This is a genomic window from Rouxiella badensis (genome assembly GCF_002093665.1).
Classification (GTDB): domain Bacteria; phylum Pseudomonadota; class Gammaproteobacteria; order Enterobacterales; family Enterobacteriaceae; genus Rouxiella; species Rouxiella badensis.
The window spans coordinates 57672-111597 of record NZ_MRWE01000016.1 but is presented as its reverse complement, the minus strand read 5'-3'; the positions used below and the strand labels follow the sequence as shown (position 1 = coordinate 111597).

General features: G+C 54.7%; 54 protein-coding genes (1 of these 54 running past the window's edge). 14 read left to right on the top strand and 40 right to left on the bottom strand.

What is annotated here, in order from left to right; all coding sequences use genetic code 11:
* From BS640_RS11500 to fkpA, 9 genes are all read right to left on the bottom strand, one after another.
* Window positions 1-147, bottom strand: a 147-nt coding sequence (locus BS640_RS11500) for a GTP-binding protein (protein ID WP_227989775.1), incomplete at its 3' end; no start/stop codon positions are given.
* A gap of 71 nt (window positions 148-218) precedes the next feature.
* Window positions 219-2333, bottom strand: a complete 2115-nt coding sequence (fusA, locus tag BS640_RS11495) for an elongation factor G (RefSeq protein ID WP_017494309.1) — start codon at window positions 2331-2333, stop codon at window positions 219-221.
* Window positions 2334-2548: 215 nt separating this feature from the next.
* The gene (rpsG, locus tag BS640_RS11490; protein WP_009638962.1) at window positions 2549-3019 is read right to left on the bottom strand and encodes a 30S ribosomal protein S7; all 471 of its coding nucleotides are present in this window, start codon (window positions 3017-3019) and stop codon (window positions 2549-2551) included.
* Window positions 3020-3115: 96 nt separating this feature from the next.
* Window positions 3116-3490, bottom strand: a complete 375-nt coding sequence (gene rpsL, locus BS640_RS11485; RefSeq protein ID WP_013573668.1) for a 30S ribosomal protein S12 — start codon at window positions 3488-3490, stop codon at window positions 3116-3118.
* A gap of 142 nt (window positions 3491-3632) precedes the next feature.
* Window positions 3633-3920: a sulfurtransferase complex subunit TusB gene (gene tusB, locus BS640_RS11480; RefSeq protein ID WP_017494308.1), complete on the bottom strand. Its 288-nt coding sequence runs from the start codon at window positions 3918-3920 to the stop codon at window positions 3633-3635.
* Window positions 3921-3933: 13 nt separating this feature from the next.
* Complete coding sequence (gene tusC / locus BS640_RS11475) at window positions 3934-4311, bottom strand: sulfurtransferase complex subunit TusC (protein WP_084912601.1); 378 nt, start codon at window positions 4309-4311, stop codon at window positions 3934-3936.
* A gap of 21 nt (window positions 4312-4332) precedes the next feature.
* Window positions 4333-4725 (bottom strand): sulfurtransferase complex subunit TusD, encoded by a 393-nt coding sequence (gene tusD / locus BS640_RS11470; RefSeq protein ID WP_017494306.1) that lies wholly within the window; start codon window positions 4723-4725, stop codon window positions 4333-4335.
* A gap of 2 nt (window positions 4726-4727) precedes the next feature.
* Window positions 4728-5444 (bottom strand): helix-turn-helix transcriptional regulator, encoded by a 717-nt coding sequence (locus tag BS640_RS11465; protein ID WP_017494305.1) that lies wholly within the window; start codon window positions 5442-5444, stop codon window positions 4728-4730.
* A 273-nt stretch (window positions 5445-5717) separates the two neighbouring features.
* Window positions 5718-6563: an FKBP-type peptidyl-prolyl cis-trans isomerase gene (gene fkpA / locus BS640_RS11460; RefSeq protein ID WP_017493666.1), complete on the bottom strand. Its 846-nt coding sequence runs from the start codon at window positions 6561-6563 to the stop codon at window positions 5718-5720.
* Between the two features lie 272 nt (window positions 6564-6835).
* On the opposite strand from fkpA, the gene BS640_RS11455 reads away from it, so the two are divergent.
* Window positions 6836-7054 carry a protein SlyX gene (locus BS640_RS11455; protein WP_017493667.1) on the top strand — a complete coding sequence of 73 codons (219 nt, stop codon included), beginning with the start codon at window positions 6836-6838 and terminating at the stop codon, window positions 7052-7054.
* 67 nt (window positions 7055-7121) lie between these two features.
* Here the strand turns inward: BS640_RS11455 and slyD are convergent, their stop codons facing one another.
* The 4 genes from slyD to kefG form a co-directional block, all read right to left on the bottom strand.
* A complete protein-coding gene (slyD, locus tag BS640_RS11450; RefSeq protein WP_084912600.1) occupies window positions 7122-7676 on the bottom strand; it encodes a peptidylprolyl isomerase in 555 nt (184 codons plus the stop codon).
* A 130-nt stretch (window positions 7677-7806) separates the two neighbouring features.
* Window positions 7807-8010: a YheV family putative zinc ribbon protein gene (locus BS640_RS11445; RefSeq protein ID WP_017493669.1), complete on the bottom strand. Its 204-nt coding sequence runs from the start codon at window positions 8008-8010 to the stop codon at window positions 7807-7809.
* A 108-nt stretch (window positions 8011-8118) separates the two neighbouring features.
* Complete coding sequence (gene kefB / locus BS640_RS11440; RefSeq protein WP_390896440.1) at window positions 8119-9966, bottom strand: glutathione-regulated potassium-efflux system protein KefB; 1848 nt, start codon at window positions 9964-9966, stop codon at window positions 8119-8121.
* Window positions 9930-10481 (bottom strand): glutathione-regulated potassium-efflux system ancillary protein KefG, encoded by a 552-nt coding sequence (kefG, locus tag BS640_RS11435; protein ID WP_017493671.1) that lies wholly within the window; start codon window positions 10479-10481, stop codon window positions 9930-9932. The genes kefB and kefG overlap by 37 nt, the downstream gene beginning before the upstream one ends.
* A 137-nt stretch (window positions 10482-10618) precedes the next feature.
* Between kefG and BS640_RS11430 the strand changes: the two genes are divergently transcribed.
* On the top strand, window positions 10619-12538 hold the full coding sequence (locus tag BS640_RS11430; RefSeq protein WP_084912599.1) for an ABC transporter ATP-binding protein: 1920 nt from the start codon (window positions 10619-10621) through the stop codon (window positions 12536-12538).
* Window positions 12539-12593: 55 nt separating this feature from the next.
* Here the strand turns inward: BS640_RS11430 and tauD are convergent, their stop codons facing one another.
* From tauD to BS640_RS11405, 5 genes are all read right to left on the bottom strand, one after another.
* Window positions 12594-13445, bottom strand: a complete 852-nt coding sequence (tauD, locus tag BS640_RS11425) for a taurine dioxygenase (protein WP_017493673.1) — start codon at window positions 13443-13445, stop codon at window positions 12594-12596.
* A complete protein-coding gene (gene tauC, locus BS640_RS11420) occupies window positions 13442-14278 on the bottom strand; it encodes a taurine ABC transporter permease TauC (RefSeq protein WP_017493674.1) in 837 nt (278 codons plus the stop codon). The genes tauD and tauC overlap by 4 nt, the downstream gene beginning before the upstream one ends.
* Window positions 14275-15042, bottom strand: a complete 768-nt coding sequence (tauB, locus tag BS640_RS11415; protein ID WP_017493675.1) for a taurine ABC transporter ATP-binding subunit — start codon at window positions 15040-15042, stop codon at window positions 14275-14277. The genes tauC and tauB overlap by 4 nt, the downstream gene beginning before the upstream one ends.
* A 10-nt stretch (window positions 15043-15052) precedes the next feature.
* Entirely contained in the window at window positions 15053-16042 is a 990-nt protein-coding gene (gene tauA, locus BS640_RS11410; protein ID WP_017493676.1) for a taurine ABC transporter substrate-binding protein, read from the bottom strand.
* 207 nt (window positions 16043-16249) lie between these two features.
* Entirely contained in the window at window positions 16250-16852 is a 603-nt protein-coding gene (locus BS640_RS11405) for a LysE family translocator (protein ID WP_017493677.1), read from the bottom strand.
* Window positions 16853-16955: 103 nt separating this feature from the next.
* Here BS640_RS11405 and BS640_RS11400 point away from each other — a divergent pair, with 103 nt between their 5' ends.
* The 3 genes from BS640_RS11400 (at window position 16956) to BS640_RS11390 (ending at window position 19165) form a co-directional block, all read left to right on the top strand.
* Complete coding sequence (locus tag BS640_RS11400) at window positions 16956-17951, top strand: hydrolase (RefSeq protein WP_017493678.1); 996 nt, start codon at window positions 16956-16958, stop codon at window positions 17949-17951.
* A gap of 7 nt (window positions 17952-17958) precedes the next feature.
* Window positions 17959-18186, top strand: a complete 228-nt coding sequence (locus BS640_RS11395; RefSeq protein WP_017493679.1) for a YheU family protein — start codon at window positions 17959-17961, stop codon at window positions 18184-18186.
* A 109-nt stretch (window positions 18187-18295) separates the two neighbouring features.
* A complete protein-coding gene (locus BS640_RS11390) occupies window positions 18296-19165 on the top strand; it encodes a phosphoribulokinase (RefSeq protein ID WP_017493680.1) in 870 nt (289 codons plus the stop codon).
* Between the two features lie 42 nt (window positions 19166-19207).
* Here the strand turns inward: BS640_RS11390 and BS640_RS11385 are convergent, their stop codons facing one another.
* Both BS640_RS11385 and BS640_RS11380 read right to left on the bottom strand, forming a co-directional pair.
* Window positions 19208-20389 (bottom strand): amidohydrolase, encoded by a 1182-nt coding sequence (locus BS640_RS11385; protein WP_084912598.1) that lies wholly within the window; start codon window positions 20387-20389, stop codon window positions 19208-19210.
* A gap of 30 nt (window positions 20390-20419) precedes the next feature.
* The gene (locus BS640_RS11380) at window positions 20420-21616 is read right to left on the bottom strand and encodes an MFS transporter (RefSeq protein ID WP_084912597.1); all 1197 of its coding nucleotides are present in this window, start codon (window positions 21614-21616) and stop codon (window positions 20420-20422) included.
* Between the two features lie 190 nt (window positions 21617-21806).
* Here BS640_RS11380 and BS640_RS11375 point away from each other — a divergent pair, with 190 nt between their 5' ends.
* Window positions 21807-22715: a LysR substrate-binding domain-containing protein gene (locus BS640_RS11375; protein ID WP_017493597.1), complete on the top strand. Its 909-nt coding sequence runs from the start codon at window positions 21807-21809 to the stop codon at window positions 22713-22715.
* 21 nt (window positions 22716-22736) lie between these two features.
* Here BS640_RS11375 and BS640_RS11370 read toward each other — a convergent pair whose 3' ends face one another.
* Window positions 22737-23147, bottom strand: coding sequence for an OsmC family protein (locus tag BS640_RS11370; protein WP_084912596.1), 411 nt, complete (start codon window positions 23145-23147; stop codon window positions 22737-22739).
* 344 nt (window positions 23148-23491) lie between these two features.
* Between BS640_RS11370 and crp the strand changes: the two genes are divergently transcribed.
* Together crp and BS640_RS11360 are read left to right on the top strand one after the other, a co-directional pair.
* Window positions 23492-24124, top strand: coding sequence for a cAMP-activated global transcriptional regulator CRP (crp, locus tag BS640_RS11365; protein WP_009638999.1), 633 nt, complete (start codon window positions 23492-23494; stop codon window positions 24122-24124).
* Between the two features lie 66 nt (window positions 24125-24190).
* Window positions 24191-26269 (top strand): YccS/YhfK family putative transporter, encoded by a 2079-nt coding sequence (locus BS640_RS11360; RefSeq protein WP_017493599.1) that lies wholly within the window; start codon window positions 24191-24193, stop codon window positions 26267-26269.
* 37 nt (window positions 26270-26306) lie between these two features.
* Here the strand turns inward: BS640_RS11360 and argD are convergent, their stop codons facing one another.
* The 7 genes from argD to BS640_RS11325 all read right to left on the bottom strand — a co-directional run bounded on the left by argD (window position 26307) and on the right by BS640_RS11325 (window position 32813).
* Window positions 26307-27521: a bifunctional acetylornithine/succinyldiaminopimelate transaminase gene (argD, locus tag BS640_RS11355; protein ID WP_084912595.1), complete on the bottom strand. Its 1215-nt coding sequence runs from the start codon at window positions 27519-27521 to the stop codon at window positions 26307-26309.
* 142 nt (window positions 27522-27663) lie between these two features.
* Entirely contained in the window at window positions 27664-28239 is a 576-nt protein-coding gene (locus BS640_RS11350; RefSeq protein WP_017493601.1) for an aminodeoxychorismate synthase component II, read from the bottom strand.
* A 97-nt stretch (window positions 28240-28336) separates the two neighbouring features.
* Window positions 28337-28927, bottom strand: coding sequence for a putative adenosine monophosphate-protein transferase Fic (locus BS640_RS11345; protein ID WP_017493602.1), 591 nt, complete (start codon window positions 28925-28927; stop codon window positions 28337-28339).
* On the bottom strand, window positions 28917-29087 hold the full coding sequence (locus BS640_RS11340) for a YhfG family protein (protein WP_084912594.1): 171 nt from the start codon (window positions 29085-29087) through the stop codon (window positions 28917-28919). The genes BS640_RS11345 and BS640_RS11340 overlap by 11 nt, the downstream gene beginning before the upstream one ends.
* A gap of 135 nt (window positions 29088-29222) precedes the next feature.
* Window positions 29223-30749 (bottom strand): helicase HerA-like domain-containing protein, encoded by a 1527-nt coding sequence (locus BS640_RS11335; RefSeq protein WP_084912593.1) that lies wholly within the window; start codon window positions 30747-30749, stop codon window positions 29223-29225.
* A 73-nt stretch (window positions 30750-30822) separates the two neighbouring features.
* Window positions 30823-31398 carry a peptidylprolyl isomerase A gene (ppiA, locus tag BS640_RS11330; RefSeq protein ID WP_017493605.1) on the bottom strand — a complete coding sequence of 192 codons (576 nt, stop codon included), beginning with the start codon at window positions 31396-31398 and terminating at the stop codon, window positions 30823-30825.
* A gap of 131 nt (window positions 31399-31529) precedes the next feature.
* On the bottom strand, window positions 31530-32813 hold the full coding sequence (locus BS640_RS11325) for a cytosine deaminase (protein WP_017493606.1): 1284 nt from the start codon (window positions 32811-32813) through the stop codon (window positions 31530-31532).
* 217 nt (window positions 32814-33030) lie between these two features.
* Here BS640_RS11325 and nirB point away from each other — a divergent pair, with 217 nt between their 5' ends.
* The 3 genes from nirB to cysG all read left to right on the top strand — a co-directional run bounded on the left by nirB (window position 33031) and on the right by cysG (window position 37385).
* Entirely contained in the window at window positions 33031-35583 is a 2553-nt protein-coding gene (gene nirB / locus BS640_RS11320; RefSeq protein WP_084912602.1) for a nitrite reductase large subunit NirB, read from the top strand.
* Window positions 35580-35912 (top strand): nitrite reductase small subunit NirD, encoded by a 333-nt coding sequence (gene nirD, locus BS640_RS11315; RefSeq protein WP_084912592.1) that lies wholly within the window; start codon window positions 35580-35582, stop codon window positions 35910-35912. The genes nirB and nirD overlap by 4 nt, the downstream gene beginning before the upstream one ends.
* A gap of 72 nt (window positions 35913-35984) precedes the next feature.
* Entirely contained in the window at window positions 35985-37385 is a 1401-nt protein-coding gene (gene cysG, locus BS640_RS11310) for a siroheme synthase CysG (protein ID WP_084912591.1), read from the top strand.
* Window positions 37386-37484: 99 nt separating this feature from the next.
* Here the strand turns inward: cysG and trpS are convergent, their stop codons facing one another.
* The 11 genes from trpS to pilM all read right to left on the bottom strand — a co-directional run bounded on the left by trpS (window position 37485) and on the right by pilM (window position 47678).
* Complete coding sequence (trpS, locus tag BS640_RS11305; RefSeq protein WP_017492335.1) at window positions 37485-38489, bottom strand: tryptophan--tRNA ligase; 1005 nt, start codon at window positions 38487-38489, stop codon at window positions 37485-37487.
* A gap of 3 nt (window positions 38490-38492) precedes the next feature.
* A complete protein-coding gene (locus BS640_RS11300; RefSeq protein WP_017492334.1) occupies window positions 38493-39191 on the bottom strand; it encodes a phosphoglycolate phosphatase in 699 nt (232 codons plus the stop codon).
* Window positions 39184-39873 carry a ribulose-phosphate 3-epimerase gene (gene rpe, locus BS640_RS11295; RefSeq protein ID WP_084912590.1) on the bottom strand — a complete coding sequence of 230 codons (690 nt, stop codon included), beginning with the start codon at window positions 39871-39873 and terminating at the stop codon, window positions 39184-39186. The genes BS640_RS11300 and rpe overlap by 8 nt, the downstream gene beginning before the upstream one ends.
* A 26-nt stretch (window positions 39874-39899) precedes the next feature.
* Window positions 39900-40712 (bottom strand): adenine-specific DNA-methyltransferase, encoded by an 813-nt coding sequence (gene dam, locus BS640_RS11290; protein WP_017492332.1) that lies wholly within the window; start codon window positions 40710-40712, stop codon window positions 39900-39902.
* 79 nt (window positions 40713-40791) lie between these two features.
* Complete coding sequence (locus tag BS640_RS11285; protein ID WP_017492331.1) at window positions 40792-41871, bottom strand: SPOR domain-containing protein; 1080 nt, start codon at window positions 41869-41871, stop codon at window positions 40792-40794.
* 91 nt (window positions 41872-41962) lie between these two features.
* Complete coding sequence (gene aroB, locus BS640_RS11280) at window positions 41963-43051, bottom strand: 3-dehydroquinate synthase (RefSeq protein ID WP_017492330.1); 1089 nt, start codon at window positions 43049-43051, stop codon at window positions 41963-41965.
* Between the two features lie 56 nt (window positions 43052-43107).
* On the bottom strand, window positions 43108-43629 hold the full coding sequence (gene aroK / locus BS640_RS11275) for a shikimate kinase AroK (protein WP_017492329.1): 522 nt from the start codon (window positions 43627-43629) through the stop codon (window positions 43108-43110).
* 354 nt (window positions 43630-43983) lie between these two features.
* Window positions 43984-45222, bottom strand: coding sequence for a DNA uptake porin HofQ (gene hofQ / locus BS640_RS11270; protein WP_206600927.1), 1239 nt, complete (start codon window positions 45220-45222; stop codon window positions 43984-43986).
* 161 nt (window positions 45223-45383) lie between these two features.
* Window positions 45384-46259, bottom strand: a complete 876-nt coding sequence (locus BS640_RS11265) for a hypothetical protein (protein WP_017492327.1) — start codon at window positions 46257-46259, stop codon at window positions 45384-45386.
* A 16-nt stretch (window positions 46260-46275) separates the two neighbouring features.
* Window positions 46276-46830, bottom strand: coding sequence for a PilN domain-containing protein (locus tag BS640_RS11260; protein ID WP_084912588.1), 555 nt, complete (start codon window positions 46828-46830; stop codon window positions 46276-46278).
* A complete protein-coding gene (gene pilM / locus BS640_RS11255) occupies window positions 46830-47678 on the bottom strand; it encodes a type IV pilus biogenesis protein PilM (protein ID WP_084912587.1) in 849 nt (282 codons plus the stop codon). Before pilM ends, BS640_RS11260 begins: the two co-directional genes overlap by 1 nt.
* A gap of 156 nt (window positions 47679-47834) precedes the next feature.
* On the opposite strand from pilM, the gene mrcA reads away from it, so the two are divergent.
* Window positions 47835-50390: a peptidoglycan glycosyltransferase/peptidoglycan DD-transpeptidase MrcA gene (gene mrcA, locus BS640_RS11250; protein WP_026110587.1), complete on the top strand. Its 2556-nt coding sequence runs from the start codon at window positions 47835-47837 to the stop codon at window positions 50388-50390.
* A 93-nt stretch (window positions 50391-50483) separates the two neighbouring features.
* Here mrcA and nudE read toward each other — a convergent pair whose 3' ends face one another.
* The gene (gene nudE / locus BS640_RS11245) at window positions 50484-51032 is read right to left on the bottom strand and encodes an ADP compounds hydrolase NudE (protein WP_017492323.1); all 549 of its coding nucleotides are present in this window, start codon (window positions 51030-51032) and stop codon (window positions 50484-50486) included.
* Window positions 51033-51508: 476 nt separating this feature from the next.
* Between nudE and BS640_RS11235 the strand changes: the two genes are divergently transcribed.
* Complete coding sequence (locus BS640_RS11235; RefSeq protein ID WP_017492321.1) at window positions 51509-53635, top strand: intracellular growth attenuator family protein; 2127 nt, start codon at window positions 51509-51511, stop codon at window positions 53633-53635.
* A gap of 49 nt (window positions 53636-53684) precedes the next feature.
* Window positions 53685-53926, top strand: the 5' end (the start) of a protein-coding gene (gene yrfG / locus BS640_RS11230; protein ID WP_017492320.1) for a GMP/IMP nucleotidase. It continues 424 nt past the right edge of the window; 242 of the gene's 666 nt are visible here — the first part of the coding sequence; the start codon lies at window positions 53685-53687; the stop codon falls past the right edge of the window.

Below are 53926 nucleotides of genomic sequence, written 5' to 3'. Positions count from 1 at the left end.
CTGGTCGAATGCACGAGCAGAACCGCCGTAGGTTTTAGCCAGAACGGTGGTGATAGCAGCAGTCAGGGTAGTTTTACCGTGGTCAACGTGGCCGATAGTACCAACGTTGACGTGCGGTTTGGAACGTTCAAATTTTTCTTTAGACACGGATATATTCCTTACTATTGTGCTCTCCCCTCAAGGAGAGAGCACGGGATCATTGTGTTAAAAACCTAGGCTTATTTACCACGGGCTTCGATTACGGCCTGTGCAACGTTGCTTGGCGCGTCATCATACTTCAGGAATTCCATGGAGTAAGATGCACGACCTTTGGTCAGTGAACGCAGCTGAGTTGCATAACCGAACATCTCGGAAAGCGGAACTTCAGCGTGAATCACAACGCCAGTCGCGTTAGATTCTTGGCCTTTCAGCATACCACGACGACGGCTAAGGTCACCGATAACGTCACCAGTGTTCTCTTCTGGAGTTTCTACTTCAACCTTCATGATTGGTTCAAGAAGCACAGGTTTTGCTTTCTTAAAGCCATCTTTAAAGGCGATAGATGCTGCCAGTTTAAACGCCAGTTCAGAGGAGTCAACGTCATGGTAAGAACCGAAGTGCAGACGCACGCCCATGTCCACTACCGGGTAACCAGCCAGCGGGCCAGATTTCAGCTGCTCCTGGATGCCTTTGTCAATCGCACCGATGAATTCACCAGGAATTACACCGCCTTTGATTTCGTTGACAAACTCGTAGCCTTTAGGGTTAACACCCGGCTCGAGTGGGTACATGTCGATAACAACATGACCGTACTGACCACGACCACCAGACTGCTTGGCGTGTTTACCTTCGATGTCGGTAACTTTGGCGCGAATCGCTTCACGGTAGGCTACCTGCGGCTTACCAACGTTAGCTTCAACGTTGAATTCGCGACGCATACGGTCAACCAGGATGTCCAGGTGAAGCTCACCCATACCTGCGATGATTGTCTGACCAGATTCTTCATCAGTCCAAACGCGGAATGATGGGTCTTCTTTAGCCAGACGGCCCAGAGCCAGACCCATTTTTTCTTGGTCAGCTTTGGTTTTTGGTTCTACAGCTACGGAGATTACCGGCTCTGGGAATTCCATACGCTCAAGAATGATCACGTTGTCCGGATCACACAGGGTATCACCAGTAGTCACGTCTTTCAGACCGATCGCTGCAGCGATATCGCCTGCACGAACTTCTTTAATTTCTTCACGCTTGTTAGCGTGCATCTGAACGATACGACCCAGACGTTCACGCTGAGATTTCACTGGGTTAAATACAGTGTCACCTGAGTTGACGAGACCGGAGTAAACACGGAAGAACGTCAAGTTACCCACGAATGGGTCAGTAGCGATTTTGAACGCCAGAGCAGAGAACGGCTCTTTGTCGTCAGAATGGCGAACTGCTGGAGTGTCTTTACCGTCGTCCAACATACCGTTGATAGCTTCAACGTCGGTTGGTGCTGGCAGATACTCAACAACAGCATCCAGCATTGCCTGTACGCCTTTGTTTTTAAACGCAGAACCACAGGTAACCAGGATTACTTCGTTGTTCAGAACGCGCTTACGCAGAGAAGCTTTGATCTCTTCTTCGGTCAGCTCTTCGCCACCAAAGAATTTCTCCATCAGCTCGTCAGAACCTTCAGCAGCGGCTTCAACCAGTTTCTGGCGCCATTCTTCAGCCAGTTCTTGCATATCAGCTGGGATCTCTTCGTATTCGAAGGTCACGCCCTGATCTTCTTCGTTCCAGTTGATTGCTTTCATCTTGACAAGGTCAACAACGCCGGTGAATTTCTCTTCTGCGCCGATAGCCAGCTGCAGAGGAACCGGAGTTGCATTCAGACGCTGTTCGATCTGACCAACAACTTTCAGGAAGTTAGCACCCATACGGTCCATTTTGTTAACGAACGCGATACGAGGAACTTTATATTTGTTAGCTTGACGCCATACGGTTTCAGACTGTGGCTGAACGCCGCCAACAGCACAGTAAACCATTACTGCGCCATCAAGAACACGCATAGAACGTTCAACTTCGATGGTGAAGTCAACGTGTCCTGGGGTGTCGATGATGTTGATGTGGTGTGGTTCGAACTGCTTAGCCATACCAGACCAGTAACAGGTAGTCGCAGCAGACGTGATGGTAATACCACGTTCCTGCTCCTGCTCCATCCAGTCCATGGTTGCTGCGCCGTCGTGTACTTCACCGATCTTGTGGTTTACACCGGTGTAGAACAGAACACGTTCGGTAGTCGTCGTTTTACCGGCGTCGATGTGAGCGCTGATACCAATGTTACGGTAACGCTCAATGGGTGTTTTACGAGCCATTTGATTCCTCTATTACTAGGGCGTTCAAGTTCAGTTAATCCAAACGGGCTAACTGTTGCCAGCGCCCGCTTGTTTAGCATATACCCGCAATCTTTCAAATCGCAGATGCGTAAGCCGTTTCGCTCACCCCGGTCCATTAACCATGTAAATTCCCGGGGGTCTTCCAACTGCCGTCTTTCTGCAAGTTGAAATCTTGGGGTATCTACAGCGGGTAATTACCAGCGGTAGTGGGCGAACGCCTTGTTGGCTTCGGCCATACGGTGAACGTCTTCACGTTTCTTAACAGCAGTACCTTTGTTGTCTGCTGCATCAGAAAGTTCGTTCGCCAGGCGCAGAGCCATGGATTTATCACCGCGTTTACGAGCAGCTTCAACGATCCAACGCATTGCCAGAGCATTACGACGAACCGGACGTACTTCAACTGGAACCTGATAAGTAGAACCACCAACGCGGCGGGACTTAACTTCGACGGTCGGACGGACGTTGTCCAGAGCGACTTCGAAAGCTTCCAGGCTGTCTTTACCGCTACGTTGAGCCAGGGTCTCAAGTGCGTTGTAGACGATTGCTTCTGCAGTAGATTTTTTACCATCTACCATCAGGATATTTACGAATTTAGCCAGCAGTTCGGACCCGAACTTAGGATCTGGCAGAATTTTACGTTGACCAATGACGCGACGACGTGGCATGGGAATACTCCGTTGTTAATTCAGGATTGTCCAAAACTCTATGAGTTTATTTTGACAGTAATGTGAAAATGTTTGGCCTTACTTAACGGAGAACCATTAAGACTTCGGCTTTTTAACGCCGTATTTAGAACGAGACTGCTTACGGTCTTTAACGCCTGAACAGTCCAGTGCGCCGCGAACGGTGTGGTAACGCACACCTGGCAAGTCTTTTACACGACCGCCACGGATGAGGATCACGGAGTGTTCCTGCAGGTTATGACCTTCACCGCCGATGTAGGAGGTAACTTCAAAACCGTTAGTCAAACGAACGCGACATACTTTACGCAGTGCGGAGTTTGGTTTTTTTGGAGTGGTGGTGTACACACGGGTACAAACGCCACGTTTCTGCGGGCAAGCTTCCAGCGCTGGAACGTTGCTTTTAGCAACCTTCGTAGAGCGTGGTTTGCGTACCAGCTGATTAATTGTTGCCATTAAAAAGCTCCTGGATTTTGTTTCGTAAACTACTTTGTAAACACGTGATAAATCGACCCACGATCGGCAGATGCCAATATGGGACGCAGAATTTTATTGCTGACCCGTGAAAGTGTCAAGAAATATACAACAATTCGCGAAATCACCATGCGACGTGTTGGCGATGCTTCTCGGTCAAATCAACGAATCCAGTATAGTCGATCGGCGTCACTTTGTGTGAAATTTGACCAGACAGGCCGCGGGCCTGCAGGTCTTCGCTGAGCACATACACCGGACAAGTCAGAACAGATATATGGGACTGTGCCAGGCTGTTTTCAAGCGCGGCCGTCACACCGTCCTGCATAAGCAGTAAGGCATCCGTGTCACTCACCAGGCGCATAAGTGCCGGTAAATCACATTGTTGAGGAGAACGGGCAAGGGTAAAAAGCATAGTCTTTTCCCGATCAAAAAGTTATGACAACGTCATAGGAAGCCAGCTTCTGGCGCAATACATCAGGTGAGAGCCGTTCTACATCCAGCACCCAATCGTCATATTCTGCCAGCCCACGCTCCTGTGCAGATGCGCCACAGATAAAGCATTGTTCAACGTCATAAAGCGGCAATACGCCATAAGTAGCAATATAATCACGCGCTAAAATTTTTTCCGGCTGCTGGCCCTTGAGCAGCTGCAGCACACCGTCGGCCACGAAAAAGACGCCAATGTCTTCACTGAGCGCCGAGGTCGCGAGCAGTGCGTCCAACCCTTCTCTGCCGGCAGACGTGCCGTGTGGTCCTTGTGAAAACACAAAGGCCACTCTTTTTACTTGGTTTTCTGCCTTCATGTTTCGGCCTGTTCCTGACGCTTAAAACTGTATCAGCCGATCGCAGACCAACGCGGCTTCCGCGAGACTGCCTAATCCGGTCAACGCGAAACCTGGCTGCAGATTGGGATATTTGTCTTCATGGTGGGTGGCCTCATCGGCGTCCATCACCCCGCGACGCAGCGCGGCGGCGACGCAGACATTAAGTTCAACCTCATGGGCGTGGGCCAACTGCTGCCATGCGCGCACCAGGTCAAATTCGTCGGAAGCCGGTGAGGTCAGCCGGTTGCCGTTAAGCACACCTTCACGATAGAAAAAAACGCTGTCGAGTTTGTGTCCACGGGCGAGAAGCGCCAGAGCAAACTGATAGGCTGCGCTGGCCTGCTGGGTGCCATACGGCGCCCCAGTGACCAAAATGCTGTATCGCAATGTCAACGCTAATTCCCCAACGGCTCGCCGCTTTTGAACTGGCGAATATACAGATAAACCGTATGTTTGGAGATATTCAGGCGGTCGGCAACCTGGTTGATTGCGTCTTTAATATCAAAAATGCCCTTCTCATACAGGTTGAGTACCACCTGACGATTCTTGGCATTGTTAGTGACGTTACGGTCCGCGTTGACTTCTTCGATGGTGAACTCGAGCGTTTGCGCGACGAGATCGTCCACGGAGGAGGCAAAGTTGACGGAAGGCGAGACGTCCTGCGTTTCCGGCGGCATAAAGGTTTGCATGATCTGCGAGAACGGCACGTCGAGGTTCATGTTGATACACAGTAAACCGATCACACGCTGATCGCGGTTGCGAATGGCGATAGTGACCGACTTCATCAGCACGCCACTTTTTGCACGGGTAAAATAGGCTTTAGAGACATTGCTGTCTGCGCCCGTCATATCGTGCAGCATGCGCAGCGCCAAATCGGTGATAGGCGAGCCTATCTTGCGACCGGTATGTTCCCCATTGGCGATTCGAATAGCCGAGCATTTCAGATCTTCCAGAGAATGCAGAACTATTTCACAGTGTTGCCCAATCAGCATGGCCAAACCGTCTACCACCGCCTCGTAGGAGGTCAGGATTTCATGGTCGGTTGCACTAAAAGGACGTTGGTCCAGCAAATCCAGTTCACCGGTTTCGCCATTTAAAAGCGAATTAGACATTGAAGCTACCACCCTCTACATCGTGAGCTCACTCATCATCTGGAATGAGGCTCTCCGTTCAATCAATCTCAGCAGGCCCTAATGTAACAAAGCTGCAGCGAAAAAGGTGCCTACGATTATTCAAGTTATTGACGTTAAGCTCGAGCGATAAAGTCGTCAAGCTATCATCATAGAGTAACCCCAGTAAAAATGGGGAGGAAGCGCTCACAAAGATGACGGTAAAAAAAAACCGCCGCATAAGCGACGGTTTTCTTGGGCAAAAATCAGAAAAAATTATTCTGATTTAGCAGCGTCAGCGTCAGCCGGTTTGGTCGCATCTTTCGCGTCAGCTTTTGGAGCCGGTTTGATATCCAGCAATTCTACTTCGAATACCAGAGTAGAGTTGGCAGGGATACCTGGGACGCCAGTTTTACCGTAGGCCAGAGCCGGTGGGATAACCAGCTTGATTTTTCCGCCTTTCTTAACGTGCTTCAGACCTTCGGTCCAGCCTGGAATAACGCCGTCAAGACGGAAGGACAGTGGCTCGCCGCGGGTGTAAGAGTTGTCGAACTCGGTGCCGTCAACCAGGGTACCTTTGTAGTTCACAACTACGGTGTCGCTGTCTTTTGGCGTAGCGCCGGTACCTGGTTTCTCAACCTGATACAGCAGGCCTGACTCAGTTTTCTTCACGCCTTTTTCTTTAGCGAAGTCAGCGCGGAATTTATCGCCTTTGTCTTCGTTGGCTTTAGCGTCTGCTTCCATTTTCTGCTGGGCAGAAGCTTTTACTTTAGCTTCGAAGCTTTGCAGGGTCTTTTCGATGTCTGCGTCAGACAGCTTGCTCTTGTTCGCGAACGCGTCCTGAACACCGGCGATCAGCTGGTCTTTATCCAGTTTGATGCCCAGTTTTTCTTGTTCTTTCAGGGAATTGTCCATGTAACGACCCAATGAAGCACCCAGAGCGTAAGCAGCCTGCTCATCGTCGTTTTTGAATTGTGGGTTGGTAGTAGCTGGTGCTGAAGCCGCTGGTGCAGCTGCAGTCGAATCAGTCGCTTTTGCAGCATCTGCTGCCATGGCCTGAGTTGCGCCCAGGGCAAGAGCCATCGTGGTAGCTAACAGCGTTACTTTAAACAGTGATTTCATCCATTTCTCCAAGACTTGAGGCTCTTACCTCAAGTAACAATACGAAAGTTCGCCGGTTAATATAACTGTCCGTGTCAATGCATGACAATCGCTATACTAATCGAACGCGCCTAAATGAGACCTTTTTTGCTTCAATAAGTTTCTGAAGTCACCACAAAACGGCTAACTCTGAGTTTTTTCTGATGATTGCGGGTAGAATATGGCGCAAACTCTGTCATTCTGACAGCCTATCCTTATCAGGCGGCACCTAAGCGGCATTACAGGCAAAAATTATGGACCAACATAACTTCGAACAGCGGCTTGAAGCGCTGGAAAGCAAACTGGCTTTTCAGGAAGTGACCATTGAGGAGCTGAATCAGATAGTGACCTCGCATCAGCTGGAAATGAGCCGACTGCATGACCACCTGCGCCTGTTGACTGACAGGCTGCGTGCTTCACAGCCTTCAATGATTGCCGATGCGTCGGAAGAAACCCCGCCGCCGCACTATTGAGAGCTAAATGAAGCAATAAAAAAGGCGACCCCGGGGTCGCCTTTTTTCATTAATCGGCCTTTATCGATTAGTGGCTGCAGCCGCAACCGCCGGTACCACAACCGCCCTGACCGTGGTCATGGCCGTGATCGTGGTCGTGGTCGTGGTCGTGACCGTGCTCACCGTGAACGTGGCCGTGAGCCAGTTCTTCTTCGGTTGCTTCACGGATAGCCACAACTTCAACGTTGAAGTTCAGGTTCTGACCGGCCAGCATGTGGTTACCGTCAACCACAACGTGGTCGCCGTCAACTTCGGTGATTTCTACTGGAACAGGACCCTGATCGGTATCAGCCAGGAAACGCATGCCCACTTCCAGCTCGTCTACGCCCATGAACACGTCTTTAGGAACGCGCTGAACCAGGTTCTCGTCGTAGTTACCATAAGCTTCGTTAGCGCCCACGTGCACGTCAAAACGATCGCCAACCGCATGGCCTTCCAGCGCGCTTTCCAGACCGGAAATCAGCGAGCCGTGACCGTGCAGGTAGTCCAGTGGTGCGCTAACCGGTGATTCGTCAACCAGCACACCGTCTTCTGTACGTACCTGATACGCAACGCTGACAACCAGGTCTTTTGATACTTTCATGATAACTCCTACCGTTGAAAACTTGATTTCGTCAAAGATTGTACTTTGCGGAACACTGTATTTTGCGAAATATTGTAGCGGAAAACCGCGCCTCTGTACCGAACAGCATAAAAAAAGGCGCGGGATAGCACTACTCGGGATGGAAGATTCCAATTACCTGCTCTTCGCCTCGAACGTGCTTGGTGACCTGCTCATCGGTCTGACGTTTGTGGTGCCCGCACTTGGCACATTCCACCACTTCGACCTGATCTTCCTGCCATAACATCAGTGTATCCAGTGCTTTACACTCAGGGCATACCGCACCGGCGATAAAACGTTTACGCGTTGTAGCCATTTCTTGCCTCTCATGAATCTCCACCACGAGACGCCCGTAGCCGCCTCGCCGGATGGAATCCTTTACAAAAAATATTCGGAAACTTCTGTCATGGTACGCCTTGCGGCGCTATTCGTCATCGTCCCAGCCGTCGAGCTGCCGGCGTTCATTATGCATTTCACTTTCGAAGATATCTTCCAGCTCGCGACGCGCCTCTTTCACACGGGAAATTTGCGCCACATCGCCCTGCACCTGCGGCACCAATTCACGCAGCATGCGCATATCCAGACGGCGGAAATGCTGCTGCGCACGGTAGGCGCTGTGAGGATGCATACCGAGCGTAATGAGCGTCTTTTTACCCAGTTCAAGCGCACTCGAGAAAGTTTCACGCGAGAAGTTCTGAACACCGGCCTGCAGCAGCTCGTGCGCCTCAACGCGCCCGCGCGCACGAGCCAGAATATTCAGATGCGGGAAATGCTCCTGACACAGTCGGACGATTTCCATCGTATCCTGCGGTTCATTACAGGTGATAACGATGGACCTGGCCTTCTCTGCGCCAGCGGCACGCATGAGTTCGAGCTTGGTCGCATCGCCGTAATACACCTGATAACCAAAGCTGCGCATCAGGCTCACGGCGCTGATATCGCGCTCGAGCACGGTGATACGCATCTTGTTGGCCATCAACAGGCGACCGACAACCTGACCAAAACGCCCAAAGCCGACGATGATCACCTGCGGCTCGTTATCCTCGACGAAATGCTTCTCGTCACTCTCCTCCTGCGCGTTATAGCGGCGCACCAGAATCCGGTCGACGTATTTGAGCAGCAGCGGCGTGGTCATCATCGACAGCGTGACAATGACCAACAGCAGGGAAAGCTGTGTCGAAGAGATAACCTTCAGCGCCCCGGCGGCAGAGAACAGAACGAAGGCGAATTCTCCGCCCTGACTTAGCACCGCCGCAAACTGTAATCGCACCGAGGTGCGCAGGCCAAACACCCGGGCCAATAGATAGAGCACACCGCCCTTGACCATCACCAGCAAGATGACGCTCGCCAGCACCAGCAAAATATTGGTGTAAAGCACGCCAAGATTCAGCGCCATGCCGACAGAAATAAAGAACAGGCCAAGCAGCAGTCCCTTAAAAGGCTCGATAGCGATTTCCAGTTCGTGCTGGTATTCGCTTTCCGCCAGCAGTATCCCGGCGATGAAGGTGCCTAGCGCCATCGAGAAACCAAGCTCCTGCATGAACAGCGCCGCGCCAAGCACCGTCAACAGGGCGGCAGCGGTAAACACCTCGCGCACGCCGGAGGCCACAATAAGACGAAAGATCGGCCGCAGCAGATAGCGCCCGCCGACCAGCATGCCGACAAATGCCAGCACCTTCATGCCGATCATCGCCCAGTCATTACCGCCGGAAGAGGTGCCCGCCAGCACGGGGATTAGCGCCAATGCCGGGATAACAGCGATATCCTGAAACAGCAGCACCGCAAAACCGAGCTGTCCGCCCTCGTTGCGCGTCATGCCTTTGTCCTGCATCAGCTGAAGCGCCATCGCGGTCGAGGACATCGCCAGACCGATGCCGCCTATCACCGCCGCCTGCCAGGCGAAGTGTGTCAGATACAGCAGGCCGCCCAGCACCAGCGCGGTGAGAATGACCTGACCGGCCCCAACGCCAAATATCTGTCGCCGCAGCTGCCACAGCTTGCCGGGATTCAGCTCCAACCCGATGATAAACATCAGGAACACGACACCGAGCTCGGAAAAATGCAGAATCTCGTCGACGTCGCGAATAAAGCCCAAGCCCCAAGGGCCGATGGCAATGCCGGCCAGCAGGTAGCCTAATACCGCGCCAATCCCCAGGCGTTGGGCTATCGGCACCGCGACCACGGCGGCAAACAGGAACAGCAGTATCGCTGTCGGTAAATTAGAGCTGTCGATAGTTAAACCCCTCCATGTGGGACAGGAGACTGTAGCCATTCCGCGTAGGCCTCGGCGTGGCTGGCCAACATTTCCGGCTGCTGACGTCGCGCCCAGTAAATAAGAATCGGCGTCATCCAGTGCATGTGGCACATGGCGGCGGTTAGCTCAAAGGGCCGCAGAATGTCACTCATTTTGTAGCGATTGTATCCCCCCACCCGGTACGCGCCCTCCGGCTCGCCGGTGGTAATAACCGAACGCCAGTACTTGCCGCTCAGCGCCGTCCCGCCCGCACCGCTGGCAAAGCCACGGGCGAGTACGCGGTCCATCCACTCCTTGAGCAGTGCCGGACAGCTATAGGTATACAGAGGATGTTGAAAAACAATCACTTTATGGTCACGCAGCAGTTGCTGTTCGCGGTGAATATCGATAAAAAAATCAGGATAATGGGCGTACAGATCGTGAACGGTAACGTTGTCCAGCTTGCGTGCCTTGTCGAGTAATACGCGGTTGGCGACCGAATCGGGTGACTCCGGGTGAGCGTAAAGCAGCAAAACCTTAGGTGGCTGCGACATCAATACCTCCAAAGCGTCGTCAGGGTGCCGTTTTTCAGCTACCATGCTTCGCAAATACCAAATAGGACGTTTTATACGTCTTGTTTAACTCATGCTCGTGACAGTTAATTTAACATACCCTAAACAGACGGCGCTTTATGATAGTTTTCTCATCGTTACAAATCAGGCGTGGCACCAATGTCCTGCTTGACAATGCATCTGCCACTATCAATCCGGGTCAGAAAGTCGGACTGGTAGGAAAAAACGGCTGCGGTAAATCAACCCTGATTTCCCTGTTGAAAAACGAAATGAGCGCCGATGCGGGCAACCTGACGTTTCCGTCAAACTGGGCACTGGCCTGGGTAAATCAGGAAACTCCGGCACTAGACGTTCCCGCGGTTGAGTATGTTATCGACGGCGATCGTGAGTTTCGTCAGCTGGAGTCCGAGCTCAAAGCCGCCAACGAGCGCGACGACGGCCACGCCATCGCGACGTTGCACGGTAAGCTCGACGCCATTCAGGCCTGGACCATTCCGGCACGTGCCGCCAGCCTGCTCAGCGGGCTCGGCTTTACGCAGAATCAGCTGCAACAGCCGGTAAAATCCTTCTCCGGCGGCTGGCGTATGCGCCTCAACCTGGCGCAGGCACTTATCTGCCGCTCCGACCTGCTGCTGCTCGACGAACCGACCAACCACCTCGATCTGGACGCCGTTATCTGGCTGGAAAAATGGCTGAAGAACTATAACGGTACACTGGTGCTGATTTCCCACGACCGAGACTTCCTCGACCCGATCGTCGATAAAATCCTGCACATCGAACAGCAGACCTTAAACGAATACACCGGTAACTATTCGTCGTTTGAACGCCAGCGCGCGACCAAACTCGCCCAGCAGCAGTCACTGTTCGAACATCAGCAGGAAAAGGTGGCACACCTGCAAAGCTATATCGACCGCTTCCGCGCTCAGGCCACCAAGGCCAAGCAGGCACAGAGTCGTATCAAAATGCTGGAACGCATGGAGCTGATTGCCCCGGCCCACGTCGACAACCCTTTTCATTTTAGTTTCAGGTCGCCGGAAAGTCTGCCCGACCCGCTGCTGCGTATGGAAAAAGTTAGCGCGGGCTATGACGACAACGTCATCCTCGATTCTATCAAGCTCAATCTGGTTCCCGGCTCGCGTATCGGCCTGCTCGGCCGCAATGGCGCGGGTAAATCGACCCTGATTAAGCTACTTGCGGGTACCATGCCGCCGCTTGCTGGCGATATTGGTCTGGCGAAAGGCGTGAAGCTCGGCTACTTCGCCCAGCATCAGCTCGAGTTCCTGCGTGCCGAAGACTCCCCGTTACAGCATCTGGTGCGACTGGCAGACAAGCAAACCGAACAGCAGCTGCGTGACTACCTCGGCGGCTTCGGCTTCCAGGGTGACAAAGTGACCGAGAAGACCGAGCGCTTCTCCGGCGGCGAGAAAGCCCGTCTGGTGCTGGCGCTGATCGTGTGGCAGCGCCCTAACCTGCTGCTGCTCGACGAACCGACTAACCACCTTGACCTCGACATGCGTCAAGCGCTGACCGAGGCGCTGATCGACTTCGAAGGCGCGATGGTGGTGGTATCGCACGACCGCCACCTTCTGCGCTCCACCACCGACGACCTGTATCTGGTCCATGGCGGTAAGGTCGAGCAGTTCGACGGCGACCTCGAAGACTACCAGCAGTGGCTGGTCGATATTCAGCGTCAGGAAAGCCAGCAGGACACACCGGAAAAAGACGCCGGTGCCAACAGTGCGCAGTCACGCAAAGACCAAAAACGTCGTGAAGCCGATTTCCGCAACCAGACTCAACCGCTGCGTAAACAGATAACCACACTGGAAAAACAGATGGACAAGCTGAGCAGCGAACTGGCGAGCGTCGAAGAGAAGCTGGCCGACTCGGCAATTTATGACAGCAGCCGCAAGGCCGACCTGACCGCCTGCCTGCAACAGCAGATCAAGGTGAAAGGCGAGCTGGAAGAGGTCGAGATGACCTGGCTCGATGCGCAGGAACAGCTTGAGCAGTTGGCGCAGGAATTTAACGCCGGCGCTTGAGCCTTCTTAATGCGGGGGCGCGTCCGTGCCCCCGACATCTCTTCAGGCTATGAGGTTACGAAGCCTTATAGAAAGGTTTATCCCCGAGGATCGTCGCCCGATGCATGATACGCCGCTGCGGTAAGTAGTCCGCATTAGCGTAGTGCTGCGTGATACGGTTATCCCAAATCGCGATATCGTTCTCCTGCCAACGCCAGCGCACCTGGAACTCCGGTTTGGTGATATGGCGGAACAGGAACTCGAGGATCGCCGCACTCTCTTTTTCTTCAAGTCCCACGATGCGGGTAGTGAATCCCTCATTCACAAACAGCGCCTGCCGGCCAGACACCGGATGCGTGCGGATAACCGGATGCAGCAACGGCGGGTTCTTCTCTTTGGCCTCCAGCCACTGCTGATGTTCTTCCGGCGTTTTACGGTATTTGTACTCCTGGAACGACTTGGTGAAATCATGCTCAGCCTGCAAACCGGCCAGCAGCTTCCTGAAGGGTTCAGACAGCGCCTCATAGGCCGCAATGCCGCTGGCCCACAGGGTGTCACCGCCGGTAGAGGGCAGCGTCTTGGCCGCCAGTATGGCCCCCAAAGGCGGGGTCTCGATAAAGGTCACGTCAGTGTGCCAGTTATCGTTATCCGGCGGATTGTTGTCGTGAGTATCGAAAATAATGATTTCCTGCGCCTCCGGCGTCTGCGGATAGACAGGGTGGATGTGCAGATCACCAAACTGTGCCGCCAGCGCACGCTGCTGAACCGGGGTGATCGGCTGATCGCGGGCAAACAACACCTGATACTTGAGCAGCGCATGATAGAGCTGTTCAAACTGTGCGTCGGATAATGGACGGCTAAGCGACACATCCTCCACCAGCGCGCCGATGTGCGGCCCTAGCGGGGTAATTTTGAGACGTTCGTTCATTGTTGTTCTCCGTGCCAGGGGGTCAGTTTGCGTTGCAGATAACGCAACCCCAGTTCAAGCGCACAGGCAATCAGCGCGATAACGCTTATCCCGGCAATAACCACATCAGTGGCCAGAAACTCTCCGGCCGACTGAACCATAAAACCTAATCCCCGCGTTGCCGCAATAAGCTCGGCGGCGACCAGCGTTGACCACCCCACCCCGAGTCCGATGCGAACGCCGGTGAGAATTTCAGGCAGCGCACCGGGCAGAATCACATAGCGCAGCACCTGCCAACGGCTTGCGCCCAACGCCTGCGCGGCCCGAATGCGGACCTTTGAGGCGCTGCGAACGCCGGCCAGCGCCGACATCGCCACCGGCGCGAAAATTGCCAGATAAATCAGCAGAATTTTCGAGGTTTCACCGATACCAAACCAAATAACCATCAGCGGGAGATACGCCAGTGGAGGAACGGGGCGATAAAGTTCGATTAACGGGTCCAGAATGCCGCGCAGCGTTTCATTCAGCCCCATGGCAATCCCGACAGGTACTCCCACCACCACCGCCGCCAACAGGGCAATAACAATGCGCGTGAGGCTGGCCGCAAGGTGCTGCCACAGCGTGGCGTCCATGAAGCCCTGCGGACTGGCAATGGTAATCAGCTGATGCAGCACCTGCTGCGGTGCAGGCAGAAACAGCGGCGGGATCCACTTGAGCGCCGTGACGGCCCACCAGATAAACAACAGCGTCACCAGTGTACCTATGCTCAGACGCACGTTACGCGGCAGCGACCTGCCTTTTGACGTTTTACCCTTCTCGCGCACGAGTGTTTTCAGAACAGGTTCTGCGCTCATAGCAGGCCTCCACGATGTTCAAATACCTGGCTGAGCACGTACTCGCGCCGTTGAATGAATTCCGGCGATGACTTGATGCTACGGCATGATTCACCGTCGGCGTAGCGCTGTCCGAAGTCCAGCGAGATGCGTTCCAGTACTCTACCCGGCCCCGGAGAGAGCAGCAGCAGTTCACTGGCGAGGAATATCGCTTCCTCAATGTCGTGGGTAATCAGGAAGATTTGTTTGCCGCTATCGCGCCAGATCTTGAGCAACAGCTCCTGCATCTGTTCGCGGGTAAAGGCGTCGAGCGCGCCGAAGGGCTCGTCGAGCAGCAGCAGGCGAGGATCGGCAGCCAGTGCACGGGCAATGCCCACGCGCTGACGCATACCGCCGGAAAGCTGCCACAGTTTGTGATTCTCATACCCCGAGAGTCCAACCTTGGCGAGCATCCGTTCCGCCGTCTGCCGACGCTGGTGTTTATCGACGCCGGCGAGCTGCAGGCCAAACTCGACGTTACTTTGTACGTCACGCCACGGCAGCAGCCCCTCGTGTTGGAAGACCACGCCGCGCTCCGCACCGGGTGCGTTAACCGGCAAACCGTCCAGGCTTATCGACCCACCGCTCGGCGCGGTAAATCCGGCAATCAGATTGAGCAGCGTGGTTTTGCCACAGCCCGACGGCCCTAGCACCACCACCAGCTGCCCGGCATCTATCTGCAGGGAAATATCATGCAGTACCGGATTACCCTGATACTCGGCGGAAAGTTGAGAAACCTGAAGCATGTCTTTCTCCTTAGGACTGCGGGCTGGCCTGAACGGCCTTAACAAACTTGTTGGTCACGTAGCTGCTGTAGTCGGCGTCTACCTGGTCCACTTTGCCCTGTTCTTTCAGGAAGCTGGCCGTATCTTTGATGGCTTTATCGACCGGCTGACCCAATTGCGTCACCTGCTCGCTGACCGGCAGATAACGGTTACCTTTTACCAGCTCGGCAATTTGGTCATCCGGTACCCCGCTCAGGCGCGACAGCGTGTTCAGATTCGAGGTGTCCTTCAGCCACTGGTCAGGGTTTTGCAGATAAGATTTCTGTGCGCCCAGTGCGGCACGGGCAAAAGCGGTGACCACTTCAGGATGCGCCTGGGCGAAGTCTTTACGGACCACCCAAACGTCAAGCGTCGGCGAACCCCATTTGCCCACCTGAGAGGAGTCGGTCAACACCTTGCCGGTTTTTTCCAATTCGTTCACCGCCGGTGCCCAGACATAGGCGCCGTCGATGTCTCCGCGAGCCCAGGCGGCGGCAATGGCCGGTGGCTGTAGATTAACGATGGTAACTTTCTTAGGATCGATGCCCCAGTGTTTCAGCGCAGCCAGCAGGCTGTAGTGCGTCGTGGAGATGAACGGTACGGCGATGCGTTTGCCTATCAAGTCCTGTGGGCTGTTGATGCTTTTCTTCACCACGAAGGCTTCAGAGCTGCCTAACTCCGAGGCCAGCAGGAAGGCTTCGATAGGCAGTTTCTGGCTGGCGGCAACGGCGAGCGGGCTGGAGCCGATATTCCCGATCTGCACATCGCCCGAGGCCAGCGCGCGCAGTACGCTTGAACCGCTGTCAAATTTACGCCAGTCCACCTTGGCACCGGATTCTTTCGCAAAGGTGTTCTCGGCCTGCGCCACCTTGGCCGGTTCGGCGGAGGTCTGATAGGCCACGGTGACGTCTACCGCGTGTGCGCTGAGTGCGGTCAGTGACAGCAGCAGTGCTGCGCCACGCAAAATTGAACGGTTTGCCATCGATAAATGCTCCACAAGAGTGATGAGTCGTTTTTATTCGGGTTTGTAGAGAATTTTTAGCTGAGCGCAGGAAGCATTTAAAGTAATTAAAAATTACCTTTAATAACCAAAAGGAATATATGGGATTTATAACGCAGGCACGGTGGGATACAAAAGCAAAACGGCCACCCTCGCGGATGACCGTTATTTATCGAGCCGGGTCGATAATTATCGCCAAATCAACAACACGCAGGCGGCAGTGAGCAGCCCCATGGCGATGTTGAAGGTGTACCACGCTCGGCGGCTGTGCAGCAGTCGACCGATCACGGTGCCGAAACCCAGCCAGATAATGCCTGAAACCAGATTGACCAGGAACATACCCAAGCTGATAGCCGCAATAGAGTGGTTGTAGGCCGCTCCGGCGAGGCTGAAGCTGGCAACCGCCCCGAGTCCCATCAGCCAGGCCTTGGGATTCAGGAACTGAAGCAGCCATCCCTGATACAGACGAATAGGCTTGGGTGGCGGGGCGTCAGTTTCGAGTGTCTCATAGGCTGAGGTGCCAATCTTCCACGCCAGCCACAGCAGATAAAGGCTACCGAGAACCTTTAATACCGTGTGTAGGGTAGGATAAATCAGGATTAACCCGCCAACGCCGAAGGCAACCAGCAGCAGAATGCTCTGCATGCCCAACATGATGCCTATCATCAGCAGGAGTGAACGCATAAAACCAAAGTTCGCACCCGAGGTCGTTAACAACATATTATTTGGGCCGGGCGTAATTGCCGCTACCCATAAAAATCCAAGCATCGAAAGAAATAAACTAAGTTCCATTTAACAGGTGCTCCTCACCTCCAACTATTGTGCGATTAGCAGTGAAGCTATCAGTGTGCTATTGGTAGTACAAGCTTACTGAACAGGATTTTTTTCAGAAAATATGGCTCATCATTTTCTTCCCCTGCGCGGCGCTAGCAATCCGCACTTGCAAACCTTGCTGCCGCGTTTGTTCAGGCGGCGCGTCAAACTCAAACCGGTGTGGCAACGGCTCGATTTACCCGACGGCGACTTTATCGATTTGGCCTGGAGTGAAGACCCGCAGTCTGCCCGCCACAAGCCGCGTATGGTGCTGTTTCACGGGCTTGAAGGCGGCTTTAGCAGCCCCTATGCCCACGGGCTATTAGCGGCGTGGAAAAACAAAGGCGGCCTCGGTGTGGTGATGCATTTTCGCGGCTGTAGCGGAGAACCTAATCGACTTAAGCGCATCTATCATTCCGGTGAAACGGAAGACGCCCGCTTCTTCCTTAACTGGTTGAGCGAGACCTACGGTGATGCCCCAACCGCCGCCGTCGGTTTTTCGCTGGGCGGCAATATGCTGGCCTGTTATCTTGGCGAGGAGGGCGAGAACTGCCGTTTACAGGCGGCGGTCATCGTCTCTGCGCCACTGATGCTCGAACCCTGCGCCTATCGCCTCGAGAAAGGCTCGTCACGCTTTTATCAGCGCTACCTGCTGGACCAGCTCAAGGCCAACGCCCGACGCAAGCTGATTAAATATCCGGGCACGCTGCCGGTGACGCTCGAGCAACTAAAATCGATGCGGCGTATCCGCGAGTTCGACGACGCCATTACCTCGCGCGCCCACGGTTTCCAAAACGCGCTAGACTATTATCGACGCTGTAGCGGAATGCCGCGGCTGCCGAGGGTCAAAGTGCCGCTGCTGATCATTCACGCGAAGGACGACCCGTTCATGACGGATGCGGTGATTCCGAACGCACAGGATCTACCGCCTGGGGTAGAATATCAGCTCACCGAACACGGCGGTCACGTCGGTTTCGTTACCGGCAGTTGGCTGAATCCAGTAATGTGGCTGGAAAAACGCATTCCCGACTGGATAGCGCCGCGGCTGATCCCCGAATCACAGACTGAGAAAAGATAAACCTAAGATGATGATCCCCTGGAAAGAGTTAGCCCCGGAAACGCTGGATAGCGTAATTGAAGGTTTTGTACTGCGCGAAGGCACCGACTATGGCGAACAAGAGCGTACGCTTGAGCAAAAAGTGGAAGACGTACGCCGTCAGCTAAAAAGCGGCGACGTGGTGCTGGTATGGTCTGAACTGCATGAAACGCTGAATATTATGCCACGCGGACAGTTTCGCGCCGGTGACGTATAAATTAGCGAATAGATATGGTAACAATAAGCTTAATTATGCGTATTAGGCTTCCCCAATAGATTCCTGGTGCAGATGCGTTGACTGCAATTTGAAAGATGAAGGGATTACCATGTCAGCTAAACACCCTGTTATTGCCGTAACTGGCTCAAGCGGCGCCGGAACCACAACCACCAGCGTCGCTTTTCGAAAGATTTTTCAACAGCTTGGCCTGCACGCTGCCGCTCTTGAAGGCGACAGCTTTCATCATTTCACACGCCCTGAAATGGACGCTGCCATCCGTAAGGCGCGCGACCTGGGCCGACACATTAGCTACTTTGGCCCCGAAGCCAACGACTTCACGCTGCTTGAGCAGAGCTTCATTGAATACGGTAAAACCGGTACCGGCCGTTCGCGCAAATATCTGCATACTTATGATGAAGCGGTGCCTTATAACCAGGTGCCCGGCACTTTCACTCCCTGGCAGGCGCTGCCCGAGCCAACCGACATCCTGTTCTACGAGGGCCTGCACGGCGGCGTAGTCACTCATCAGGTTGATGTCGCGAAACACGTTGATCTGCTGGTCGGCGTGGTGCCTATCGTCAACCTTGAGTGGATCCAGAAACTGGTGCGCGACACCGGCGAGCGCGGGCATTCGCGCGAGGCGGTTATGGACTCAGTGGTCAGATCGATGGACGACTACATCAATTACATTACGCCGCAGTTTTCCCGAACCCATATCAACTTCCAGCGCGTGCCGACCATCGACACCTCGAACCCCTTTGCCGCGAAAGCCATTCCGTCACTCGACGAGAGCTTCGTGGTGATTCATTTCCAGGGGCTGGACCAGATTGACTACCCGTATCTGCTGGCGATGCTGCAAGGCTCCTTTATCTCGCACATTAATACGCTGGTGGTTCCCGGCGGCAAGATGGGGCTGGCCATGGAGCTGATTATGGGACCGCTGGTGCAGCGGCTGATGGAAGGCAAGAAAATCGAATAGGCAGACGGCGGGAGAACCGTCTGCCGTTAAACCCACGGTGGTTTACTCGGCGATCAGCAGGTCACGAATAAACCCGACGTGCAACTGAACGCCGATCGCCAGCGCGTCTTCATCCAGCTTGAAGCGCGGATGGTGGACACCGTGGGTAGCGCCAATACTTTCATTACCGCTGCCGATAAACAGGAAGCAGCCCGGGATTTTCTCCTGATAAGACGAGAAGTCCTCGCTGCCGTAAATAGGCTCTGACAGCTCAATCAATTCCTCTGCTCCCCTTTCACGCGCCACCACGCGACGCGCAATCGCACAAGCATCGGCATGGTTGTTGCCAATCGCATAGCCGCGAGTCCATTTCACCTCAGCCTGAGCACCGTGCGCCTGAGCAATGCCCATCACCGTCTGCTCGACCAGCTGCGGAACCCGCTCGCGGACTTCGGCATTGTGGGTACGCAGCGTACCCGCCAACCTTGCCGTATCAGGGATAACGTTATACACCTCACCGGCCTGGAAGACGGCAACGGTCAGTACCGGGGCATGCTGCGGATTAAGCTTGCGCGCCACAATCTGCTGCATTGCTGTAACCACTTCCGCACCGACGGTCACAGGATCAATACACATGTGTGGCATTGAGCCATGACCCCCGCGCCCCTTGAGGATGATGTCAAAATTATCGCTCGAACCGCTGAACACGCCCTCTTTCAGAATCACCTTGCCGGTGGCGAAGTTAGGCAGAACATGCAGGCCGAAAATCATACTCACACCGTCGAGCACGCCCAGTTTGACCAGCTCCTGAGCGCCGCCCGGAGGCGCTTCTTCCGCATGTTGGAAGATAAATCGCACGCGACCTTTGAGCGAGGATTTGCACTGCGCCAGAACCTTAGCCGCGCCCAACAGCATGGCCGCGTGAGCGTCATGACCGCACGCATGCATAACGCCGGGATTGGTTGAACGGAACGGCTCGTCGCTCTCCTCCTGAATAGGCAGTGCGTCGATGTCTGCACGCAGCGCGTAAATTGGACCCGACCTGTCGCCAGTCAGCTCGGCAATGACGCTGTTTGGCGTCAGGCGTGTCAAAGTCAGGCCGGGGATCGCCGACAGCTGCTCGGCAATATAGTCGGCGGTTTTCGCCTCCTGAAAGGACAGCTCAGGATTGGCGTGAATATGTCGACGCCAGCGCACCACATCTGCGTTAACTTCACTCACTAATGCTTCAAAATTAATCGTCATTATTGGCTTCCTCAAAATGGGGGCAGTTCACTAGGCTGCATCACGCGCAGCAAAACGAGATTTAGACAGCAAAGGCAACATCAGCAGGCCCGAGACCCACATCACCAGCGTCAGAAAAATAAAGGTCGAGTCATAGCCATGGGTCAGGGTAATCAGATAGCCCATCGCGATGGGCGCGACGAATCCCCCCAACGTCCCCCCGGTGTTAAGCAGCCCAATAGCCCCGCCCATAACCTCGGTCGGCAGGCGTTTCATCGGCAGGGTAAAGGTGGTGACAAAGGACGACATCATGAAAATGTTGCCGAAGAACAAGAACAGGCAAACGGTGTAAACCGAATTCGAGGTGTAGACCAGCCAGATACAGACACCGCTCAGCAGCGAGCTGTACAAGATGACCTTCGGCTCGCGGCCCTGCATGAATTTCCCCACCAGCCAGCCCGTCGAGAGCGAGGAGATCCAGATACCCAACCCCCCTACCGCAACGACTATCCCCGCGACGTCGAGCGAAAAACCACGCTGCTGCACCAGATATTTCGGCAACCAGGCCATGAGCCCGTAGGTCGGGATATTGATGCAAAAGTTAACGGCGAACAGCACCAGCACAATAGGATTTTTAAGCAACGCGAGATAGCTCCCTGTCTTGTTGGCGGCCGAAGTTGCCGAATCACGCGGCGGCGATGGTACCCAAAACAGGATGAAAGCGGCCACCACGAAGGCCAGCAGGCCCAGGGTCGAGAACGATCCGCGCCAGCCGACGTGCGCCAGACAGTACACGGCCACCAGCGGACCGACCGTCATCGCCAGTCCGGCAGAAGACAAGAGAATCGATTGCGCGAAAGTACGCTGTTCGACGTTGAAGTTAGCAACAACCGACTTGGCGCACGAGCTGGGATAACCCGAATGCCCGATACCGGCCAGAAAACGGAAGGTGATCAGCAGACCCAGACCAAAACCCAACAGCCCGAAGCACAGCGCAAAGCCGCCCAACAGCGTCAGTGAACAGGCCAGGACTTTTTTATAGCCGAAGCGGTCGTTGAGCCAACCGGCGGGGATCTGAAACAGCGAATAGGCCAGAAAAAACATGCCGGTGATATAGCCCAGTTGCTGAGGGGCTAAATCGAACTCGCGACCTATCGGCAACAGCGCAAAACCAATCACGGTTTTATCGATGTAGACCAGAACATAACCCAAAAACAGTAAGAAAATCATTAAAGAACGATTTTGCATAACTGATATCCTCGAATGTTATATCCCAGCAGCCACCCCTGACCTGAGAAAAAGATAACGCGCTGAATTGTTTATTTTTATATGCCAGTTAACAGTCAGTTACCGACTTCTTAAAAACCTAGCAGCTTTACTTCAGAGCCATAAGATGCAATTTTTTGAGGGGTGATGCTTTTTACTGATAGGGTCTGAGATGAAATATTTGCCCAAGCTGCAACAGCTAAAGGTTTTTCAGCAAGTTATCCGCAGCGGCAGCATTCGCGGGGCGGCGCGTGCGATGAATCAGTCACAGCCTGCCGTCAGCAGAACGCTGCGCGAGCTTGAACAAATCCTCGATACTCAGCTGATCGTTCGCGGCACGCAGGGTATGACGCTCACCGAGACCGGCCGCGCCTTCTCGCAGCGAATGCAGTTTATTCTCGAAGAACTGCAGCGCGCCGCCGACGAAATACAGCAAATCAACCAATTCTCGCAGGGATCGGTGGCGGTCGGCTTCTCGTCGCTGCTGGCGCTGACCATTTTTCCCGCGCTGGCCACTGAGTTCACGGCGCAATATCCGCAGGCAAAATTGCATATCAAGGAGTCGCAGCTCTCGACCCTGCTGCCTTCATTGCGTGAGGGAAGGTTGGATTTCGCCATCGGCACGCTGGGCGTCGGACTCCCCATCGAAGACATGGTGTGCGAGCCCTTGTTCAGTGCGCCGTTCTGCGTCGTCGCCCGCAGGCAGCATCCGCTGGCGCAGGCCACGTCGTTAAGCGAATTGAGAGAGGCAAGCTGGCTGCTTCCCGAGACGGACATGGGTTATTACCAGCAGCTTGCTGCCCTGCTGGAGGAAAACGGCTGCCACGCGGTGAAATCGCCTATCCGTACCGACTCATTGATTAGCGGGCTGATGATGATGCTGAACGGGGATTATCTGTCGGTGGTCGGCAACGCCATGGCGACGCCGTTCTTCATGGAAGACAAGCTTTGCCGCCTGCCTGTCGACAGCCTGCCGGCGGCGCAATACTGCCTGGTTTACTCACAAAAAACGCCGCTAACCTTAACGGCGCGGCGTTTCTTAGACCTGCTGCGGCTGCACTGTCAGCGTTACCCTTGGTAACGTGCCGCACAGCACTCAAGCTTATTCTATTGAATCAATAACTTCAAAGCTGTGGGTGATAGTCGCTGCCTTGCCCAGCATCAGCGAAACCGAGCAATATTTTTCGGCAGACAGCGTTACAGCGCGCTCCACCACTTTATCCGTCAGACCCTTGCCGGTCACGATGAAGTGCAGGTTAATGGTGGTAAACAGGCGCGGCGCTTCTTCGCGGCGTTCGGAGGTCAGCTTGACCTCACAACCGACGACGTCGTTGCGGCCTTTTTGCAGAATGGACACCACGTCGATGGCGCTGCATCCACCCGCTGACATCAGCAGCATCTCCATCGGGCTCGGTGATTTGTCGCCCGCATTGCCGTCCATCAGAATTTGATGGCCAGAAGAAGACTCACCAAGAAACGTTAATCCCTCGACCCATTTTACACGTGCTTGCATTTGCCTTTCTCCGGTAATAATTTTCAAAACAGACTACCCTTAACCCCTGAAACTGGCAATGGAACTCGATCCGCATCATGCTGAAGCGAGACAACACAAGACACGTCACCAAAGCTGTGCTACAAACAAGGCGAAAGAAACTTTCCAACAAGTTGCGGCCGGGGTTTTTGGGTTTAACAGGATAACCTTGGTGATTATGGCAAATTACTGCCTAATTCACGCCTCAAGCCGCTTGCAGCATTGCTGGTCAGTTCATATGCTAAAAGAGCGCGAAGTAAAAAATCGCCGAACAGGGATTTTGAGCCCTGTGATTTTGGGCAGCGATAAAAAGAGGATAATAACTAATGGTTCTCGGCAAGCCACAAACAGACCCTACTCTCGAATGGTTCCTGTCTCATTGTCATATACACAAGTACCCCTCTAAAAGTACGCTGATTCACCAAGGTGAAAAAGCCGAAACGCTTTACTACATCGTGAAAGGCTCGGTTGCCGTGCTGATTAAAGATGAAGAAGGCAAAGAGATGATACTTTCCTACCTTAACCAAGGTGACTTCATCGGTGAGCTGGGACTCTTCGAAGAAGGTCAGGAACGTAGTGCGTGGGTAAGAGCAAAAACTGCCTGTGAAGTCGCTGAGATTTCCTACAAGAAGTTTCGTCAGCTGATCCAGGTTAACCCGGATATCCTGATGCGCCTGTCTGCACAGATGGCGAGTCGACTCCAGATTACCTCGGAGAAAGTCGGTAACCTGGCTTTCCTCGACGTAACCGGACGCATTGCGCAAACTCTGCTGAATCTGGCCAAGCAACCAGACGCCATGACCCATCCAGATGGCATGCAGATCAAGATCACCCGTCAGGAAATTGGCCAGATCGTCGGTTGTTCACGCGAGACTGTCGGTCGAATTCTTAAAATGCTTGAAGATCAGAGCCTGATCTCGGCACACGGTAAAACGATTGTCGTTTACGGCACCCGTTAATCCCCTTAAAAACGGCGCAGCAGTCTTCTGGTGCGCCGTTTTTATTCGTCACGTTACACAAAATTAATGACGCTTTGGCGACGAATCTTCTACCACCCCGAGGTTAACTACGCGCTGAGACAGACGCTGGTCCTCTGCCTGCCTATTGGTTTTGCCATGCTGTTTGGTCAGCTGAAGCTCGGGATGCTGTTTGCGCTGGTCCCCGCCTGCTGCAATATCTCCGGTCTCGATACGCCGCATAAGCGCTTCTTCAAACGTCTGGTTATCGGCGGTTCGCTGTTTGCCTTGAGCAGTATTCTTCTCCAGCTGATGCTGATTAACTGGCATGTTCCGCTGCCGCTCATCATGCTTGGCCTGACGCTGGTACTGGGCGTCACGGGTGAAATCAGCCCGCTGCACGGCCGCCTGCTGCCCGGCGCGCTGGTCGCCAGCATCTTTACCCTCAGTATGGCCGGTGTGGTGCCCATCTGGCACGCTCCGCTGCTGTTTGTCGTAGGTACCGCCTGGTATGGGCTGTTCAACTGGTTTTGGTTTCGGCTCTCCGAAGAGCAGCCGATGCGCGAGACGCTGAGCCAGCTCTACGTCGAACTCGCCGATTATTTCGAAGCAAAATACAGCCTGCTCACCCAGCACACCGACCCCGAAACCGCGCTGCCGCCGCTGTTGAAACGACAACAGCAGGTCATTGACCTGATTGCCACCCTCTATCAGCAGCTGCACATGCTGCCGACGGGCAATCATCAGCATCATAAAAGGCTGCTGCGCAGTTTTCAGGTGGCGCTCGACCTGCAGGAGCACATCACCGTAAGCCTGCACCTGCCCGCAGAAGTGCAAAAGCTGGTTGAGGAAAGCCACGCCGAGGCGGTTATCCGCCGCAATGCGCAGGTCATTGCCGCACGGCTGCGCGTTATCGCGAGCGACATCCTCTACCATCGGCGCTCGGAGCGGTTCACAATGGCCAACGAGCTGGCCGCGCTGGAAAAAATAGCCTCTCGCTATCGTGACAATCCCGTCGGGCAGTTTTGCTACTACCATTTCAGCCGCATCGCCCGACTGCTGCGCACCCAGCGTCCGCTGTATCGCCGCGACCTGATGCAAACGCAGCATCGTCTGCCCTTCTGGCCCGCGCTGAAAGGCTATCTTTCCGTCAAGTCCGCCGCCCTGCGCAATGCCGCACGGCTCGGCGTAATTTTGGCGCTTGGCAGCAGCCTCGGCATGTTCTTTAATCTGCCTAAACCTTATTGGATCCTGCTGACTACCCTGCTGGTCAGCCAGAACGGCTATAACGCCACCCGCGTGCGTATTCAGCACCGTGCGTTGGGCACGCTGGCGGGCCTTATCGCCGCAGCCGGGTTGCTTCAGCTCGCGCTGCCGCAAAATCTCACGCTGTTTTTCATGCTGATGATTACGCTGATTTCCTACACCGTACTGCGAAAAAACTACGGACTGGGAATGATTGGCCTCACGGTAACCGCCGTCTATACCTTGCAAATACTGGGGCTAAACGGGGCCAACTTTCTGCTGCCGAGGCTGCTGGACACGCTAATTGGCTGTGCGCTGGCGTTTGGCGGCACTATCTGGCTATGGCCGCAGTGGCAAAGTGGTTTGCTGCGCACCAATGCCTATCAGGCGCTGGAGGCAGACCAGCAGGCTATCCGGCTGGTATTGCACGAGGATCCTGACCCGGCCGAACTGGCCTATGCGCGCATGAAGGTCAATCAGGCGCACAATCAACTGTTTACCTCGTTGAATCAGGCAATGCAGGAACCCGGCTTTAATTCGCACTATCTGACCGATATGCGGCTGTGGGTCACGCACAGTCAGTTTCTGGTGGACCACATTAATGGCATGACAATTCTGGCGCGCGAGCACTATATGCTGACGCCCAAACTGGCGATGGAGTATTTGCAGACCTGCGAGATTGCGTTGCAAAGTTGCCAGCAGCGCCTGACCTATGACGGGCCGAGCAGTGAGAAATCGCTTTTCAATGCCCCAGATCAGCATCCTGACATGCCGATTACCGAAATGGAGCGTCATTTGCGCCGTATGCTGGCACACCTTAGCGCCATGCACACCATCTCGTCCCTTGCCTGGAAGCAAAGGCCACATCACGGAATTTGGTTAACGCGAAGAGTGAAGGAGTGATCCTTTCCTCCGGTAGAGGAGGAAAGGAGAGTATTGATTAGCCGACGATTTTCTTAACCGCTTTTTCGAAGCGCGCCATGCCTTCGCTGATGTCGGCGAAGTCGATAACCAATGACGGTGCGAAACGCAGCACGTTGGTCCCCGCCACCAGCATCATCAGGCCAAACTCTGCCGAAGCCGTCAGGAATTCTCCCGCACGGTTTTTGTATTTATCCGCCAGTTCGGCACCGATCAGCAGGCCCTGACCACGGAACTCGCTGAAGACGTGGTATTTGGCGTTAATCGCTTCCAGCGCCTGGATAAAGGCGTTGCGGCGCTCTTCAATACCAGCCAGCACTTCAGGGGTGTTAATCACGTCCAGCGCAGCTTCAGCAACGGCGCAGGCCAGCGGGTTACCGCCGTAGGTGGTACCGTGTTTGCCCGGTGCCATCACCGAGGCCACTTCTTCGGTGGTGATCATCGCACTCACCGGGAAGCCGCCGCCCAGTGCCTTAGCGGTGGTCAGAATGTCTGGAGTGACGCCGTAGTGCATGTAGCTGAACAGCTTGCCGCTACGGCCCATGCCGCTCTGTACCTCATCGAACACCAGCAGTGCCTTGTTGGCATCGCACAGCTCGCGTAGCCCCTGCAGGAACGCCTGCGTGGCTGGCGTGACGCCGCCCTCACCCTGAATCGGCTCCACCACGATGGCACAGGTGTGATCGTCGATAACAGCCTTCACCGCATCCAGATCGTTGAACGGCACGTGGACGATATCGGCAGGTTTAGGGCCGAAACCGTCGGAATATTTAGGCTGTCCCCCAACGGATACGGTAAACAGCGTGCGGCCATGGAACCCGTTATGGAAGGCGATGATTTTGCTTTTATACGGGCTGTGCTTGGCAGAAGAGTAGTAGCGCGCCAGCTTGAATGCCGCTTCATTGGCTTCTGCGCCGGAGTTGGCAAAGAACACGCGATCGGCAAAAGTAGCGTCAATCAGCTTCTGCGCCAGACGCAGCGCAGGCTCATTGGTGAAGACGTTGCTCACGTGCCAGAGCGTTTCGCCCTGCTTGTGCAGCGCCTCAACCAGCGCAGGATGGCAATGGCCCAGCGCAGTGACCGCGATACCCCCGGCGAAATCGACATACTCGGTACCCTGCTGGTCCCATACGCGACTGCCTTTACCTTTGACTGGAATAAACTTGGCTGGTGAATAAACCGGCAAAATAACCCGATCAAATGCATCACGCCCTACCGCTGCTTTTTCTGTCATTGCCCTACTCTCCTTTGCGCTGCCGCTACTGTCAGGGGATCACACTCGAAATGAATGTGAAAATATAATCACAAAATATGCATAAAAAATCACTCACAGGCAAACGTTAATCGCGGTTCTGCTGTAAGTAATTTTTAATGCTCTAAATTTTAAGGAAATTATCGAGCAGCTGATGACCTTGTTCGCTGAGAATGCTTTCAGGATGGAACTGCACGCCATGCAGCGGCAATTCACAATGCGCGATGCCCATAATCTCGTCCGGGCACGCGGCGCTGCCGGTCCAGGCAGTCAGTGAAAAACACGCGGGCAAGGTGTCTGGTTTCACCACCAGCGAATGATAACGGGTGACCGTCAACGGATGATTCAGGCCAGCAAAGACTCCCGTGCCGGTATGCTCAATCAGCGAGGTCTTTCCGTGCATCACCTGACGAGCGCGCACGACTTGAGCTCCGAAGCTCTGCGCCATCGCCTGATGTCCAAGACAGACGCCCAAAATCGGCATTGAGTCGGCAAAATGAGCGATGGCGCTCAGCGAGATGCCTGCCTCGTTTGGCGTGCAGGGGCCGGGTGAGATAACCAGATGCGAAGGGTTAAGCCGAGTGATGTCGCCAAGCTGCAGTTCATCGTTACGCTTTACCAGCACTTCGGCACCGAGCTCGCAGAAATACTGGTAAAGGTTATAAGTGAAGGAGTCATAGTTATCGATAATCAGCAGCATGGTTTTCCGGCTTAAAGAAGTCTTGAGATTTTGCCGGGCCATTCTACCTATTTTTCGGCGACGGCCCGCAGATTTTTCCTGCCGGGCTCGACTGCGTTTAGGCGTCGCTGATCAGTGTTTTAAAAACATTAGATAACGGCTGCTCATCGCCAAAGGCAGCGGCTTTGTTGGCCTCAATCCACGCCTCATGGCTGATCTTGTTCCATTGAATGTCATAGCCTGCGTGGGTCAGCAGCTGTTCGAAGAAAATGCGCTGCGCGCGCCCGCTGCCGTAGCGGAAAGGATGGAGCAAATTGATTTCGGAATAATAGTGCGCCAGCCGTTGATAGAGTTCATCATCGGGCAGGCCACGCAGATACTCTTCGTTTTCCAGCGCCTGCATCAGGTTATTGCCTTCCCGCTCGATATAGGCGAAATGACAAAACGGCGTATCATCCTTAAGGATATCTACCTCACGCAGCTTTCCCGCCCAGTCAAACAAGTCCTGAAACAAGGTGTAGTGAATGGCGCACAGATGCGGCAGCCCCATATTAGGTTGCCCAAGCTCGATAGTGGCGGCCCGCAGTGGGGTCAACTCCAGCTCTGCCTGATGCAGCCGATGAGATTCACGGATTTCGAGACGGTTCTTCAGCACGTTGAGGCCAGGGTAAAGATAAGGGTCTGCCCCTGAAATCACTTTATCGCTCATAATGCCTCCTCAACGCAGCAAGCCGTTCAAGGACTTGCTCATCAGTCAGCTCGACAAGTTTCGTGTCGAGACCATCCAGCGCCGCGCTGCTTTGAAAATTGAGGTTCCTGCGCTTGCGATAGAATTGCTCTTTCTGCTTGTCCGTCATTTTTGTCGCCATACCTGCTCCTCCGTTGACTGAACACAGTGGATGTTAAGTATAGACGTCGAGAATGATTTTTGAGCCGGTGGCCGCCGCGATGCAGAGGGCAATATCCCGCGGGACGGCGAGCAGGTTAAGAGCCAGGCCTGTTGATTAGCGCTTTCTGCTGCCGGTAATGGACCCCAGCACGCCGCGTAAAATTTCGCGGCCCAGGTCGCGTGCCATGCTCTTGGCGGCAGTCTGCACAATGCCGTCGTGCTTACCGCCGCGCGGACCGGTTGTTCCAAACAACAGTTCGTTAAGTCCAGCCATCAACCCGCCACCGGCAGATTTCTCGCCCTGCGGATGGGGGGTCTCAACTTCGCCCGCGGCTTTACCGACGGTGTTAAACCCCTGCACGGAAAGTTTCTCATAGGCCGATTCGCGGTCTATCGCATCTTCATAGCGTCCGTAAAGCGGCGACTGATTGATGGCCTTGTTCAGGCCTTCAGCGCCCAGCGGCCCCATCTTTGACTCGGGAGCAATCACCATCGCGCGTTCGACTATCTCGGGGCGTCCTTTCTCATCGAGGAAGGAGACCAGCGCTTCGCCGACGCCAAGTTCGGTAATGGCGGTTTCAACGTTAAATTCAGGATTCGCACGCAGCGTCTGCGCCGCAGCACGGACCGCTTTCTGGTCCCGTGGCGTAAAGGCGCGCAGCGCGTGTTGAACGCGGTTGCCCAACTGGCCCAGCACCGAATCCGGGATATCCAGCGGGTTTTGCGTCACGAAATAGATGCCTACCCCCTTGGAGCGGATAAGCCTGACCACCTGTTCAATCTTGGTCAGCAGCGCCGCCGGCGCGTCGTTAAACAGCAAGTGGGCTTCGTCAAAGAAAAACACCAGCTTTGGCTGCTCGAGATCGCCCACCTCGGGCAGATGCTCGAACAGTTCTGCCAGCAGCCACAGCAGGAACACCGAATAGAGTTTGGGCTGATTAATAAGTTTGTCCGCCGCCAGCAGGTTGATAATCCCCTGTCCGTTGGCGTCGGTTTTCATTAAGTCGTTGATGTCGAGCATCGGCTCGCCGAAGAACGGGTTCGCGCCCTGCCCCTCGAGCGCCAGCAGCCCACGCTGAATAGCGCCGATCGAAGCGGGTGAGATATTGCCATACTGGGTCTGGAACTGCTTCGCGTTATCGCCGACAAACTGCAGCATGGCGCGCAGGTCTTTCATGTCGAGCAGCAGCAGGCCATTTTCGTCGGCAATCTTGAACACTAATTGCAGCACGCCGTTTTGAACATCGTTGAGACTGAGCAGACGCCCCAACAGCAGTGGGCCCAGGTCGGAAAGCGTGGCGCGGATCGGGTGACCCTTTTCGCCGAAGATATCCCACGGAATAAGGGTGCAGGCGGTGGGTTGCCAGGCGGTGACGTCAATCGCCGCCAGACGGGCATTCAGTTTCTCGGAGGCAACCCCCTCGGTCCCCATCCCCGATAGGTCCCCTTTCACATCAGCCAGGAATACCGGCACACCAATGCGAGAAAACTGTTCGGCCATTTTTTGTAGCGTGACCGTCTTACCGGTGCCCGTTGCACCGGTAATCAGGCCGTGGCGGTTAGCCAGTGCAGGAAGAATAGTCAGGTTCTGAGCCGGTTTTCCGGCGCGCATTGCTTTTGCAATCACACGGGGTTCACTCATCTTTTCTCCTTGCACGGCTGCCCCAGAGACGACGAGCAGCCTGAATCAGGCTATTTTCAGCGCTTGGCGACCGTTATGGCACAACCTTAGCTGAAAGGATAACGATCGGGGTGCTTGGCACGTTCTGGTAAGGTCCCACATTATCGGTTTTCACCGAAGAGATCTTGTCTACAACGTCCATACCTTTGATAACTTTACCGAATACAGCATAGCCGAAATCAGTCTGGCCGTGATCCAGGAAGGCGTTATCGGCAACGTTCAGGAAGAACTGACTGGTGGCGCTATTAGGATCCGAGGTGCGGGCCATTGAAATCGTGCCGCGCAGATTGCGCAGTCCGTTGTCCGCCTCATTTTTGATCGGCGCATTAGTGCTTTTCTGCTGCATGTTGGCGGTAAAACCTCCGCCCTGAATCATGAAGCCAGGGATCACGCGATGGAAAATGGTGTTGTTGTAGAAACCACTCTGCACGTAATCAACAAAATTCTTAACGGAAACCGGTGCCTTCGCGTTATCGAGTTCCAGTTCGATATTACCCGCCGACGTGGTCAGCATGACGTGGGTATCCGCAGACTTGGCTGCGAATGCCGCAGGGGCCATCGCAGTGAGGGAAAGCAAAGCTGTGAAGGTCACTAAAGTACGTTTAAACATGACGGTTCCTTTCTCCAATAGGCAAGCCACAAAACGCATTGATTCTAAAGAGCCTAACCCCGTAGCGCCAGCCCTTTACCGTTATTTACGCAATATGCGCGATCGCCGCGCTGTGGCGTTTATCCCTAAAATCAACGAGTGAAATCAACGGGTTCACTCTTCTCCAGATGAATGACCGATTCGGCCGGTTGGGTCTCGGCAATAATGCGGCCATGACGTACAGAATAGCGCACCGGCACCTGACGTCGAATCGCATCAAATCCACTGTCGGCAGGCAGAATAATCAGATTAGCGGCGTGACCGCTCTTGATGCCGTAGTCCTGCAAATTCAGGGTTCTGGCGCTGTAGGTGGTGATCAGCTTGAGGCCATCGTTAATCTGTTCATAGCCCATCAACTGACACACGTGCAGCCCCATTTGCAGTACCTGAAGCATATTGCCGGTGCCCATCGGATACCATGGGTCAAACACGTCATCGTGACCAAAGCAGACGTTAATCCCCGCTTCCAGCATCTCTTTCACTCGGGTAATGCCCCGGCGTTTTGGATAGGTGTCGAAACGACCCTGCAGATGAATATTCACCAGCGGATTGGCAACAAAGTTGATGCCCGAGAGCTTGAGCAGGCGAAATAGCCGCGAGGTATAGGCGCCGTTGTAGGAGTGCATGGCCGTCGTATGGCTCGCCGTCACCCGCGCACCCATGCCTTCACGATGCGCCAGCGCCGCAACCGTTTCAACGAAACGCGATTGTTCATCGTCGATTTCGTCACAGTGAACATCAATCAGCCGGTGGTATTTTTTCGCCAGCGCGAAGGTTTTATGCAGCGACTCGACGCCGTATTCGCGGGTAAATTCAAAATGCGGAATAGCACCGACCACGTCCGCCCCCAGTTTCAGCGCCTCCTCGAGCAGCGCCTCACCGTTCGGATAGGACATAATGCCTTCCTGTGGGAAGGCGACAATCTGCAAATCGATCCAGGGTGCGACCTCTTGCCTGACCTCAAGCATCGCCTTTAGCGCGGTCAGGGTCGGGTCCGAGACATCAACGTGGGTACGCACGTGCTGAATACCGTTGGCAATTTGCCATTTCAGGGTGATCCAGGCGCGCTGTTTAACGTCTTCGTGGGTCAGCAGCGCCTTGCGCTCCGCCCAACGCTCAATCCCCTCGAACAGCGTGCCGGAGATATTCCATGAGGGCTCACCGGCCGTCTGCGTGGTATCAAGGTGGATGTGTGGCTCAATAAACGGCGGCAGCGCCAACCCGCCCTGTGCATCGAGCACCTCGTCGCCCTGTTCCTCATTCTGCGGCTGAGCCGTAATCTGGCGAATTTTTCCCTGTTCGATATCAATCTGCCACAGCCCTTCACAATCAGGCATGCGTACATTTTTTATGGCCCGCAGGCTGCTTTGCGTCACCTTTACCTCTCTATTTGCATCAATTTTTTTTAGCTTACTTCAAACAATAGCCGATGCCGCCGCTGGCGGGGAAAAAGCGACAATTATCGTATGTTAAATAAACAATCGTTTTCACCTACTCCCTCGTGGGTAGAAAACGAGGACGGTTGACTTGCATCAAAACCTTACCTTCGCAGGGGATTATGTTACGCGCAATGAAATCAATTTTGAGGTAAAAATGCGCAACGTCAGACTCGCGATAATTGGCAACGGCATGGTAGGCCACCGCTGTATTGAAGATATTATAAATAAATCAGAGCCGGGCCAGTTCGACATCACCGTTTTCTGTGAAGAGCCTCGCGTAGCCTACGATCGCGTGCATCTCTCCTCCTATTTTTTACGCCACAGCGCCGAACAGCTCTCACTGGTCGAAGAAAATTACTATGCCGAGCACAACGTCAATGTACGGGTCGGTGAACGTGCCGTCACGCTGAACCGCGAGGAGAAATTCATCCTCTCAAGCAGCGGACAACGCATTGATTACGACAAGCTTATCCTCGCAACAGGCTCTTATCCCTGGGTGCCTGCCATTGTCGGATCCGACGGCGAAGACTGCTTTGTGTACCGCACGCTGGAAGATTTAGACGCCATAGCGCGCTGCGCAAAACGCAGTAAACGCGGTGCAGTCGTCGGTGGCGGCCTGCTGGGTTTAGAGGCAGCCGGAGCCTTGATGAACCTCGGGGTTGAGACCCACGTGGTGGAATTTGCGCCGGGACTGATGTGCGAACAGCTCGACGCGATGGGCGGCAACCAGCTGCGTCAGAAAATCGAGAGCATGGGCGTTCAGGTTCACACCGCCAAAAATACGCAGGAAATTATCCAGCAGGGCGAAACAGCCCGCAAAACCATGAAGTTTGCCGACGGCAGCGCGCTCGAGGTGGATTTTATCGTCTTCTCGACCGGTATTCGCCCGCAGGACGTGCTGGCCCGCCAGTCTGGTCTGACGCTCGCGCCACGCGGCGGTATCGCGATTAACGATCAGTGTCAGACCAGCGATGCCGACATTTATGCCGTCGGGGAATGTGCTGCCTGGAACCAGCGCGTCTTCGGGCTGGTTGCGCCCGGTTACAAGATGGCGCAGGTCGCTGTCGACCATCTGCTGGGTCGCGATAATGCCTTCACCGGCGCCGACATGAGCGCCAAGCTCAAGCTGATGGGCGTGGATGTGGCCGGTATCGGCGACGCGCACGCTCGCACTCTCGGTGCTCGCAGCTATGTTTATCTCAACGAACAGGCCTCGTTGTATAAACGCCTGGTAGTGAGTGAAGACAACCGCACGCTGCTCGGCGCGGTTTTGGTCGGTGATACCAGCGATTACGGCAACCTGTTGCAACTGATGTTGAACCAACTGCCGCTTCCGGAAAACCCAGAGAGCCTGATCCTCCCGGCCACGGACGGCAATGCCAGCACCGCACTCGGCACCGATGCCCTCCCCGAGAGCGCACAAATCTGCTCCTGCTTTGACGTCACCAAAGGCGACATCATCGCCGCCGTGCAGGCTGGCTGCCAGACTCTTTCCGCCGTGAAAGCCCAGACCAAGGCCGGAACAGGCTGCGGTGGCTGTATTCCCCTGGTAACAAAGGTGCTGAACGCCGAACTTGCCCAGCAGGGCGTCGAGGTAAATCACCATCTCTGTGAACACTTTGCCTACTCCCGCCAGGAACTCTACCACCTGATTCGTGTAGAAAATATTCGCAGCTTTGAGCAGCTATTGATGAAATATGGGCAGGGTTACGGCTGTGAAGTCTGTAAACCTACGGTCGGTTCGCTGCTCGCCTCCTGCTGGAATGATTACGTCCTCAGCCCTCAGCATGCCCCGCTTCAGGATACCAATGACCTGTTCCTCGCCAATATGCAAAAAGACGGCACTTATTCGGTTATCCCGCGTTCGCCGGGCGGCGAAATCACCCCGCTGGGTCTGAAGGCTATCGGCGATATTGCCGAAGAATATCGTCTGTATACCAAAATCACCGGTTCGCAGAGGATAGGCATGTTTGGCGCCCAGAAGGACGACCTCCCGGCCATTTGGGCGAAACTGATCGCCGCCGGTTTTGAAACCGGGCAGGCCTACGCAAAAGCACTACGGATGGCGAAAACCTGCGTCGGCAGCGCCTGGTGCCGTTTCGGAGTAGGCGACAGCCTAGGATTCGGCATTGCACTCGAAAATCGCTACAAGGGCATCCGCACACCGCACAAGATGAAGTTTGGCGTCTCAGGCTGTACGCGCGAATGCGCCGAAGCGCAGGGGAAAGACGTCGGCATTATTGCCACCGAAAAGGGCTGGAATCTTTACGTCTGCGGCAACGGCGGCATGAAACCTCGCCACGCGGATCTCCTGGCGTCCGACCTGGATGACGACACCCTGCTGCGCTACCTCGACCGATTCATGGTGTTTTATATCCGCACCGCCGACAAACTCCAGCGCACCTCGGTCTGGATGGACAACCTGCAAGGCGGCATCGACTACCTGCGCAGGGTCATCATCGACGACAGCCTGGGGCTCGCTGAGCAGCTCGAAGCCGAGCTTGCGCGCCTGCACGAACTCAGCGGCTGTGAGTGGCAGCAGACGCTGCAAGACCCGGCAGCGCAGCGACGCTTCCGACACTTTATCAACAGCGACAAACGCGACGCTCAGGTGCAGTTTGTTGCCGAACGCGACCAGCATCGGCCTGCTCGACCAGAAGAACGTATCCCGGTGACACAGGTCGTAACCGGGGAGGACATCCTATGAAAAACTGGCAAACGCTTTGCGCACTCGAAGATATCACGCCCGGCTGCGGCGTCTGTGCACAGGCCGGAGAATGGCAGATTGCGCTGTTTCGCCCCGATGTACAGAGCACCGTCTTTGCTTTGAACAATATCGACCCCTTCGCGCAGGCCAGCGTTCTGTCTCGTGGAATAATAGGCGAACATCAGGGTGAACTGTGGGTCGCCAGCCCGCTGAAAAAGCAACATTTTCGTCTCAGAGACGGGCTGTGCATGGAGGATGAGGCCTTCAACATCGAGAGTTTTGAGGTCCAGATAAGCGGCGGCAACGTGCAGGTTAATCTTGCGCGTTAATTGCTGATACTATCGAGGTTTGTGGGGTTTATCAGGCCTCGTTGGCCGTTGTTGTCAGAAAGTGAGTGAGTCATGGATTATTTCCCGTTGTTTTGTCAGCTCAAGGGACGCGCCTGCCTGCTGGTCGGCGCCGGTGATGTCGCCGAACGCAAGGCGCGGCTGTTACTGGACGCCGGTGCGGCGCTCACCGTCGTTGCGCTAGATTTTACCGACGCGTTTGAACGCTGGGCCGAGAGCGGTCAACTACAGAAGATCGAGGGAGAATTCGCGGCCAGCCAGCTCGATGACAAGTGGCTGGTCATTGCCGCCACCGACTCCGATACGCTGAATATGCAGGTCAGCGAGGCGGCCGAGGCGCGAAGGATATTCTGCAATCTCGTCGATGCTCCTGAGCAGGCCAGTTTTATCATGCCGTCGATTATTGACCGCTCACCGCTGATGATTGCCGTCTCTTCCGGCGGCAATGCGCCGGTGCTGGCTCGGCTGATGCGCGAACGCCTCGAGGCGACGCTGCCGCTGCATCTCGGTCGACTGGCGGAGTTGGCCGGAAGTTTGCGCCAACGGGTAAAACAGCACTACAGCGACGGCATGACGCGTCGCCGCTGGTGGGAAAAGCTGTTTAACCACCAACGTTTAGCGCAGTCTTTGGCCAATAACGACATCCCGCAAAGCGAGGCCTTTATTGAGCAGCTCTTCGCCCAGCCGATAGAGGAACAGGGCGAAGTGGTGCTGGTCGGTGCAGGACCGGGTGACGCCAGCCTGCTGACGCTAAAAGCGTTACAGCAGATGCAGTTGGCCGACGTGGTGGTCTATGACAGGCTGGTCTCCGATGAGGTGTTAAATCTGGTGCGCCGCGACGCCGAACGTATTTTTGTCGGTAAACAGGCAGGCAACCACTGCGTGCCGCAGGAGCAGATCAATCAGATTCTGGTTGAGCAGGCGCAGCGCGGTAAAAGAGTGGTGCGTCTGAAAGGCGGTGACCCGTTTATTTTTGGGCGCGGTGGCGAAGAGCTAGAAGTGTTGGCCGAGGCCGGTATCGGTTTCTCCGTGGTGCCCGGGATTACCGCAGCCTCAGGATGCTCGGCCTACAGCGGCATTCCCCTTACCCATCGCGATCACGCGCAGAGCCTGCGGTTGATTACCGGCCACGCCAAAAAAGACAGCAGTCTTGACTGGCCTTGTCTGGCACAGGGTAAGCAAACGCTGGTGTTTTATATGGGACTCTCGCAGGCGGGGGAGATACAGCATCAGCTAACCCATCACGGACTCGCCGTTGATACGCCGGTCGCGCTGATAGAAAACGGCACCACGCCGGCACAGAAGGTGGTCACGGGAGAACTGTCGCAGCTGAGTGAACTCGCAACGCAGGTTAAAAGCCCAAGCCTGATTATCGTCGGCGGCGTAGTCGCGCTGAGAGAAAAGCTGAACTGGTTTTCAAGCGCCGAAGCAAATCCACAGCCTTTGGCGCTGTAATAAGGCGGCAAGGCTGCAAATCCCCAGTCACTGACAAGAGTCAGTGACTGGGGTGCGCGGACGCAGCCAACGCAGTGACAGCGTCAAGAACGAAGGATTTTATAGTGCGGGGACGAAGCCGATTGCCTCATAGACCTTCTTTAAAGTCTCTTGAGCGCGAGCACGCGCCTTCTCGGCACCTTCACGCAGAACCTGCTGCAGGAAGGCTTCATCAGCACGATACTGGTGGAAACGCTCTTGCAGACCGCCCAACATCTCGGATACTGCTTCAGCAACCGCACCTTTCAAATGCCCGTACATCTGGCCTTCAAATTCTGCTTCCAGCTCGGCAATGCTCTTGCCGTTCACGCCCGACAGGATATCCAGCAGGTTTGAAACCCCTGGCTTAGCGGCCTGATCGTAACGAATGACCGGCGGCTCTTCAGAGTCGGTCATCGCGCGTTTGATCTTCTTAGTCACTGACTTGGTGTCTTCCAGCAGGCCAATCACGTTATTGCGGTTGTCGTCCGACTTGGACATCTTCTTGGTCGGATCCTGCAAAGACATCACGCGAGCACCCGATTTAGGAATCAACGGCTCAGGAACGGTAAAGATATCGCCATAAATTGCGTTGAAACGACCCGCGATGTCACGGCTCAGCTCCAGGTGCTGCTTCTGATCTTCGCCAACCGGTACCTGGTTAGTCTGGTACAGCAGGATGTCGGCGGCCATCAGCACCGGATAGTCAAACAGACCGGCGTTGATGTTCTCGGCATAGCGCGCAGATTTGTCTTTAAACTGCGTCATACGACTCAGCTCACCGAAATAGGTGTAGCAGTTGAGCGCCCAGCCAAGCTGGGAGTGCTCAGGCACGTGTGACTGAACGAAAATGGTGCTCTTCTTAGGATCGATACCGCAGGCGAGGTACAGCGCCAGCGTATCCAGCGTGGCTTTACGTAATTGAGCAGGATCCTGACGAGCAGTAATTGCATGCAGGTCAACGATGCAGTAAATGCAATCAAAGTCATCTTGCATTTTAACCCATTGACGCAGAGCACCCATGTAGTTACCAATGCTCAATTCACCAGAGGGTTGTGCGCCACTAAAGACGATGGGTTTACTCATTTTTTAAGCTTCCTGATCCTTTAAAGAGGGTAGCCCGAAGGTGGGCAAAAGGTCGGCAAAGCGTTCAAGCACCCGGTCGGGTTTACTTAAGGCGATGGCTTCACCGTAATTATAACCGTAGGTCATACCCACACACTGACAGCCCGCAGCCTGCGCCGCCTGAATGTCATTGCGTGAATCACCCACAAATACCAGCTCGCTGGCGCGCAGGCCCATGTTGGCCAGCATCAGGTACAGGGGCGCGGGGTGGGGTTTTTTCTGCACCACGTCGTCACCACCCAATACCTGCGAGAACAGGCCATCGAGGCCCAGAGATACCAGTAAGGGCGCAACAAACGGCGTTGGCTTGTTGGTTATCAGGCCCAGAGGTAGCCCCGCTGCGGCGAGCGCAACGAGCGTTTCCTTGACCTGAGGATAGAGGCGACTGCCACCGGCGGCGGTTTGCGCATAGTGGTGGTCGAATTGGTCACGAACCTTGAGGCAAAACTCGGGGCTGAGGTCTCCCTTGGCCCAGCGAACGGCACGCTCGACCATAATGTCGGCACCGTTGCCAATCCAGGTGCTAACACGCTCGACGCCCGCCTTTGGCAGGCCCACGTCAGCCAGCGCTCTGTCTACCGCCTCGGCCAAACCCGGTGCGCTGTCAACCAGCGTACCGTCAAGGTCAAAGGCAACGCCAAGCGGAGCAAGAGGCTCAGTCATGGGAAACCTTGGCCAGTTCTTTGCGCATGTTGTCTATCACGCCGCGATAGTCCGGGCTGCCAAAAATCGCTGAACCGGCGACGAACATGTCCGCACCTGCAGCAGCAATCTCGCCAATGTTTTCAACTTTGACGCCGCCGTCTATCTCGAGGCGAATATCGTAACCGCTTTCATCGATGCGCTGGCGCACCTGGCGCAGTTTATCGAGCGTGGCCGGAATAAACGTTTGACCGCCAAAGCCCGGGTTGATAGACATCAGCAGGATAACGTCGAGTTTATCCATCACGTAGTCGAGATAGCTCAGCGGGGTCGTAGGCGTAAACACCAGACCGGCCTTGCAACCGTGTGACTTGATGAGCTGTAGCGTACGGTCAACGTGCAGAGTCGCTTCAGGGTGGAAAGTAATGTAGGTGGCCCCGGCTTCAGCAAACTGTGGGATCAGGCTATCAACTGGCATCACCATCAGGTGAACGTCGATAGGCTTGTTGATCCCCTTTTCCTGCAGAAACTTGTGCAAGGACTGGCAGACGTTGGGACCGATGGTCAGATTCGGCACATAGTGATTATCCATGACATCAAAATGCACCACGTCGCCGCCCGCTTCCAATGCTTTGACGGTGTCTTCGCCCAGACGAGCAAAATCAGCCGACAGAATGGATGGAGCAATCAAAAAATCTTTCATCTGCTTCTCCTACGTTTAAAAGTCCTTTAGCTATACAACGCCAATAGCTCGGTTACCTTGCTGCGCTGCAAAATATTGCTGCTGATGGTTCTTCTCGCCGTCACCACGTGGAGCGCTGCGGCGGAATACCAATCGCGGGTCAAGGCAGTATCGTGGTTCGAAATCAGCACCGGCACCTGGCGTTCTGCCAAGAGTTTCTCTGCCAGTTTGGCCAGATTTTGCTGGTCGGTCAGATTGAAGTTATTGGTGTGATACGCCGTAAAGTTCGCCGTCGCCGAAAGCGGCACGTAAGGCGGATCGCAATACACCACAGCCCCTTTCTTCGCCTTCAGCAGAGTGTGCTGGTAATGCTCGCATACAAACTGTGCATTCTGTGCTTTTTCAGAGAACCAGGCGAGCTCGTCCTCAGGGAAATAAGGTTTTTTATACCGACCGAAAGGCACATTAAAGGCACCGCTCAAGTTGTAGCGGCAAAGCCCATTATAGCAATGGCGGTTCAGGTATAAAAAAAGCAGAGAACGACGATAGACATCGGCGCTGGCGTTAAACTCTTCTCTTAACTGATAGTAACGCTCTGACTGATTGAATTCAGGCGTAAAAAGCGCCCGAGCATCGCGGATAAACTCGTCGGGACGCGTTTTAACGATGTTGTACAGGTTGATCAAATCGTTGTTGATATCGGCCAGAATATAGGCGTCATAATCGGTGTTCAAAAACACCGAACCCGCACCGACAAAAGGCTCAATCAAACAATCTCCCGCTGGCAGATAACGTTTGATGTCATCAACCAGCGGATACTTGCCACCAGCCCATTTTAAAAAAGCGCGGTTCTTCTTCATGCCGTCAGTTAGCTACTTATACAATTCACAGCCGCGGATTGTACCCTGTTTTAGACAGCACATCGCGTACAGATCAGATTCATTTTTTAAGGTCTTGCTGTACTTGATGTACAGGCTTAACCCACGGTTTTTTTGCTTGAACGTCGGCAGGTAAACTGGCTATCGCGCGTTTTGCATCAGCTGAGGACGCATAGTTACCGCTCACCAGAACAAACCAAGGTTTGCCATCGCGAACTGTCTGATAGACGCTGTAATTTTTAAGTCCCTGCTGGCGGGCAAAGTTATTCAAAGAGGTCGACTGTGATGCGCTGCTAAGCTGCAGGGTAAAGTGACTACCCGGCGCAGTCTTCAGCGCCGCCGCACTGCCCGACTCAACGCTCTGATGTGCAGGCGCACTGACAGCAGCATGATGTTCGGGTTCTTTTCTGATTTCAGGTTTACGCACTGGCTCTGCCGCTTTGGCAACCGGTGTTCTGGTCGACGAGCTGTGGCGTTCGGCGCGATGCTCGACTGGCGTGGTTTTCTCCGACGCACGGCGAACCGCGTGTGGCGCTGGAGCAACGGCTGGAGCTCGGCCTTTCAGGCTGCTGTTGACGGTAGCCGGCGCGGTTGGCAACGAGGTCAGAGACTGCGTGCCCGCGTTGATACCGTCTTGAGCGGCGGCGTTAACCTGGCCTTGCTGCTGGGAAAGCGCGTCGTTGATGTCGCCTGGAAGATCCACACGCTCTTTCTGACCACTGTCAGCCTGTGGCTGAGCCTGGGTCGGCGTAGAGGAAATAGGCGGCAAACCGATACTCTTCGGCTGCGCAGACGCGTTAGCGTCAGAAGGAGCAGAAGCCGCAGGCGTTTGGTCATTAGGCGTCGGCACCGGCGTAGCGGCCGGGGCTGAGCCTGAAGAGCTCGCGTCAGCGTTCGCGCCAGAAAGATTAATGTCTTTCGGCCCGTTGGACGGCGCAGCCGCGTTGTTTTGCGACGGAGATTTCAGTGCAGAACCAATGCCAAGAATCAGTAGCAACAGCACGATAATGCCGATGCCAATCATCAAGTATTGACGGGATACCGCAAGCTTCGGGGCTTGTGAAGACGGTTTACGCGAGCGCTGTGGTCGGCGGTCGCTGGTATCTGGCTTAAGATCGTCTTCCGGTGTTAAATCATCCATCTAAAATCCTCCAACCCGTCAAAATGGCCCATTCATCAATGATTAGGGCCGGCAACTGTTATGGCTTACTGCGCGTGACTTTCTTGAGTGCTTAAGGCACCCGGCAGTCATTGATTGATGCAAGCACCGTATCATGAGGCACGCCTTTACGGACTTCGGACGCGCCGATTGCCGTAGGCAGGACCAGACGCAGTTCGCCCGCCAGCACCTTTTTATCGCGCATCATGTGCGGTAAATAGGACTCGGCGGTCATCTCTTGCGGACCCCTGACAGGCAGGCCTGCGCGCACCAGCAAAGATTTAACGCGAGCAATATCTTCAAGGCTGAACTGACCGAGACGATGCGCGGTGTAACACGCCATCACGATGCCCGCAGCAACGGCTTCGCCGTGCAACCAGACGCCGTAACCCATGGCGGCTTCGATAGCATGGCCGTAGGTGTGCCCCAGATTGAGCAGCGCACGCATGCCGTGCTCGTGCTCGTCGGCGGCAACCACTTCGGCCTTCAGCTCGCAGCAACGACGAATGCAGTAAGCCATCGCGTTCATATCCAGCGACAGCAGGGCATCCATGTTGTTTTCGAGCCATGTGAAGAAGTCGGCATCCAGAATAATGCCGTATTTGATAACTTCTGCCAGACCGGACGAAAGCTCACGGGCCGGCAGAGTGCGCAGGCAGTCTAAATCGACCACGACCGAGGCAGGCTGATAGAACGCCCCAATCATGTTTTTACCCAGCGGATGGTTGACGGCAGTTTTGCCCCCAACGGAAGAATCAACCTGAGAAAGCAGCGTGGTAGGCACCTGAATAAAGCGCACACCACGTTGATAACTGGCCGCAGCAAAGCCGGTCAAATCGCCAATTACGCCACCGCCAAGAGCCACGAGGGTGGTATCACGACCGTGAGGCTTCTCGAGAAGAGCAGAGAAGACCTCATTCAGAACAGACAGGGATTTGTACTGTTCGCCATCAGGCAGGATAACCTGATCAACACGAACGCCTGCTTGCTCAAGCACTGAACGAACTTTGTCCAGATAGAGAGGTGCCAATGTCTGGTTTGTCACCAGCATGACTTGATCACCTGCCTTTACAGGCATAAAAGAAGCCGGATCGTTGAACAATCCGGCGGCAATCGTAATGGGATAGCTACGCTCCCCTAACGTTACAGTAATCCTCTCCATGTCGTGCTCAATGACCTTCTTAACTTACACCCTCAGGCTGTGGTGGAATGCCAGAATCAGTTGCCTTCAATCATGTTAATGATTTGATTAGCAACAACCTTGGCGCTTTGGTCGTCGGTACGGATAGTCACATCCGCTATCTCTTCGTATAACGGGTTACGCTCTGCCGCAAGTGCTTCAAGCACTTCGCGTGGCGGGGAGCTCACCTGCAACAAAGGACGTTTCTTGTCACGTTGAGTACGTGCCAGCTGTTTTTCAATTGTAGTTTCTAAATATACGACGACGCCGCGGGCTGACAAACGATTACGGGTTTCACGTGATTTCACGGAACCGCCTCCGGTTGCCAGAACGATGCCTTGTTTTTCGGTGAGCTCGTTGATCACTTTCTCTTCGCGGTCGCGGAATCCTTCTTCACCTTCCAAATCAAATACCCAGCCCACATCAGCTCCGGTACGTCGCTCAATTTCGTGATCGGAGTCGAAGAACTCCATATTGAGTTGTTGAGCTAACTGTCGACCAATAGTGCTTTTGCCGGCACCCATAGGCCCAACCAGAAAGATATTGCGTTTCTCTGCCATGTTTTTCGGTATTACTAAGACAATTCGTTGATGATAACCCGCCCCGCCAATCAAATTAGCGGCGGGACCTAAACTGAAACCTCATGAGCGATAGTGCGAGATCAGATAAAAATTATCTCAACACTCCTGGTAGTTTGGCAACCGAATAAATTACATAGCGCGCCGCAGGAGGGAAACCATACGTTTTTATCGGCGCGATGGCATTAAATAAAAATCTCGGTGCTCAATTCGGTAACCCTTGTAAGCTAAATCGGCCGCAGCGTCAAACTCAGAAGCCTTTACCGACACAAAAAGTTGCATAAGCTCAACGTTATCGTGCGATTTCAGTCTGACAGTATACTCAAGTAATAAAGGTTATTGGCTGTTGATCAGCGTTGGAGTGATAAAAATAACTAATTCGCGACGTTGGTCATGCGAAGATTGCTGTTTGAACAGCCCACCAATCAACGGTAAACCGCCTAATCCCGGCACTTTATTCACGGTATTTATGTCTTGCTGCTGAAAAATCCCGCCCAACACCAGCGTTTCACCGTCTTTTACCGTGACCTGGGTTTTAATTTCCTGCTTGTCTATCGACAGGGCTTCGCCCTCTGCCTGCTTTATCTTGCGCCCCGGCATGTTCTGGCTGATTTGCAGCGCCAGCGTAATCGCACCGTTAGGAAGGATTTTCGGCGTAACCTCCATGCCCAGTACCGCCTCTTTAAACTCGATAGAGGTTGCGCCGCTGGTCCCGCTCGAGACCTGATAGGGGATTTCGGTGCCCTGCTTGATGCTGGCGGTCTGCATGTTGGCCGTCATCAGGCGCGGGCTGGCGATTATCTCGACGCGGTCCTTCTGCTCCAGCGCCGTCAGCTCCAGGCTCAGCAACCGCTCACCGATGCGGGCAAGGGTGAATCCGGCGGTGACCATCGGATTCTCAATGCCTTGCCCCATCTCGACGTTTTGTACCAGCGATGATCTGGCGCCCGTCGCCGGTTGGTTCAGCCCCCAACGCAGGCCTAACTCGTTCAGGCTGTCTCGGTTCATGGTCACGATATGCGCGGCAATCCGCACCTGCTGAATCGGGAAGTCCATCGCCTCGACCCAGCGCCGTGCGTTATCGAGCTCGGGCCGCGCATCGCGGAGCAGCAGCTGGTTGGTACGCGAATCGGCGCTGACCATCGCACGTAGAGAAAGCAGCGTACCTTTCTGGGCGTTGAGCTGCGCCGCCACCGCTGTGGCATCGGCGTGTTTAAGCCCGAGCGTCAGGCTGACCAGAGGCCGCGCCTGTTTCTGCCGCTCGGCCTGCTCGACCTTTTGCTGGCGCTGCACCGCCAGCTCAGACTCCGGGAAAATCATCAGCACGTTGCCCTGTTTCTGACTGGTCAATTTCCCCATATGCATCACGACGTCCATCGCCTGCTGCCACGGCAGGTTGTTCAGCCGAAGACTCAAACGGCCTTCTACGCCCTGCCCGATAATCAGATTGAGGCCTTGATGGTCGGCCAATGCCTGCAAGATGAGGCCTGTCGGGGCATCGAAAAATGCGAGGCTCACCGTCGTTGGCACCGCCTTTTCCTTTAACTGTATGACTTTCGGCTTTTCGGCAGCCATGGCCCAAGTCGCTGACAGCGTTATGCCAACGATAAAGATGATGCCGCACCGCGCGCAGTCGGAAGCTCCGCGCACCTGCCCTTTGCCGTCTTTAGATTTATTACGCATAAGCTTTTTACAATAATTCATCAAGCAGTCCTCCATGACGCGTTTCGTTGACCCTAATCAGGGCGCACAAGCGTGAATATTTGTTGCCGCTCGCCACACTGGGCGCTGCGGGTGCGGATACGCACCTGCTTATCGGTCACCTCTTCAACGTGCCAGTTCCCCTCGGCTATCGTCCCGCCCGCCTGCGCCTTGAGCCACATCCCCCTGGCATCGATAAGCCAGCCGGTATAGCGCCCCGCGCCACCGAGTATTCCCTTAAGCTGAGTCAGCGTTTCTCCGTCGGAAGGTTCACCGCAAGGGCGATTATCATCTGCCTGAAAGGGGTCTCGCAGCAGCGGTGAGGCGATGTCAGACGCTGCCCGCTCCCTTTGCGCCTGACTGACGCGCCCCGCATAGGTGGCGAGGTGCAGCGTGACGTCCAGCAGCGGGGCGATACTCTGATTTTTTGTCACGTTGAGCTGCTCAATTGCCACGGGCGCAGGCTGCTGCAACAGCAGGGTCTGCAATAACTGAATCAGTCCGTGAAAAGAGACCTGTAGCCTGAAAGCGCCTTGCTGTTGCCCCGCGCTGACGGGCGTCTTTTGTTCCGGCTGCCAGTGCAGCAAGCGCCCAGAGACCGCGTCTAACGGCGCCAGGAGATAATGAGGCAAAGACTGCCTCGCTTCAGCAGGTGGCTTCAGCAAATCCAGATTGGCCTGCCATGCACGCCGCGAAGGTTGCAACAGCAACACACGCTGGCGCTGGGCACTCAACTGCCTTTGTTCCTTTATTTGCACTGCAATCGCCTGAGCATACTGTTTCCGACCGTGGAGCGAGAGTCCGTAACCGGCCGTGAGCAGCAGCGACAGCACTAAGGCAAGCAGTAAGGCAATCTGCCCATTGGGCCGCTGCATCAGGCGCTTGAGCATTTCGCGATATTCCGTTCGCATTGATGTTTCCTTTCTTTTAATCGCCGCGGGCCACAGAATCACCGCTGGGAAGTCTCGCATTGACCGAAAAGGACAGATTCGCGGCCGGAAGCAGCCTCACCTCCTGCAACTGCACCTGCGGCAGCTGCGGCGCATCCCTGAGACTTTTACTGAGCGCCAGGATTTCTCCGTATGCCACTCCCTCCCCGTCGAGCCGAAACTGGACGGCACTGTCGCTTAGCCGCGTCGCCCATACCCCCTCCGGCACCACCCGCGACAGATGCCGTAAGCGCTGGACTACGTGCAGGCTGCGCTGAAAATGCGCGTCGCTTTGCTGGTTCAATGCCTCGGCCAGCCTGTAGCGTTCACCCAGAGCCTGTACCGATTCGAGCTGACGTTGCAGGGAAAGCTGATAGGCCATAAGCGCCGAGAGCTGTTGCTGCCGACTTGCCGTCTGCCGTTGAGTACTCCAGGCAGAAAATATCAGCCACAGCGCACAGCCCGCGATTCCGCACAGCAACAGCCCGCGCCAAAAACGATAGCGTTTCTCAAAGGCTCGCTCACGCCAGGGGAGCAGATTGACGCGCAGCATCACTGGTCGGCCGGGCGAACGGCCAGACCCGCCGCGATAGCGAACGCACCGCAGTTGGGCGGAATGGGGGGTGACATCTGGGAAAAGGCGGCGAAAGGTGACCAGTTCTGCACCCCCTTAGGCGGCGCAGTATCGATAACGCTAGTGTAATAGATGTCACCGTCGCAAAGTTTATGTGCCAGATAAAGTGGGGCGAGCGTGGGGCCAAGCGAGTTGGGATCGGCCACCTCATCGTCATCAAACAATCCAAACTGGAAGGGTAGCCCGTGTGGCGATGCCCACAGCCACCCGTCGCTTAAGCGGTGCAGCAGCAGCGACTCTCTCGATACCCCCGCCGCGCTGGCGGCAGACTGAAGCGCGCAAGGCGTCAGTTCGATAACCTCGGGGAAAAGCCTGGCCTGCGCCAGACAGTGCTGCCACTGGGCAAGTTCTTCCCGCCGCGCTGCGGTAACAATCAATCGCTGGTCATCGCAGGGTTCGACGCGATAGTCGATTGCCAGTGACTCCATCGCCAACGGCAGCTGTTTGGCAGCGCTAGCACTTATAAAGGTATGACGATGCGGCTCCTGCAGCCTATTGTCCGGTAGCGGGAGACGAACCTGAATAATCCGCTGTGCAGGTAAACAAATGCGTAATGAAATGGTTGAAGGCAAAGAATGACGCCAGCGCGATAAAATGGCGATTAATTGTTCGGTCTCATGTAATATTCCCTGCCGCATGACCACCTGCGGTAACGGCTGCTGCCACCAATGGCGCAACTGCCAGCCGTTTCGCCGCCGTTGTACGGCGATAGCTCTGGCATAATCGTTTTGAATATCCAGGCCCACGTACCATGAACAGTGTCGCATTGCATTACGCTTCCTTGTCGATTTTAGGGCATACCCGGCTCCGTATCGTGGGTATATCTATGTGGCAGGCTTGCTTTTATACTCTGCCTTCGACTACCGTACTGCGCGCGCGGCTGTTTATAAACTGCCCAAATGTCATTTAATGGGAATTATCAGGTGAAGTTCGTAAAGTATTTATTGACTCTAATAGTGTGTTGCATTGTGCTGGGAGCCGCCTCGATATATGGACTCTACAAATATATCGAACCACAGCTGCCCGATGTCGCGACGTTGAAAGACGTACGCTTGCAGACACCTATGCAGGTTTACAGCGCCGACGGCGAATTGATCGCTCAGTACGGTGAAAAGCGTCGTATTCCTCTGAAACTCGACCAGATCCCACCGGACCTGGTGCATGCGTTTATCGCAACCGAGGACAGCCGCTTTTATGAGCATCACGGTATCGATCCTATCGGTATTTTCCGTGCCGCTTCGGTTGCCCTGTTTACAGGCCGTGCCTCGCAGGGTGCGAGTACCATCACCCAGCAGCTGGCCAGAAACTTCTTCCTGAGTCCAGAACGCACCCTGACCCGTAAAATCAAGGAAGCCTTCCTGGCTATCCGTATTGAACAGCTGATGACCAAAGACGAGATCCTTGAGCTCTACCTCAACAAGATCTATCTCGGCTATCGCGCCTACGGCGTGGGTTCGGCTGCTCAGGTTTATTTCGGTAAAAATGTCGATCAGCTGACGCTGAGTGAAATGGCGGTTATCGCCGGTCTGCCTAAGGCGCCGTCAACCTTTAACCCGCTGTATTCGCACGACCGTGCGCTGGCTCGCCGCAACGTGGTGCTTTCTCGTATGCTTGACGAGAAATACATCACTCAGGCGCAGTACGATGCGGCCCGTCAGGCTCCGCTGGTTTCCAACTACCATCCGCCAGAAATCGCTTTCTCCGCGCCTTATCTCACCGAAATGGTGCGTCAGGAGATGGTTAAACGTTACGGCGACAATGCCTACACCGACGGTTACTCCGTTTACACCACCATTACCCGCAAAACTCAGCTGGCCGCACAGGACGCTCTGCGTAACAACGTGCTGGCCTATGACATGCGTCACGGCTACCGTGGCCCGTCGAACCAGCTGTGGAAAGTGGGTGAAACGCCGTGGGACCAGAAGCGCATTGTTAACTCCTTGAAAACGCTGCCGGTGTATGGACCGCTGTTCCCAGCCGTAGTGACCCAGATTGACGATAATCAGGCAACGGCCGTCATGGCCAACGGCGACAACATCAGCATGCCGTTTAGCGGTATGACTTGGGCGCGTGCCTTCCGTTCTGACACCAGCCAGGGCCCGAATCCGAAGAAAGTCGGTGACGTGGTTCAGCCGGGTCAGCAAATTTGGGTGCGCAAGGTCGGCAACGACTGGTGGCTGGCGCAGGTGCCAGACGTCAACTCGGCGCTGGTGTCTCTGAATAACGTGACCGGTGCCGTTGAAGCGCTGGTGGGCGGATTCGACTTTAATCAGAGCAAATTTAACCGTGCAACGCAGGCGCTGCGTCAGGTGGGCTCGAACATTAAACCGTTCCTGTACACCGCCGCGATGGACAAAGGCCTGACGCTGGCGACCATTCTCAACGACGTGCCGATCACCCGCTGGGATGCAGGTGCAGGTACCGAATGGCGTCCTAAAAACTCACCGCCAACCTACGATGGTCCAATCCGCTTGCGTCAGGGCCTTGGGCAGTCTAAAAACGTGATGATGGTGCGTGCGATGCGTGCGATGGGCGTCGACTATGCCGCAGACTATCTGCAGCGTTTCGGCTTCCCGCCTGAGAATATCGTGCACTCGGAGTCTCTGGCGCTGGGTTCTGCGTCCTTTACGCCAATGCAGCTGGTGCGAGGTTATGCCGCGCTGACCAACGGCGGCTATCTGATTGATCCGTACTTCATCTCCAAGATTGTTGATGAGTCGGGCAAGACCGTCTTCGAAGAGAAGCCGCGTATTGCCTGTGAAACCTGCGATATTCCGGTGATTTACGGCAACTCGCAGAAAACCGCCGTGCTGTCGGATGACAACGTCGAGAACGTGGCGGTCTCCAACGAGCCAAATAACGCCACCGTTCCTCAACCGCAGCTTGAACAGGTGACGCCGGGCCAGGTACAGAGCGATACCCAGCAAGAGTACGCGCCACACGTTATCAGTACTCAGCTGTCGTTCCTTATCCACGATGCGCTGAACAGCAACATCTTCGGCGAACCGGGTTGGATGGGTACCGCATGGCGCGCAGGACGAGACCTTAAGCGCCATGATATCGGCGGTAAAACCGGTACCACCAACAGTTCGAAAGATGCGTGGTTCTCAGGCTACGGTCCGGGCGTCGTGACCTCGGTATACATCGGGTTCGACGATCACCGTCGTGATTTGGGCCGCACTACGGCATCGGGCGAAATCCCTGACCAGATCTCCGGTTATGAAGGTGGCGCGAAGAGTGCACAGCCAGCGTGGGACGACTACATGAAGACCATTCTGGATGGCGTTCCCGAGCAAATGCTCAGCCCGCCTCCTGGCATCGTGTCGGTCAAAATCGACAAACGCAGCGGCAAGCTGGCCGATGGGTCTGCCGACAGCCGCATGGAGTACTTTATTGATGGAACTCAACCGACCGAGCACGCCGTGCACGACGTCGGTACCACCATCATGGATAACGGCCAGTCTAAAGAGCTGTTCTGATGCCTGCGGGCCTCTGAATCTCGGCTGATTCGCCAATAAAAAAGCCGGACTGGGAATTCTCAGTCCGGCTTTTTCAATTCTGAATTCTATTCATCAGCGCGTGAGAAACTTGTGCGCCAAAAACAGGGCGCTAACGTTCCTTGCCTCATTGAAATCAGGCTGCTCCAGCAGTTCCATCATTCGGGCGATAGGCCATCGCGTTTGCGGCAAAGGCTCAGGTTCATCCCCGACCAGACTCTGCGGATAAAGCCCCTTGGCAATCACGATGTTCATCCGGCTGGAAAAATAAGACGGTGCCATCGTCAGCTTGGCCAGCACGTCGAAATGCTGTGCGCCGAAGCCCACCTCTTCCATCAGTTCACGGTTAGCCGCTTCGAGTACGGTTTCACCTGGATCAATGAGCCCTTTAGGAAACCCCAGCTCGTAGCTCTCGATGCCGACGGCGTATTCATGAATCAGCAGCAAATCGTCACCCACGATCGGTACAATCATCACCGCTTCGCGATCCGAAGGCCGCATCCTTTCATAGACACGCTGTTCGCCATTGCTAAACGTCAAATCGACAGACTCGATGGTAAACAAACGGGAGCGGGCTACAGTGTCAACTTTCAGGATCTTAGGTTTTTGCAGGTGCTTATCCATATCGTCCCCAATAATATTATCCCCTTGCTACGACCAACCCTTACCGCAGCCAGCCTGTACTACCTAACATTCACGATTCCTATAATGCGTTAATGCTCACCCGTATCGCAATCTTTCAACGCGATTCTTTACGTAATGCCTGCCTTTACTGTTCCATTTGTGTAACATCTGCGTACCTCACGGTACATTCGAGGTGTTAGCAAATTCAGAGATGATTAAAAATAGGATTATGCCGATACCCATTTTGGGCAAGAGATTGTTATGATTCAAAGTGGTATGGACTGTGTGAAACATTTCTTCATACCTCGATTCAGACTAACAAATACTTTGATTACAATAATAAAACTTTTTCCTGATAGTAGCTTTTCTGATAAGAGACAGGTTCTAAACACTTTTGAACTTTATATTTCAGATTTCAATATGTTTAAATTTTTCAATCAGATGACTCACCACGCCTGAGTCTGAACGGGGATAGGATGAGTACAGTCGTCGAGACGCTGATTTTATTGTGTGCAGTTCTCCTCATCGCGGGCATAGGCCTGAGATTTGTGCTGCAACGCCGACGGTTAGCCTCTTCCAGCATACATTTTTCAAAACCACACCAGCGCAAACTGACTCAACAGGAGCGCGACGCTGTTGAAAAGTATTTCCGCCAGAACGATCCTCTTAGCCCAACGCCAATGACCCACCGCAGCAACCTCATGCTGCAGCGCGACAAGCTAGCTCTGACCGCCAAAAGCGAGAGCGTTTATTCCGTTACCCGCGCCATTACCCGCTACGGGCTGGCCAGTGACGATCCGAATAAATGGCGCTATTTTCTCGAGACCACGGAAATTCACCTGCCGCTGTTCTGGGAACAGTACATTGCGCAGGAAAACCACGTCGAGTTAATCAAGACACAGACTATCCCGCTGGTCATCTCGCTCAACGGGCATTCATTGGTCGACCATATTTACGACCGTGCCTCGGTGACCTCTGCGGTGGTTGCCCCGCCGCCGCGTAACGCGTCTATTCGCCCCGAAGAGAGTGACCACGTCGAACTGGTCAGCGTGCGTCAGGAAACCAGAGAAGAACATAAGCTTACCCAGTCGAACGGCGTGAGCGAGGCGATTGCCCTGTCGCTGGCGATGATACTGGTGTTTATTGCGCTGATTGGTCCGCCGGCAATCCTGCCGTGGATGATGGCACTTACGTTGCTGTTGGCGGCGTGGGTAGGTTGGCGATTGCTGTCGGATATGCTCGGCCGCAATCGCAAAGAGATCCACTGCCTGCGCGGCATGCCTAAGCGCTGGGGCCTGTTTGGCGAATCGAAACAGGGCGATATCAGCAACATTTCGCTCGGCGTGGTAGACCTGGTTTATCCGTCACACTGGCAGTCCTACATTGGCCGTGAGCTGGGTCAAAAAACCAATATTGACGTCTATCTCAACAGCCAGGTGGTTCGTCAGGGTCGGTTCCTTTCCTTGCACGACGAAGTCAAAAACTTTCCGCTACAGCGCTGGGGCAAGAATCTGGTTCTAACCTGTAGCTCACTGTTTTTGCTGCTGATGCTGCTGGCCTACGTGCCTCTTAGCCTGTCGCTGAAACTCAGCGTAGCCTGGCTTCAGGGCGCGCAGAGTACGCAGGTCAACAGCGTGGCCGCGTTAGAAAAAACGCCACTGCGCGTTGGCGACACGCTTAAAGTACAGGGTACTGGCATGTGTTATGTGCCGCCACATCTTAGCAGCGGCAACACGTCGCCATTTTTGCCGTTTGACTGTTCTTCAGTGTACTGGAACGAGGCCACTCCGCTGCCTATCCCACAGTCTGAAACGATTGAAGCCGCCGATGACCTGATAGCGACGGTGCACAATCAGCTGCATCCGGGCAGTGCGGGTAACGAGCAAAGCATCAACCCGCAGCTGGCGACCGCCATCGAGAAATCCGGCATGATTCTACTCGACGACTTCTCGGACATTGTGCTGAAAACCGAATCGCTGTGCAGCAACAGCGAAGACTGCGTGCGTTTGAAAAATGCGCTGGTCAATCTGGGCAATGCCGATAACTGGAGCACGCTGGTCAAACGCGCTAAGTCAGGCCAGCTTAAAGGCATGAACGTTCTGCTGCGCCCGGTAAGCGCCGAGTCGCTCAATGAATTAGTCAACAGCGCGACGAATGCGTTTTACTCCCATGAAACCCTGCGCGCGGCTTCAGCGCTTAACAGCCCACCGCCGGGCGGTTTCCTGATCAGTAACGACGAAGGCAAACAGCTGGTGCCAGAAGCCCGTCCTGCTCTGTCACTTTTCGCCTATAATCCGCTGGACCAATGGAAACAGCTGCAAAATCTGTCATCAATGCTGTTGCATACTCGCTTTGCAGCACAGGGTGTCATCACCAACATCAGCATTGATGCCAACGGCACGCGCCATATCTCGCTGCACAGCGAACCGGATATCTCGACGCTGTGGCGCTATCTCGGCACGACCATCCTGCTGATGGGGGTTATCGCCACGCTGTTGACCAATGTCGTGCTGTTGATTAAGCGCCGCATAAACGACAGGCAGCGGATGGAAAAAATTCAGGCCTATTACAGCAGCTGTTTTAATCCCACGTTGATGTCGTAACCGTTGCACCGCGCGACTGACCTCATCAAAGATTGAAGAGTACAGAGAGATGATGCTGGACCTGGACTGGAATAACATTGATACCGTACTGCTGGATATGGACGGCACCCTTTTGGATTTAGCCTTCGACAGCCATTTTTGGCTTCAGCAGGTTCCCATGGCGCTGAGCGAGAAACGCCAGATATCGCTGCAGCAGGCCAGGCAGCACATCCACGAGGAATATCTTGCAGTACAGCACACTATGAACTGGTACTGCTTCGACTATTGGAGTAAAAAGCTCGACCTGGACAT

What these genes read in the sequence shown, in the direction of transcription:
- BS640_RS11395 (WP_017493679.1), top strand. Translation starts at nt 17,959, where the DNA reads ATGATGATCCCCTGGAAAGAGTTAGCCCCGGAAACGCTGGATAGCGTA.
- BS640_RS11445 (WP_017493669.1), bottom strand. Translation starts at nt 8,010, where the DNA reads ATGGCTACAACGCGTAAACGTTTTATCGCCGGTGCGGTATGCCCTGAG.
- cysG (WP_084912591.1), top strand. Translation starts at nt 35,985, where the DNA reads ATGGATTATTTCCCGTTGTTTTGTCAGCTCAAGGGACGCGCCTGCCTG.
- tauD (WP_017493673.1), bottom strand. Translation starts at nt 13,445, where the DNA reads ATGAACGAACGTCTCAAAATTACCCCGCTAGGGCCGCACATCGGCGCG.
- hofQ (WP_206600927.1), bottom strand. Translation starts at nt 45,222, where the DNA reads ATGGCTGCCGAAAAGCCGAAAGTCATACAGTTAAAGGAAAAGGCGGTG.
- tauC (WP_017493674.1), bottom strand. Translation starts at nt 14,278, where the DNA reads ATGAGCGCAGAACCTGTTCTGAAAACACTCGTGCGCGAGAAGGGTAAA.
- BS640_RS11360 (WP_017493599.1), top strand. Translation starts at nt 24,191, where the DNA reads ATGACGCTTTGGCGACGAATCTTCTACCACCCCGAGGTTAACTACGCG.
- BS640_RS11335 (WP_084912593.1), bottom strand. Translation starts at nt 30,749, where the DNA reads ATGAGTGAACCCCGTGTGATTGCAAAAGCAATGCGCGCCGGAAAACCG.
- kefG (WP_017493671.1), bottom strand. Translation starts at nt 10,481, where the DNA reads ATGTCGCAGCCACCTAAGGTTTTGCTGCTTTACGCTCACCCGGAGTCA.
- BS640_RS11260 (WP_084912588.1), bottom strand. Translation starts at nt 46,830, where the DNA reads ATGCTGCGCGTCAATCTGCTCCCCTGGCGTGAGCGAGCCTTTGAGAAA.
- aroB (WP_017492330.1), bottom strand. Translation starts at nt 43,051, where the DNA reads ATGGAGAGGATTACTGTAACGTTAGGGGAGCGTAGCTATCCCATTACG.
- rpsG (WP_009638962.1), bottom strand. Translation starts at nt 3,019, where the DNA reads ATGCCACGTCGTCGCGTCATTGGTCAACGTAAAATTCTGCCAGATCCT.
- BS640_RS11235 (WP_017492321.1), top strand. Translation starts at nt 51,509, where the DNA reads ATGAGTACAGTCGTCGAGACGCTGATTTTATTGTGTGCAGTTCTCCTC.
- BS640_RS11390 (WP_017493680.1), top strand. Translation starts at nt 18,296, where the DNA reads ATGTCAGCTAAACACCCTGTTATTGCCGTAACTGGCTCAAGCGGCGCC.
- BS640_RS11465 (WP_017494305.1), bottom strand. Translation starts at nt 5,444, where the DNA reads ATGTCTAATTCGCTTTTAAATGGCGAAACCGGTGAACTGGATTTGCTG.
- slyD (WP_084912600.1), bottom strand. Translation starts at nt 7,676, where the DNA reads ATGAAAGTATCAAAAGACCTGGTTGTCAGCGTTGCGTATCAGGTACGT.
- tusC (WP_084912601.1), bottom strand. Translation starts at nt 4,311, where the DNA reads ATGAAGGCAGAAAACCAAGTAAAAAGAGTGGCCTTTGTGTTTTCACAA.
- tauB (WP_017493675.1), bottom strand. Translation starts at nt 15,042, where the DNA reads ATGCTTCAGGTTTCTCAACTTTCCGCCGAGTATCAGGGTAATCCGGTA.
- kefB (WP_390896440.1), bottom strand. Translation starts at nt 9,966, where the DNA reads ATGGCTACAGTCTCCTGTCCCACATGGAGGGGTTTAACTATCGACAGC.
- BS640_RS11300 (WP_017492334.1), bottom strand. Translation starts at nt 39,191, where the DNA reads ATGACTGAGCCTCTTGCTCCGCTTGGCGTTGCCTTTGACCTTGACGGT.
- BS640_RS11375 (WP_017493597.1), top strand. Translation starts at nt 21,807, where the DNA reads ATGAAATATTTGCCCAAGCTGCAACAGCTAAAGGTTTTTCAGCAAGTT.
- BS640_RS11370 (WP_084912596.1), bottom strand. Translation starts at nt 23,147, where the DNA reads ATGCAAGCACGTGTAAAATGGGTCGAGGGATTAACGTTTCTTGGTGAG.
- BS640_RS11400 (WP_017493678.1), top strand. Translation starts at nt 16,956, where the DNA reads ATGGCTCATCATTTTCTTCCCCTGCGCGGCGCTAGCAATCCGCACTTG.
- BS640_RS11380 (WP_084912597.1), bottom strand. Translation starts at nt 21,616, where the DNA reads ATGCAAAATCGTTCTTTAATGATTTTCTTACTGTTTTTGGGTTATGTT.
- nudE (WP_017492323.1), bottom strand. Translation starts at nt 51,032, where the DNA reads ATGGATAAGCACCTGCAAAAACCTAAGATCCTGAAAGTTGACACTGTA.
- argD (WP_084912595.1), bottom strand. Translation starts at nt 27,521, where the DNA reads ATGACAGAAAAAGCAGCGGTAGGGCGTGATGCATTTGATCGGGTTATT.
- BS640_RS11265 (WP_017492327.1), bottom strand. Translation starts at nt 46,259, where the DNA reads ATGCGAACGGAATATCGCGAAATGCTCAAGCGCCTGATGCAGCGGCCC.
- BS640_RS11340 (WP_084912594.1), bottom strand. Translation starts at nt 29,087, where the DNA reads ATGGCGACAAAAATGACGGACAAGCAGAAAGAGCAATTCTATCGCAAG.
- BS640_RS11350 (WP_017493601.1), bottom strand. Translation starts at nt 28,239, where the DNA reads ATGCTGCTGATTATCGATAACTATGACTCCTTCACTTATAACCTTTAC.
- fusA (WP_017494309.1), bottom strand. Translation starts at nt 2,333, where the DNA reads ATGGCTCGTAAAACACCCATTGAGCGTTACCGTAACATTGGTATCAGC.
- tusB (WP_017494308.1), bottom strand. Translation starts at nt 3,920, where the DNA reads ATGCTTTTTACCCTTGCCCGTTCTCCTCAACAATGTGATTTACCGGCA.
- nirB (WP_084912602.1), top strand. Translation starts at nt 33,031, where the DNA reads ATGCGCAACGTCAGACTCGCGATAATTGGCAACGGCATGGTAGGCCAC.
- pilM (WP_084912587.1), bottom strand. Translation starts at nt 47,678, where the DNA reads ATGCGACACTGTTCATGGTACGTGGGCCTGGATATTCAAAACGATTAT.
- ppiA (WP_017493605.1), bottom strand. Translation starts at nt 31,398, where the DNA reads ATGTTTAAACGTACTTTAGTGACCTTCACAGCTTTGCTTTCCCTCACT.
- crp (WP_009638999.1), top strand. Translation starts at nt 23,492, where the DNA reads ATGGTTCTCGGCAAGCCACAAACAGACCCTACTCTCGAATGGTTCCTG.
- BS640_RS11345 (WP_017493602.1), bottom strand. Translation starts at nt 28,927, where the DNA reads ATGAGCGATAAAGTGATTTCAGGGGCAGACCCTTATCTTTACCCTGGC.
- BS640_RS11285 (WP_017492331.1), bottom strand. Translation starts at nt 41,871, where the DNA reads ATGGATGATTTAACACCGGAAGACGATCTTAAGCCAGATACCAGCGAC.
- fkpA (WP_017493666.1), bottom strand. Translation starts at nt 6,563, where the DNA reads ATGAAATCACTGTTTAAAGTAACGCTGTTAGCTACCACGATGGCTCTT.
- aroK (WP_017492329.1), bottom strand. Translation starts at nt 43,629, where the DNA reads ATGGCAGAGAAACGCAATATCTTTCTGGTTGGGCCTATGGGTGCCGGC.
- rpsL (WP_013573668.1), bottom strand. Translation starts at nt 3,490, where the DNA reads ATGGCAACAATTAATCAGCTGGTACGCAAACCACGCTCTACGAAGGTT.
- tauA (WP_017493676.1), bottom strand. Translation starts at nt 16,042, where the DNA reads ATGGCAAACCGTTCAATTTTGCGTGGCGCAGCACTGCTGCTGTCACTG.
- trpS (WP_017492335.1), bottom strand. Translation starts at nt 38,489, where the DNA reads ATGAGTAAACCCATCGTCTTTAGTGGCGCACAACCCTCTGGTGAATTG.
- dam (WP_017492332.1), bottom strand. Translation starts at nt 40,712, where the DNA reads ATGAAGAAGAACCGCGCTTTTTTAAAATGGGCTGGTGGCAAGTATCCG.
- BS640_RS11385 (WP_084912598.1), bottom strand. Translation starts at nt 20,389, where the DNA reads ATGACGATTAATTTTGAAGCATTAGTGAGTGAAGTTAACGCAGATGTG.
- BS640_RS11405 (WP_017493677.1), bottom strand. Translation starts at nt 16,852, where the DNA reads ATGGAACTTAGTTTATTTCTTTCGATGCTTGGATTTTTATGGGTAGCG.
- rpe (WP_084912590.1), bottom strand. Translation starts at nt 39,873, where the DNA reads ATGAAAGATTTTTTGATTGCTCCATCCATTCTGTCGGCTGATTTTGCT.
- nirD (WP_084912592.1), top strand. Translation starts at nt 35,580, where the DNA reads ATGAAAAACTGGCAAACGCTTTGCGCACTCGAAGATATCACGCCCGGC.
- BS640_RS11430 (WP_084912599.1), top strand. Translation starts at nt 10,619, where the DNA reads ATGATAGTTTTCTCATCGTTACAAATCAGGCGTGGCACCAATGTCCTG.
- BS640_RS11455 (WP_017493667.1), top strand. Translation starts at nt 6,836, where the DNA reads ATGGACCAACATAACTTCGAACAGCGGCTTGAAGCGCTGGAAAGCAAA.